The sequence below is a fragment of the Streptomyces sp. NPDC007983 genome (assembly GCF_042958345.1).
In the GTDB taxonomy this organism is placed as follows: domain Bacteria; phylum Actinomycetota; class Actinomycetes; order Streptomycetales; family Streptomycetaceae; genus Streptomyces.
On record NZ_JBIBJI010000035.1, the window covers coordinates 1 to 55,118 of the forward strand.

43 protein-coding genes and 5 pseudogenes are annotated in these 55,118 nt (G+C 69.4%); 19 read left to right on the forward strand and 29 right to left on the reverse strand.

What is annotated here, in order from left to right:
* Nucleotides 1-201: 201 nt before the first annotated feature.
* The 3 genes and pseudogenes from ACFZCY_RS43295 to ACFZCY_RS43305 all read right to left on the reverse strand — a co-directional run bounded on the left by ACFZCY_RS43295 (nucleotide 202) and on the right by ACFZCY_RS43305 (nucleotide 3,107).
* Complete coding sequence (locus ACFZCY_RS43295) at nucleotides 202-846, reverse strand: hypothetical protein (RefSeq protein WP_391186949.1); 645 nt, start codon at nucleotides 844-846, stop codon at nucleotides 202-204.
* Nucleotides 847-1,186: 340 nt separating this feature from the next.
* A pseudogene (locus ACFZCY_RS43300) lies at nucleotides 1,187-1,520 on the reverse strand (ATP-binding protein); the annotation flags it as partial.
* 363 nt (nucleotides 1,521-1,883) lie between these two features.
* Nucleotides 1,884-3,107, reverse strand: a complete 1,224-nt coding sequence (locus tag ACFZCY_RS43305; RefSeq protein ID WP_391186951.1) for a beta-propeller fold lactonase family protein — start codon at nucleotides 3,105-3,107, stop codon at nucleotides 1,884-1,886.
* Between the two features lie 476 nt (nucleotides 3,108-3,583).
* Here ACFZCY_RS43305 and ACFZCY_RS43310 point away from each other — a divergent pair, with 476 nt between their 5' ends.
* The 3 genes from ACFZCY_RS43310 (at nucleotide 3,584) to ACFZCY_RS43320 (ending at nucleotide 6,845) form a co-directional block, all read left to right on the forward strand.
* On the forward strand, nucleotides 3,584-4,345 hold the full coding sequence (locus tag ACFZCY_RS43310; RefSeq protein WP_391186953.1) for a methyltransferase domain-containing protein: 762 nt from the start codon (nucleotides 3,584-3,586) through the stop codon (nucleotides 4,343-4,345).
* A 129-nt stretch (nucleotides 4,346-4,474) separates the two neighbouring features.
* Complete coding sequence (locus tag ACFZCY_RS43315; protein WP_391186955.1) at nucleotides 4,475-4,924, forward strand: MarR family transcriptional regulator; 450 nt, start codon at nucleotides 4,475-4,477, stop codon at nucleotides 4,922-4,924.
* A 208-nt stretch (nucleotides 4,925-5,132) separates the two neighbouring features.
* A complete protein-coding gene (locus tag ACFZCY_RS43320) occupies nucleotides 5,133-6,845 on the forward strand; it encodes a chloride channel protein (RefSeq protein WP_391187031.1) in 1,713 nt (570 codons plus the stop codon).
* 33 nt (nucleotides 6,846-6,878) lie between these two features.
* Here ACFZCY_RS43320 and ACFZCY_RS43325 read toward each other — a convergent pair whose 3' ends face one another.
* On the reverse strand, nucleotides 6,879-7,379 hold the full coding sequence (locus ACFZCY_RS43325) for a nitroreductase family deazaflavin-dependent oxidoreductase (protein WP_391186957.1): 501 nt from the start codon (nucleotides 7,377-7,379) through the stop codon (nucleotides 6,879-6,881).
* A 220-nt stretch (nucleotides 7,380-7,599) separates the two neighbouring features.
* On the opposite strand from ACFZCY_RS43325, the gene ACFZCY_RS43330 reads away from it, so the two are divergent.
* Complete coding sequence (locus ACFZCY_RS43330) at nucleotides 7,600-8,265, forward strand: DUF4142 domain-containing protein (RefSeq protein ID WP_391186959.1); 666 nt, start codon at nucleotides 7,600-7,602, stop codon at nucleotides 8,263-8,265.
* 92 nt (nucleotides 8,266-8,357) lie between these two features.
* On the opposite strand, the pseudogene ACFZCY_RS43335 reads toward ACFZCY_RS43330, so the two are convergent.
* From ACFZCY_RS43335 to ACFZCY_RS43385, 11 genes and pseudogenes are all read right to left on the reverse strand, one after another.
* Nucleotides 8,358-9,419: pseudogene (locus ACFZCY_RS43335) on the reverse strand (PP2C family protein-serine/threonine phosphatase).
* A 90-nt stretch (nucleotides 9,420-9,509) separates the two neighbouring features.
* Nucleotides 9,510-14,477 (reverse strand): DNA repair ATPase, encoded by a 4,968-nt coding sequence (locus ACFZCY_RS43340; RefSeq protein WP_391186961.1) that lies wholly within the window; start codon nucleotides 14,475-14,477, stop codon nucleotides 9,510-9,512.
* Nucleotides 14,478-14,515: 38 nt separating this feature from the next.
* Nucleotides 14,516-16,546, reverse strand: coding sequence for an SPFH domain-containing protein (locus ACFZCY_RS43345; protein WP_391186963.1), 2,031 nt, complete (start codon nucleotides 16,544-16,546; stop codon nucleotides 14,516-14,518).
* Nucleotides 16,547-16,596: 50 nt separating this feature from the next.
* On the reverse strand, nucleotides 16,597-17,181 hold the full coding sequence (locus tag ACFZCY_RS43350; protein ID WP_391186965.1) for a hypothetical protein: 585 nt from the start codon (nucleotides 17,179-17,181) through the stop codon (nucleotides 16,597-16,599).
* Between the two features lie 139 nt (nucleotides 17,182-17,320).
* Nucleotides 17,321-18,379, reverse strand: a complete 1,059-nt coding sequence (locus tag ACFZCY_RS43355) for a helix-turn-helix domain-containing protein (RefSeq protein WP_391187033.1) — start codon at nucleotides 18,377-18,379, stop codon at nucleotides 17,321-17,323.
* Between the two features lie 123 nt (nucleotides 18,380-18,502).
* Entirely contained in the window at nucleotides 18,503-20,434 is a 1,932-nt protein-coding gene (locus ACFZCY_RS43360) for an NAD-binding protein (protein WP_391186967.1), read from the reverse strand.
* Nucleotides 20,435-20,519: 85 nt separating this feature from the next.
* Nucleotides 20,520-21,818, reverse strand: a complete 1,299-nt coding sequence (locus ACFZCY_RS43365) for an SLC13 family permease (RefSeq protein WP_391186969.1) — start codon at nucleotides 21,816-21,818, stop codon at nucleotides 20,520-20,522.
* The gene (locus tag ACFZCY_RS43370) at nucleotides 21,815-22,285 is read right to left on the reverse strand and encodes a CBS domain-containing protein (RefSeq protein WP_391186971.1); all 471 of its coding nucleotides are present in this window, start codon (nucleotides 22,283-22,285) and stop codon (nucleotides 21,815-21,817) included. Before ACFZCY_RS43370 ends, ACFZCY_RS43365 begins: the two co-directional genes overlap by 4 nt.
* A complete protein-coding gene (locus tag ACFZCY_RS43375) occupies nucleotides 22,272-23,549 on the reverse strand; it encodes a cation:proton antiporter (RefSeq protein ID WP_391186973.1) in 1,278 nt (425 codons plus the stop codon). Before ACFZCY_RS43375 ends, ACFZCY_RS43370 begins: the two co-directional genes overlap by 14 nt.
* A 258-nt stretch (nucleotides 23,550-23,807) precedes the next feature.
* On the reverse strand, nucleotides 23,808-24,578 hold the full coding sequence (locus tag ACFZCY_RS43380; protein ID WP_391186976.1) for an ABC transporter permease subunit: 771 nt from the start codon (nucleotides 24,576-24,578) through the stop codon (nucleotides 23,808-23,810).
* A 71-nt stretch (nucleotides 24,579-24,649) separates the two neighbouring features.
* Complete coding sequence (locus ACFZCY_RS43385; protein ID WP_391186978.1) at nucleotides 24,650-25,576, reverse strand: ATP-binding cassette domain-containing protein; 927 nt, start codon at nucleotides 25,574-25,576, stop codon at nucleotides 24,650-24,652.
* An 82-nt stretch (nucleotides 25,577-25,658) separates the two neighbouring features.
* Between ACFZCY_RS43385 and ACFZCY_RS43390 the strand changes: the two genes are divergently transcribed.
* Nucleotides 25,659-26,132 (forward strand): MarR family transcriptional regulator, encoded by a 474-nt coding sequence (locus ACFZCY_RS43390; protein WP_391186980.1) that lies wholly within the window; start codon nucleotides 25,659-25,661, stop codon nucleotides 26,130-26,132.
* A 602-nt stretch (nucleotides 26,133-26,734) separates the two neighbouring features.
* On the opposite strand, the pseudogene nhaA reads toward ACFZCY_RS43390, so the two are convergent.
* A pseudogene (gene nhaA / locus ACFZCY_RS43395) lies at nucleotides 26,735-28,011 on the reverse strand (Na+/H+ antiporter NhaA).
* Nucleotides 28,012-28,030: 19 nt separating this feature from the next.
* Nucleotides 28,031-28,417: a hypothetical protein gene (locus ACFZCY_RS43400; protein WP_391186982.1), complete on the reverse strand. Its 387-nt coding sequence runs from the start codon at nucleotides 28,415-28,417 to the stop codon at nucleotides 28,031-28,033.
* Nucleotides 28,418-29,054: 637 nt separating this feature from the next.
* Here ACFZCY_RS43400 and ACFZCY_RS43405 point away from each other — a divergent pair.
* Nucleotides 29,055-30,425 carry a potassium transporter TrkG gene (locus tag ACFZCY_RS43405; protein ID WP_391186984.1) on the forward strand — a complete coding sequence of 457 codons (1,371 nt, stop codon included), beginning with the start codon at nucleotides 29,055-29,057 and terminating at the stop codon, nucleotides 30,423-30,425.
* Entirely contained in the window at nucleotides 30,418-31,140 is a 723-nt protein-coding gene (locus ACFZCY_RS43410; protein WP_391186986.1) for an NAD-binding protein, read from the forward strand. The genes ACFZCY_RS43405 and ACFZCY_RS43410 overlap by 8 nt, the downstream gene beginning before the upstream one ends.
* A 22-nt stretch (nucleotides 31,141-31,162) precedes the next feature.
* Here ACFZCY_RS43410 and ACFZCY_RS43415 read toward each other — a convergent pair whose 3' ends face one another.
* The gene (locus ACFZCY_RS43415) at nucleotides 31,163-31,927 is read right to left on the reverse strand and encodes an ion channel (RefSeq protein ID WP_391186988.1); all 765 of its coding nucleotides are present in this window, start codon (nucleotides 31,925-31,927) and stop codon (nucleotides 31,163-31,165) included.
* Nucleotides 31,928-32,244: 317 nt separating this feature from the next.
* Between ACFZCY_RS43415 and ACFZCY_RS43420 the strand changes: the two genes are divergently transcribed.
* Nucleotides 32,245-33,201, forward strand: coding sequence for an alpha/beta fold hydrolase (locus ACFZCY_RS43420; protein ID WP_391186990.1), 957 nt, complete (start codon nucleotides 32,245-32,247; stop codon nucleotides 33,199-33,201).
* Nucleotides 33,202-33,720: 519 nt separating this feature from the next.
* Here ACFZCY_RS43420 and ACFZCY_RS43425 read toward each other — a convergent pair.
* The 3 genes and pseudogenes from ACFZCY_RS43425 to ACFZCY_RS43435 form a co-directional block, all read right to left on the reverse strand.
* Nucleotides 33,721-34,014, reverse strand: a pseudogene (locus ACFZCY_RS43425) (glycosyl hydrolase); the annotation flags it as partial.
* A 148-nt stretch (nucleotides 34,015-34,162) separates the two neighbouring features.
* The gene (locus ACFZCY_RS43430) at nucleotides 34,163-35,446 is read right to left on the reverse strand and encodes an MFS transporter (RefSeq protein WP_391186992.1); all 1,284 of its coding nucleotides are present in this window, start codon (nucleotides 35,444-35,446) and stop codon (nucleotides 34,163-34,165) included.
* Nucleotides 35,447-35,531: 85 nt separating this feature from the next.
* Nucleotides 35,532-37,091, reverse strand: coding sequence for a sulfatase-like hydrolase/transferase (locus tag ACFZCY_RS43435; protein WP_391186994.1), 1,560 nt, complete (start codon nucleotides 37,089-37,091; stop codon nucleotides 35,532-35,534).
* Nucleotides 37,092-37,440: 349 nt separating this feature from the next.
* On the opposite strand from ACFZCY_RS43435, the gene ACFZCY_RS43440 reads away from it, so the two are divergent.
* Nucleotides 37,441-38,406 (forward strand): SUMF1/EgtB/PvdO family nonheme iron enzyme, encoded by a 966-nt coding sequence (locus ACFZCY_RS43440; RefSeq protein ID WP_391186996.1) that lies wholly within the window; start codon nucleotides 37,441-37,443, stop codon nucleotides 38,404-38,406.
* Between the two features lie 139 nt (nucleotides 38,407-38,545).
* Here the strand turns inward: ACFZCY_RS43440 and ACFZCY_RS43445 are convergent, their stop codons facing one another.
* Nucleotides 38,546-39,115 carry a helix-turn-helix transcriptional regulator gene (locus ACFZCY_RS43445; RefSeq protein ID WP_391186998.1) on the reverse strand — a complete coding sequence of 190 codons (570 nt, stop codon included), beginning with the start codon at nucleotides 39,113-39,115 and terminating at the stop codon, nucleotides 38,546-38,548.
* 356 nt (nucleotides 39,116-39,471) lie between these two features.
* A complete protein-coding gene (locus ACFZCY_RS43450; protein WP_391187000.1) occupies nucleotides 39,472-39,645 on the reverse strand; it encodes a hypothetical protein in 174 nt (57 codons plus the stop codon).
* Nucleotides 39,646-39,732: 87 nt separating this feature from the next.
* Between ACFZCY_RS43450 and ACFZCY_RS43455 the strand changes: the two are divergent.
* The 5 genes and pseudogenes from ACFZCY_RS43455 to ACFZCY_RS43475 all read left to right on the forward strand — a co-directional run bounded on the left by ACFZCY_RS43455 (nucleotide 39,733) and on the right by ACFZCY_RS43475 (nucleotide 42,276).
* Nucleotides 39,733-40,511 (forward strand): annotated as a pseudogene (locus ACFZCY_RS43455) (integrase core domain-containing protein).
* A 343-nt stretch (nucleotides 40,512-40,854) separates the two neighbouring features.
* Nucleotides 40,855-41,037, forward strand: a complete 183-nt coding sequence (locus ACFZCY_RS43460; RefSeq protein ID WP_391187002.1) for a hypothetical protein — start codon at nucleotides 40,855-40,857, stop codon at nucleotides 41,035-41,037.
* A 14-nt stretch (nucleotides 41,038-41,051) separates the two neighbouring features.
* Nucleotides 41,052-41,204, forward strand: a complete 153-nt coding sequence (locus ACFZCY_RS43465) for a hypothetical protein (protein ID WP_391187004.1) — start codon at nucleotides 41,052-41,054, stop codon at nucleotides 41,202-41,204.
* Entirely contained in the window at nucleotides 41,201-41,422 is a 222-nt protein-coding gene (locus ACFZCY_RS43470; protein ID WP_391187006.1) for a hypothetical protein, read from the forward strand. The genes ACFZCY_RS43465 and ACFZCY_RS43470 overlap by 4 nt, the downstream gene beginning before the upstream one ends.
* A gap of 95 nt (nucleotides 41,423-41,517) precedes the next feature.
* Nucleotides 41,518-42,276, forward strand: a complete 759-nt coding sequence (locus ACFZCY_RS43475) for an FCD domain-containing protein (protein WP_391187007.1) — start codon at nucleotides 41,518-41,520, stop codon at nucleotides 42,274-42,276.
* Here ACFZCY_RS43475 and ACFZCY_RS43480 read toward each other — a convergent pair.
* Genes ACFZCY_RS43480 through ACFZCY_RS43500 form a run of 5 tightly spaced genes read right to left on the reverse strand, consistent with a single transcriptional unit; the run spans nucleotide 42,259 to nucleotide 48,722 of the window.
* Nucleotides 42,259-43,131, reverse strand: a complete 873-nt coding sequence (locus ACFZCY_RS43480; RefSeq protein ID WP_391187009.1) for an SMP-30/gluconolactonase/LRE family protein — start codon at nucleotides 43,129-43,131, stop codon at nucleotides 42,259-42,261. The two genes, ACFZCY_RS43475 and ACFZCY_RS43480, sit on opposite strands and share 18 nt — an antisense overlap.
* Complete coding sequence (locus tag ACFZCY_RS43485; protein ID WP_391187011.1) at nucleotides 43,131-43,781, reverse strand: bifunctional 4-hydroxy-2-oxoglutarate aldolase/2-dehydro-3-deoxy-phosphogluconate aldolase; 651 nt, start codon at nucleotides 43,779-43,781, stop codon at nucleotides 43,131-43,133. The genes ACFZCY_RS43480 and ACFZCY_RS43485 overlap by 1 nt, the downstream gene beginning before the upstream one ends.
* The gene (locus ACFZCY_RS43490) at nucleotides 43,778-44,602 is read right to left on the reverse strand and encodes an SDR family oxidoreductase (protein ID WP_391187013.1); all 825 of its coding nucleotides are present in this window, start codon (nucleotides 44,600-44,602) and stop codon (nucleotides 43,778-43,780) included. Before ACFZCY_RS43490 ends, ACFZCY_RS43485 begins: the two co-directional genes overlap by 4 nt.
* A 20-nt stretch (nucleotides 44,603-44,622) precedes the next feature.
* The gene (locus ACFZCY_RS43495) at nucleotides 44,623-46,389 is read right to left on the reverse strand and encodes a dihydroxy-acid dehydratase (RefSeq protein WP_391187015.1); all 1,767 of its coding nucleotides are present in this window, start codon (nucleotides 46,387-46,389) and stop codon (nucleotides 44,623-44,625) included.
* Nucleotides 46,386-48,722 (reverse strand): TIM-barrel domain-containing protein, encoded by a 2,337-nt coding sequence (locus tag ACFZCY_RS43500; RefSeq protein WP_391187017.1) that lies wholly within the window; start codon nucleotides 48,720-48,722, stop codon nucleotides 46,386-46,388. The genes ACFZCY_RS43495 and ACFZCY_RS43500 overlap by 4 nt, the downstream gene beginning before the upstream one ends.
* A 105-nt stretch (nucleotides 48,723-48,827) precedes the next feature.
* Here ACFZCY_RS43500 and ACFZCY_RS43505 point away from each other — a divergent pair, with 105 nt between their 5' ends.
* The 4 genes from ACFZCY_RS43505 (at nucleotide 48,828) to ACFZCY_RS43520 (ending at nucleotide 53,431) form a co-directional block, all read left to right on the forward strand.
* A complete protein-coding gene (locus ACFZCY_RS43505; RefSeq protein ID WP_391187019.1) occupies nucleotides 48,828-50,318 on the forward strand; it encodes an MFS transporter in 1,491 nt (496 codons plus the stop codon).
* A 59-nt stretch (nucleotides 50,319-50,377) separates the two neighbouring features.
* On the forward strand, nucleotides 50,378-51,817 hold the full coding sequence (locus ACFZCY_RS43510) for an aldehyde dehydrogenase family protein (protein WP_391187021.1): 1,440 nt from the start codon (nucleotides 50,378-50,380) through the stop codon (nucleotides 51,815-51,817).
* Nucleotides 51,814-52,542 (forward strand): TSUP family transporter, encoded by a 729-nt coding sequence (locus ACFZCY_RS43515; RefSeq protein ID WP_391187023.1) that lies wholly within the window; start codon nucleotides 51,814-51,816, stop codon nucleotides 52,540-52,542. The genes ACFZCY_RS43510 and ACFZCY_RS43515 overlap by 4 nt, the downstream gene beginning before the upstream one ends.
* 214 nt (nucleotides 52,543-52,756) lie before the next feature.
* Complete coding sequence (locus tag ACFZCY_RS43520) at nucleotides 52,757-53,431, forward strand: hypothetical protein (RefSeq protein ID WP_391187025.1); 675 nt, start codon at nucleotides 52,757-52,759, stop codon at nucleotides 53,429-53,431.
* Between the two features lie 150 nt (nucleotides 53,432-53,581).
* On the opposite strand, the gene ACFZCY_RS43525 is transcribed toward ACFZCY_RS43520, so the two are convergent.
* Nucleotides 53,582-54,649, reverse strand: a complete 1,068-nt coding sequence (locus ACFZCY_RS43525) for an integrase core domain-containing protein (RefSeq protein ID WP_391187027.1) — start codon at nucleotides 54,647-54,649, stop codon at nucleotides 53,582-53,584.
* A gap of 251 nt (nucleotides 54,650-54,900) precedes the next feature.
* Between ACFZCY_RS43525 and ACFZCY_RS43530 the strand changes: the two genes are divergently transcribed.
* Nucleotides 54,901-55,118: NAD(P)-binding domain-containing protein (locus ACFZCY_RS43530; RefSeq protein WP_391187029.1), on the forward strand; the 218-nt coding region annotated here is incomplete at its 3' end.

The window sequence follows — 55,118 nt, forward strand, 5'->3', positions numbered from 1 at the left end:
GAGTTGCCTACGTGTCACACCCAGCGTCCTACCAGGTCCTGCCCCCGCAAGGGACCAAAACCCGAGATTGATCACGACCTCACACAGGCCCTAGTCGAGGTTCGTGCGGAACGGGAACGCGTGCACGCAGGACGGTATACCGTGACGCGGGCGCAGCCAGCTCTCCCTCCCGCCCGACAAGTCCATTTCAGTCGCGTGCTGTCACGAGTGGCGAGACCAGCCTGGTCGCGTTCCTCGCCTAAGTCCTCTACGAGGAAGTCCGGGACAGATCGTCTTCGATCCGGCTGTGGACACGGTCTTTCCGCTCCAGGGCGCAGCCAGCGTCAGCAGGACAAAGCCCACGGCGAAGCCGAGCATGGTGAACACCCCCCTGGGCCAGAAGATGTGACTGTCCACGAACGACCAGCAGGCGGCCAGCAGGACCGCGGTGCCCGGCAGCACCCGTGCCCCATGCCGGCGCCAGAGCGCCGCGCACGTGGCGGCAGCAGCCACGGCCAACGCGTGCACGCCCACCCGGCCCAACTCGTCCCCAGTCCGGAACAGCCCCCCGGCCGCCCCGTGGACACCATGGTCCACCACCGTCCCTGCGGAGATCCCCGCCACCGCGTCGAGCCCGGAGTAGTACGTGGCGTAACAGAGACATCCTGCCCAGGCGAGCACCGTCAGAGCCCCTTCCCCGTTCCTGTGCGGACGCCCCCACAGTGGGACCAACAAGCCCACCGCCAGGAAGGGGAAGACGGGCAGCAGGGCGATGTGCAGTCCGGCCCAGTGGCCTGCTGTCGCCGCTGTCAGATGCCGGGGATGCACCAGACCGGCGGTGGCGAGCATCAGCGGAGCGGCCGTCACCGGCGCGATCGTACGAAGGGCACGGAAGGATCTCATCCGGTCACCGTAGGAGGCCGCCGGGCGGCCCGCGGCCCCGCCGGGAACGCGTAAGACACCCGTAAGGGGACGCCCGGAACGGGCCACGCTCCTCACGACGGTGGCCGCCATCTGCGGGCGATCCCCCGCACGCCGCCCACAACACCATCACCGCGACCACGGCCACCAGCGCGAAGAGTCAGTGTCCAGCGCGTCGAATTGCTCCAGCTCTCCACGCAGGTGATCGGCAGCTCCACCTCGTCCTGGGGCAGAGCGCGCAGTTCGTCCAGCCTCAGGGCGTACGGCCGTGGCCCGGCCACCACCAGGCCGCGCAAAGCCGTGGATCGGCGAAGGTCCTGCTCCAGCCCGTGAAAGCCTCGTTGGAGGCGATCGCGATGCTGCTCTTCTCCTCACGCTCAGTGAGACCTGGAAGAGCATTTCCGTGCCACGGTGGCCAGTTCGAGATAGCCCAGCTCGTCGATTTCGAGAACGTCGACGCCTCCGTAGCGGGCGATGGTCTTGCCGAGCTGCTTGTCGTCTGCCGCTTCCACCAGCTCGTTCACCAAGGATGCGGCGGTGGTGTAGCGGACTCGTTGGCCGGCCATGGTGGCTGCGGTGCCCAGCCCGACCAACAGTGACTTGCCGGTGCCCGATTCCCCGCAAGCGACCTGGTCGACCTCGTACGGTGCACTCTCTACGGATTCTGGTGCTGCGTCTGGCGAGGGAGAATCCACACCGGGGCTACAGGCCTCTGCACGGCGAGCTGCTCGTGCTGGGTGGGAGGCGGCCACGTCGCCGTCTGGAAGATCTTGAAGGATGCCGGTGTCGTGGGTGGCGCAAGCGGCGACGAAACGAATCTGGGCATGGACCTCGAGGACATCGGATGCCGGGCACGATTCATCATTGACCTGCGCGGATGAGGTATTCGGCAGGAGCACAGCTCAGCCGCGCCCGGACGTCGATCGCCGGACCGCAGGTCCTGCACGCCCGGGCGACGAACGCTCAGCGCCTCCACGTGCTGGTCACGCGGCGACGATGCCCTCCATGCCACCCTTCTCCGCGGAGAACTTCGGCAGGCCTTCAGTGGCCCTGGTGACCAGGGTCAGCTTGCCGTTGGCCGCGACCCGGAATCCGTCGATGTTGCCGGTCGTGCCGTTCTGTACGTAGAGGAACGCCCCATCGGCGGAGGCGGCCATGTCGATCGCGCCACGCGAGTCGGCCGACAGCGGCACCGCTTGCTTGGCCACCACGCTGACCTTCCCTGCCGAGTCCACGGAGTACGCGGTCACCGCTGAATTGCCGGTGCTGGCACCGTAGAAGAAGCCGCCCGCTGCCTGGATCCAGCACAGCGTGTTCTGCCCGTTCGGCACCGCGGCCGTCACAGTGGTCAGCTTTCCGTCGGTGCCGACCTTGTACGTGCTGACGGTCGACTTCTCGGCCTCGGTGACGATCATCCGACCGCCCTGGTCGAAGGTGAAGCCGAAGGGGACGTTTCCGGCCGACTTGTTGGAGACGGCCTTCTTGGCGAGGGACCCGTCGGCCGCCACGGGGAACATCTCGATGGTGTTGGTCGACTTGAGGGTCACGGCCAGGTTCTCGCCGTCGGGCGTGAACGAGACCTGGGCGGGGTTGTCGGTGAAGACCGGAACGGCGGGGCCCCTGACGCCCAGGAGACGCTTCGAGTCGGGTATGGCCTTCAGACCCTGCGCGGTGATGGTGAAGCCCTGCACCGACGCCTCACCGCCGCCGTTCAGTACGTACGCGGTGTCGCCGTACACCGCGACCGACAGCGGGAAGTCACCTCCCGATGAGACCGACTGGCGGTTGGAGAGCTTCTGTCCGGACACGCTGAAGGAGGTGACCGACCCGCTGCCCGCGTTCACACCGATCAGCAGGTGATGGCGCGGGTCGTACACCAGGGAACCCTGCGAAGCGAGCGCGTCGGTGGGCGCGCCGGTGGCAACCGCGCCCTTTCCGCCGGTCCGGTAGCTGCCGGCGGCGGTCAGCTCCCCGGTGTCGGAACGCTTGAACGCACGGATGGTGTTGCCGGACACCTCGTTGCCCTGGACGAACACCGCGTGGTCCGCGCCGGTGGCCGCGGCCTTCGCACGGGACGCGGCGGCAGGGGCCTGCTCCTCACTGGCGTTGGCCAGGCTGAACGTCGTCACGGCTGCCGCCACCGTGGTCACGGCGGCCGAGAGGCCGATCACGCGGTTCTTCGTCTTGGACCTGCCGCGCCTGCTCATTACTCGGATGCCTCCTGTGTGGACGGTGTACCTGGGAACATCCTGGGGAGCCGGGCGGGAAGGCGACGGTGGTTCGGTGAGCGCGTCATGACTTCGTAAGACCCAAGGGAGGCTTTGTAGGTCCATGTAGGGCTGCGCTTACCGGAAATCTCATCCGCCCTGGTGGGGGCCGGTGGTTTCCCGAAAGCTGGCCGCGGTCGCTCGAGTCGGCGCTCTCGCACGGCTGCCGTCAGCGCCTCATGATGATCGATCGTGCTGCTGCGACTGGCCCGGGGTGACGGTCACGTCATGCCCCTTTGTCGAGAAGCGCGGCTCTCGGTGGGGCGGCACATGACGCGGCACGGAGCACCCATCCGAGAGCGCTGCCGACCGTCGCGGTCGGCGATGACCAACAAGGGCTCGCCATCGGCCACCACCTGCGCCGCTGCTCGTCATGGACGGACCCACCACGTAGTCGCGGAGGCGAGGATGGGGGGATGACCGCCAGATCACGTGCCCAGTCGTTCGATGTGGCCGCTGCCCAGTACGCGGCGAGTCGCCCCTCTTATCCACCCGCGCTCTTCGACTGCATCGAGGAGTTCACGGGCTGTCGCCTGGCCGGTGTCCGGGTCGCTGATGTCGGAGCGGGCACCGGAATCGCCACCGCGCTCTTCGGGGAGCGGGGCGCCGATGTGATCGCTGTCGAGCCCGGCGAGGCCATGGCCGCCGCGTTCCGCCAGGCTCATCCGGACGTGCCGATCGTGAGAGGGGACGCCAACGCTCTACCGCTGGCCGAGGCTTCCCGCGACCTCATCGCCTACGCCCAGTCCTGGCAGTGGACCGATACCACCCGCTCCGTCCCGGAAGCATTGCGGGTCCTGCGTCCGGGCGGCGCGCTCGCGATCTGGTGGAACACCACGGCTTTCGACGTTCCGTGGATCCGTGAGCAGCACGAGCGCATCGCCCACCACTGCGGGGTGAAGCCGAGATCCGCGGTGCGTCCGAGCGACAGCGACGCCATTCGGCTGGCGGGCCTGACGGGGCTGCGGGTCGCGCGCCGCCAAGTCCGCTGGAGCCGCACGGTCTCCCTGGACACGCATCTCGCCAACATCGGCAGCCGTTCGGCGTTCCTCGTCCTTGATCGGGCCGATCGTGGTGCCTTTTTCGCCGATGAGCGCGAGCGGCTGAGCCGGGCATTCCCCGGCGAGGCGGTGGAAGAGACCTACGTGGTTGATCTCCTGGTGGCGGCCCGCCCCTGAACCTTGCATGGCGGGACGGGACGGCATGAAGGGCGCCCGATGAGCGGCGGGCACGCGGCGTCGGGACCGGGACGATAGAAAGGGCGTATGTCCCACCCTTCTCCAGCCTCCGAGTCCGATGCCGAGGCGATGGTCACCGCCCTGCTGACCGCGTCCCGGCTGCTTGTCGCCGTCTCCGCCCGGTCATTGGCCGCGGTGGAGGATTCCCTGACGCTGCCGCAGTTCCGGATGCTGGTCGTCCTCGATGGCCGGGGGCCGTTGAGCCTGTCCGGCCTGGCGGGGGAGATGGGGGTGCAGCCGTCGACGGCAATGCGGATGATCGACCGGCTGGCGGCTGCGGGAATGGTCGCGCGCGGCGTGTCCGCCGAGGACCGGCGCACCAGTGTGATTTCCCTCACCAAGGAGGGGCGACGGATCGTGAACGAAGCCACGGGCCGACGGCGGCGGGAGATCGCACGCATCGTCGATGAGATGCCGCCGGGCAAGCGGCGCCATCTCATCGAAGCGCTGCGGGCGTTCACGGAAGCGGGCGGCGAGCCCTCGGTGGAGGGCGGCCCGCAGGCGCACGCGAGCTGGTGATCCCCCGGGCGGCTCCAGCGCGCGTACGGCACGCTTCGCAGCCGCCCTTCGCTCCTGACCCGGCCGGTGCCGCCTGTGCGCTGCACTCATTCTTTTGCATAATGCAAAGATGGGTAGTGCAACGATCGGTCTCCGGCGAACTCCGTCCCCTCCCGCGCGAGCGGGTGCCCGGCTGCTGAGCAGCACGGGCCAGAGACAGGGAGGGGTGATCGCGCTCGCGCTGGTAGTGGGGTGCGGCGCCGGGCTGGGAGCGATCGCCTTCCGGTGGCTGATCCAGACCTTCACCCGGCTGCTGTCGGGCCACGCCGACTACTCCGCCGCAGGTCATGCCGCCCATCCGGGTCTGCCGTGGCTCGGCCCGTGGTTCGTGGTGCTGGCGCCGGTGGTCGGCGGGCTGCTGTACGGGCCGCTGGTGCAGCGCTTCGCCAAGGAGGCGCGCGGGCACGGTGTCCCGGAGGTGATGTACGCCGTCGCCCATCGCGGTGGCCGGATCGCCCCGCAGGTCGCGGTGGTCAAGGCGCTGGCGTCGGCGCTGTGCATGGGGTCGGGCGGCTCGGTGGGCCGGGAGGGGCCGATCGTGCAGATCGGTTCGGCGCTGGGATCGACCGTCGGGGGCCTGCTGCGGATGCCGGAGGACCGTCGGCGGCTGCTGGTCGCCTGCGGTGCGGCGGGCGGGATCGCCGCCACCTTCAACGCCCCGCTGGCCGGGGTGTTCTTCGCCATGGAGTTGATCCTGCGGGACTTCGCCGTGGAGTCCTTCGGCGCCGTGGTCCTCTCCAGCGTCACCGCGAGCGTCATCGGCCGGGCGGTGCTGGGGGACGAGGCGTTCCTGACGCTGCCCGCCTTCCACGTCGCCCACCCCGCGCAATACCTGCTGTTCGCCCTGCTCGGGGTGGTCGCGGGCGCGGTCGGTGTGGTGTTCACCCGGGTGCTGTACGTGATCGAGGACGCCTGCGACTGGGCCTGGCGCGGCCCGGAGTGGCTACGGCCTGCGGTCGGCGGAGTGCTGCTGGGCGGGCTACTGCTGGTGCTGCCCCAGATGTACGGGGTCGGTTACCCCGTGCTGGAGAACGCCATCGAGGGCAGGTACGCCGTCGGGCTGCTGCTCCTCCTGCTGGTCGGCAAGGTTGTCGCGACCAGTCTGACCATCGGCATCGGCGGCTCGGGCGGGGTGTTCGCGCCGAGCCTCTTCCTCGGCGCGATGGCCGGGACCGCGTTCGGTGCCACGGCCCACCAGCTGCTGCCCGGCTCCGCGGGCGCGGTGGGCGCCTACGGGCTGGTCGGCATGGGCGCGGCCTTCGCGGGCTCGGCCCGCGCCCCGATCACCGCGGTGATCGTGCTGTTCGAGCTGACCGGCGAGTACTCCATCATCCTGCCGATGATGCTCGCCATCGTCCTGGCCACGCTCACCAGCCGACTGCTGTCACGCGACACCATCTACACCCTCAAGCTGCGCCGCCGCGGCATCGACCTGGACAGCGCGCGGCTGGGATCCTCACTGGCCGGTGCGAGCGTCCGCGACGTGATGGAGGAACTTCCCACCGCGTTGTCCGGCGACCTGCCTCTGGAGGACGCCACCGACGTGATCGCCCGCTCCGGGCACGGGATCCTGCCCGTCACCGGCTGGAACGGGCGGTACGCGGGTGTGGTCACCGCACGCGCCGTCGCCGAAGCACTCACCGAGCCCGACCCCGCCCTCGACCCGCACGCCACCCCCCGCGTCGTCGCCGACCTCGCCGAACGGCCCCCGGAGGTGACCGCCGGCATGCCGCTGAGCGAGGCGTTGCACACCCTGGTCACTGCCGACGGGGCCGGACTGCCCGTCCTGGACGGGGACACCGGCGAACCGGTCGGCTGGCTCACCCACCAGACCGTACTGAGCGCCCTCCACGCACCCGCGCACCCCGCCGGGAAGCCCTGACCGCACATCAGCGGCCTTCCCGAACCGGCGTACTCACCGTCGCGGGGTTCGTTCGTCGGGGAGGACGCGGACGAAGGGGATGTGGGTGCGCCCGATGCGGTCGTAGTCCTCCGCGCTGCCGTCGGTCTCCAGGCCGCACATCCGCATCAGCCCACGGGCCAGGCGCGGATGCCGCAGGGCGTAAGCGGCCATCAGACGCCCCGACTCCTCCGGGCCCAGCGGCTCGGCGACCGCGGACATCCGCCGCCTTCCGACCTGGATCGTGACGTACGGCGTGCGCTGGATGTTGCGGTACCACTGCGCGCCCGGGCCGAAGCCGGACGCGAGGTGGTACGCCCCGGTTTCCGGATCGCGGCCGGTCACCTCCAGGACGACCTGCCGCGGCAGGCCACTCGTGCGTCCCGTGTGGGTGAGCAGCAGCATCCGGCCGCCCAGCAGCCACCCCAGGTGCCAGCGGTAGAGCAGGACCGGCGCCCGGAACACCACCCTGCGCAGCCCTGAGGGCGGGGGCACCCGCGTGCGTCGGATCGCCATCGATCGCTCTCCTCCCGTGCGCGGCCGGGCCTACGCCCGCCCCGCCCCGCGCCGCCGCCAGGGAAGCGGGGAGCGTAGTGGATCGGAGAGGCCCAGGCCATCGGTTTCGCGCACCTTGGCAAAGTGCAATTTTTGCACTGTCTAAAGACTAGCGTTCTGCGTGCCCACAACGCATGTGTTCGCCTCCCTCAGGCGGACGCGCTCCGATCCAGGAGGCACCATGACCGCTCATGCCCGGTCGACACACGGCCGCTCACGCAACCTCACCCTCGCGGGCGTCCTGCTCGTCGCCCTGGCCGTCGTGGCCGGAGCGATCGTGTGGGGCACCCGAAGCGAAGCGAACGCCACCGAGAACGCCTCGGCGAACTTCCCCAGCGCCCAGCCGGCAGCCCCCGGTGACGTGGTCACCACGGCCGGCCCCGTGAGCAAGCTGGACATGGAGTTCCTGATGAAGGTGCGGCAGGCCAACCTGTGGGAGGCCCCGGCCGGACGGCTCGCCCAGACCCACGCCACCAGCGAGGCCGTCAAACGGGCCGGCCTGCACGTCATGGACGGACACTCCAAGCTGGACGAGTTCGTCCGCAACACCGCCGAGGCACTGAACGTGTCCCTGCCGGACGAGGCCAGCCAAGAGCAGCAGGGCTTCGTCCGAACGCTGGAGAACGCCCAGGGCGCGGACTTCGACAAGAAGTTCGCCAACATCCTCCGCGGCACCCACGGCAAGATCTTCGTCACCATCGGCCAGGTCCGCGCCAGCACCAAGAACTCCCTGATGCGCCGCTTCGCTTCCGAGGTCAACCTCACCGTTCTGGACCACCAGAACGTCCTCGACGACTCCGGTCTGATCGACGACGCGACGTACGACGACATCGCCTCCAGCTTCTGACGCCTGAGCAGACCACCCGGCGGCTGACCGCGGACGCGCGCCGGGCGGGCGGAGGGAGGGGTCCCCTCCGCCCGCCCCGCCCACGTCCGCGGTCAGCCGTCGCGGTAACGAAGCAGCAGCATCGCGGCGTCGTCCTGCAACGGCCCCTCCACGTGCTCCATCAGGTCCTGCCGCACGGCGGCCAGCGCCGACTCCGGGTCGCGGTCCCGTAGCCGGTCGGCCCGTTCGCCCAATGGGTAGAAGCCCCCCGAGGGGTCACGCGCCTCGGTGACCCCATCGGTGTAGAAGAGCACCTGATCTCCCGGCGCGAAGGGCACCTCGTACGGTTTGGGCCCCGGTGTTCCGTGTATGCCCAGTCCGAGCGGCAGAGCCCGCCCCGGGGGTTCCAGGTACCGGACCTCCCCACCGGCCCGCACCAACAGCGGCGCGGGATGGCCGAAATTGAGCAATGTGGTGCCGCCGCCCTCCCCTACCTGAGCCAGCACGGCGGTGACGAACTTCTCCTGGGGCAGATGCCGCTCAAGAGCCCGTTCCAGACGTTCACCGACAGCCGTGAGGTCCGGCTCGTCATACGCCGCCTCCCGGAAGGCACCGACGACCACCGCCGCCGTCTCCACCGCCTCCAGGCCCTTGCCCTGCACATCTCCCACGAGCACCCGCACACCCTGCGGCGAGGTCACCACCTCGTACAGGTCCCCGCCGATGCGGGCCTCGGCCACGGCCGAGGTGTAGGACACCGTCACCCGCAGCCGTCCCGCGCCACGCGGCACCGGTCACAGGAGCACCCGCTGCGCCACTTCCGCGATCGAGCGGACGCTTGCCAACTCCGCCTCCCGCCGCTGTCGCATGACGGCCGCCGCCAGACCAGCGCCCGTGACGCCGGTCACCGAGAGCAGGACGGTGTAGCCACGGCGCGTGTCGAACAGGCCGTCGTACATGCCCAGTCCGAAGCAGAGGAGAAGAGCGACCGCCCCGATGACCGCCGTCCGGCGCCACCCGCCGGTCAGCCCCGCGAAAGCGGGCCCCAGCGACACCAGCGGCAGGAAACCCACCCCTGGGCCCGCAGTGAGGTCCACCGCGGCCACGACCCCCATCACGCCGAACGGCAGGGCGGACAGCAGCAGGGAGTCTCCTCGGTCGTTCTCCTGAGCCATAGGCAACTCCAGGTGCGTTTGCGGGACACGTACGAGGCTTCGCGACGCTGCACAGACAGACGGCCTCTATGACCCTATGCAAAATCCGCACTATGAGCTGTCAGATGCCTCTGACAACATCATCGGGTTCGTGTCCGCGGTCGTGGCCACCGTGCGCCGCCCCAGGTACCCCTGCTTGACCTCGTTCCAGCGCGCCGCCTGCCCGGCGGTGAGCCTGCCGCGCAGCTGGGCCAGTTTGAGGAGGTTGGCCTCGGCATCTCCGGTGAGGGTCTGGGCCTCGGCCCGGTAGTGGTCGTCGATGAGCGCTTCCAGTTCGGCGTCGTTCATGGCCGGGACGATGCGCGCGGCGAGCTTGTTGGTATCGCGGTAGGAGCCTTGCAGACGGAACGGGGGCTCGGTGCGGGAGGCGTCGGCTTGAGCGGCGGATGCGATGTAGGCACGGTTGACCGCGAGCACCGTCTTCTGGATGTGCAGCAGCTTGCGCAGGACGGACAGGATCTCGTCCAGCTCGGCCGGGGTGCACGGGCGGGTGAGGCGGTCCGGCCGTGCCCCTTCGTCACCGTCGTCCGCCCGCGCGAGGCGGACCAGCAGGTCGATGTCCCCACGGTCCCAAGAAGCGAGGGGGGCCAGCACGGGGTGTGAGGTGAGAGCGTTCTCGATGTGGCTGACCGCGAAGAGCTCCTCCTTGCCGCTCAGGACATCGCCGAGGTTCCATATGTCGGCCCGGTTGGCGAGCATGTCGGGGACGCGGAAGCGCTGCCCGGACTCGGTGTAGGGGTTGCCGGCCATGCACACCGCGAAGCGCTTGCCGCGCAGGTCGTACGTGCGCGCTTGGCCCTCCCGCACTCCCTCCACGCGGCGCTGGGCGTCGCCGAGGGGGATGAACTTCTGGAGCAGCTCGGGAGAGGTGTGCTGGATGTCGTCGAGGTGGAGGAGGACGTTGTTGCCCATCTCCAGCGCGAAGTTGATCTTTTCGACCTCGCGGCGGGCGGCGGCGTCGGGCGCCGCGGCCGGGTCGAGGGAGTCGGTGCGGCGGCCGAGCGCGGGGCCGTCGACCTTGACAAAGAGGAGACCGAGGCGCGAGGCGACGTACTCCACGAGGGTCGTCTTGCCGTAGCCGGGTGGGGACAGCAGCAGGAGCAGCCCCTGGCTGTCGGTGCGGCGGCCGTCTCCGTCGGCGCCGATTTGCCGGGCGAGATTGTCCCCGGCGAGAGGCAGATAGACCTCGTCGACCAGCCGGTTGCGGACGAAGGACGACAGCACCTTGGGCTGGTAGGCATCCAGGCGCAGCCGCTCGCGCTCGGCGGCGAGCAGTTCCGTGCGCTTGCGGGTGTACGAGCGGTACGCGGGCACGCGGATGCGCCGGAACTCCGTGGTACGCGTGAGGAATTCATCGAGCCTGAGGGGCATGGTGCCGCCTGCGACGCGCGAGTGCGTACCGAGCAGACCGTCGACGGACGCGGCCAGTGGTGCGGCGATGTCGCGGCGCTCGATCGCGGTACCGCAGACCTCGATGGCGGCCGCCTCCGCCAGATCACGGCGTTCGAGTCCGCTTGCTTCGGCATGGCCGCCGAGCCAGGACGCCGCCAGTTGGTAGCGGGCGGCCAAGTCGCCGGAGAGCGCGCGGAGGTCTTCGGTGAACTCCTTGGCTCCGGGTGAGCCGTCGCCGCCGAGAGCCGTGCGGAAGGTGGCGATCAGGGTGCGGGCTTCAGCGCTCGTCGCGAAACGCGGCGGCCCGTCGGCCAGCTCCTCGACGAGGTACGCGCCGATGGCCTCGTGCTCCCGGGACGCCGCCGCGAGACCGGGTATCGCCTGAGGCAGGAAGCCGGCCGCGGCCGCGCCCAGTTCGGTACGGAGGTCCGCCGCTCCCGGCGCGTGTCCGAAGACGCCGCGGGCCCGCGCGAAGGACTGGGCGCGGGTGGCCCACAGGGCGCGTGCGCGCTCCTCCGTCCCGTACGCCCAGAAGAGCTGGGCCGCCGCCCGCACCTCCGGAGCGAAGCGCAGCGGCCCGGCCTCGGCCCGCAGCCGGAGCAGGACGGTGAGGATGCGGGCGGCGTCGTGGTCGTGGACTCCTCGGTCGTAGCCCTCGTCGTAGCGGGACGCGGCGGCGCGGCCGACCTCGGCGAGGAGTGTGGCCTCATCCGCGCGGGACAGCGCTTCCCATGCCCCGGTGCCTCCCTCCTCGGCCGCCTCCAGCAGGGCGGCCGCCAGGTGTTCGGAGCGGTAGACCTCGGGGGACTCGGAGATCAGCGGCTGGTCCCAGAACTCCTGGTGCCCGGTCAGGGCCGGGTCATTGACGGCCGCGAGGTAGTCGGTGCCGGTGATGGCGAAGGCGAGGGCGCCGTCGTGCGGGACGAGGGTGAGGTCGGTCCGCTGGTTCGGAGGCGGGACGGTGAAGCGGTGGCGGCCGAGCCGGATGGTGCCGGTGCCGTCATACAGGTCCGCCCGGTTGCGCAGAGCGCGGGCCGCCTCCTGGCGTGCGGAGATGAGCCCGCCGTCGAGCTCCCCGGCACGTGCCGGATCTCCGGTGGCCCGCAGCTGGTCCGCCGTTGCCCGGACCTTGGAGACGAGCGGGTCGGACGCGAAGAACGTGGCCACCTCGTCGGCATTGCCCAGCGACCGGGCCCGGCGGGTCAGGGTGGTGATCAGACGCCGGGCCGAGTCGGCCAGCCGCCGCGCACGGCGCGCGCGCTCGTCGAGCTGTGTCTGCCGACGGGCCGAGAACGCCTCGTGGATCTCCTCCCGCTGGGTGGCGATCCGCTCTTCGTGGGCGTCGACGTCACCGAAGCGGGCTTCGAGGTCCTCGATGCGGGACAGCAGTCGGCCCAGCTGTTCGTCGCACTCCTCGGGTGTCGTGGCCGCGGCCAGCGCGCCCGCCACGGCCTGGCCGAGCAGCGCGAGCTCCGCCGCGAACTCGGCGCGACCCTCGGTTCCTCGGAGTTCGCGGCGCCGGGCGTCGAGGGTGGCGCGGGCCTGGTTGACCGCGCCGAGGACTTCCCCGGCGCGGGACAGGACGGAGGTGCGTACCGTGGCGTCGGCGAGGTCCAGTGTGGCGATGACGTCGGTGACCACGCGCAGTCCGTCCGCGTGCTCGTCGATACGCTCGGCGACGGGCGTGGCGTCCGCGACGGTGGCGACGGCCGCGGCTTCGCCGGTGAGCGCGGCGACCGCCTGGTGCGTGGCCGCGAAGGCGTCTTCGCCGCTGAGGAACGTGGCGGCGCGCCGCCCGGCGGCGGCGAGGTCGTCGTTCAGCCCCGCCGCGAGCGCGTCCAACTGGTCGAGGTCGAGGTACCGGGTGTCGCGCAGGGTCTCCAGGCGGCCCTGCTCCTGCCGCAGTTCCGTGAGCGCCCGCACCCAGCCGTCGGCGGTACCGGGCTGTTCGCCGCGTACGCGCCGTACCAGCGTCCTGATGCGTGCGGTGGCTTCGCCGAGTGTTTCGGCGGCCTTGTGCCTCAGCTCCGCGATCCGCCGGAATTCCTCGGTGACCCGGGCGGCGGTGGCCCGGATCGATTCCACCGGTTCGCCGAGTGCGCCGAGCTCGGGGTCGGCGAGCCAGTGGCAGGAGTCGGCGACTCGTTTCGCGGTGGCCCCGATCGCCTCGAACACGGCCTGGCCGGGCGCCATGTCATGCGCCATCCGCGCCAGTGACAGACAGCCGGAGATGCCGCGCACCAGCTCGGGATTGCCGATGCGGGCGAGCGGGCCGGTGCTCGGGGGCCGTTGCGCGGCGTACGTCTCGGAGAGATACGGCGTGGTCCACAGCTGGACCTGATGCGCTCGGGCCGGTTCACCGGGGGCGGTCGTAAGGGTGGCGAGTGCGCCGTCGTCGAAGAGCGCCCAGCCATGCGCCACGATCGGCGCGGCGGCCTCCTGCCGGATGACGTTGTAGGGCAGCAGCAGGACCCGGCCGTCCGCTTCGGCGTGGAACACGAAGAGCGTGTCCTCGCCGCCCGGAGACCGGACGGCCCGCTCGTAGCCGAGTCCGGTGGTGTCGCTCTCGAAGGTCCTGACGGCACCGGTGGCGAGGTAGTAGCCGCCGGGGAAGACGATGCCCTGGCCGTCGGGGAGGAGGCGGCACGCCTGTCCGATGCCGTCGAGGCGCAGTACCTCCCGCGTGCGGGTGTTGAAGACGAGATGGCGCCACGCGGGCTCGTTGTACGGGCGGATACGCAGCAGCAGAAGGGGGCCGGCGCGGGCGTACTCGACCTCGGCGTCGGCGAGGGACTGCAACGGTTCCTCGACGGGCTCGGCGTAGACGCCCTCCCCCGTCTCGGTGTCGTCCTCGGTCTTGACGGTCAGGGTGCCGCCAACTGTGGCGACGTACAGGCCGTCCGCGACGCGGATGTGGGGGTGGCGGCCGAGGACGTGGTCGTTTCGGGTCGTGGCGGTCCAGGTGACGTCGTGGGGCGGCGGGAGGACGTGGTCGCGCTCGCCCTTGGCGTCGAGGTAGGCGGGCGTGCCGTCGGCCGCGATCCGCCAGCGCAGCACCCGGATGTCGGTGGGCCGCTCGCCGGTCCGGAAGACGGCCAGCAGGTACGGGCCGGTGCGGCGCAGCCGCAACAGCCAGGTGGAACGGTAGTAGCGGTACAGCTCGGCGAAGTCCCGCTGGAAACCGTCGTCGTCGAGCAGGCCCGCGAGGGCGTCGGGAGCGGCCGGCCGGAAGCCGTCGTCCGCGCGGTGGAAGAGCGTGAAGACGTTCCCGACTTCGGCGACCTCCGTCGACGGCGTGTTGTGGCCGCACAGCAGCAGCCCGCCGACCTGTACCAGATCGCAGACGACAGTCGGCTGGGCGGTGCGCAGAACCCCGGTGCCGGTGAGGTCGAGCGCGCCGTCGCCGAACATCTCCACCCGGCGCTCGTCGAGTGCCCGTGCCCGGCTGCCCAGTTCGCGGGCCGCGCCCAGCAGCCGGTCCCGCAGCACCTCGTACGTCCCGTCCTGAAGCCCGGCCCCGGGGCCGCCCGCCGGAGAGGCCGCGTCCTGGCTCGTACGCCCTGGCGCTCGCGGCGCGGCCGTCGCCCGCCCATCGGTGTTCACGTCGTTCCCTCTCCTCACTGGCATCGGCACCCGGCCATGCGGCACAGCCCCGAACCCGGTGGCTACCGGGCTGTCCCGTTGGCCTGAGCGGGCGCGGCGAGTTCGAGCAGCTTCGTGTCGCCGAGGCCGCTCGCCCGGACGGACTCCAGCAGGCCCTCCAACGCGCCTGCCTTCGGACCGGCGTCGGTGATCAGCCGGGTGAGCGCACCGGCCAGGGTCAGGTCGCGGAGGCCGCCGCTGCCCAGGCCCGTGAGCATCGCGCCGATGTCCTCGGTGAAGGTCGAGGCGTCCTTGTCGAGCCACGGGGCCGCCATGGCCTGGACGGACTCCGAGCGGTCGACGAAGGCGTCCACGCCCTTGCCGAGAGAGATCGCGTTCACCAGCCGGTCGAAGAAGACGCTCTCCCCGCCGACGATGTCGATCTTCGCGTTCTCCAGGCCGGTGGCCAGCACGGTGGCCTGGGCCTCGGCGACCTGCCGGTGTACGTCGAGCCCGGCGAGCCGTACGTCCTTCTCCGCCTCCAGCCGGAGGCGGAACTCCTCGTGGCCGCGGCCGGCCGCGTCCAGCGCCGCCATCGCCGCCGCTTTCTCCGTAAGACCCTCGGCCTCCGCCTTCAGCTTCTCCCGCAGCCCCTCGGCCCCCGCAAGGGCCTTCTCCCTGGCGACGTCGGCCTCCGCGTGTCCGACCTTGGCGATGGCCTCCGCCGTGCGCTCCTGGACTTCGGCCTGGGCGAGTCCGGCGGCCGCCGCGTCCGCGCGCTTGCCCTCGGCGAGCCGGATCGCGGACTGCGCGTCCAGATCGGCGGCCTTGCGCCGTGCCTCGGCCATCGTCAGTTCCTCGGCGGCCCGGTGCTCCGCCGCCTGCTCGGCGGCCTCGGCCGCCTTGATGTCCTTGACCAGGCGCTCCTGGGCCTCCGCCTCGGCGTGGATGATCAGTGCCTGGCGCTCGCGCTCGGCCTCCTCCACCGTACGGAGCTTCTTGATCTCCTCTTCCTGCGCCGCGACGGTCTTCTCCACCGCGATCCGCTCCCGCACCACGTCGGCGATCTCCCGCTTCTCCGCCTCGACCTCCTTGTCGGCGGCGATGCGCCTCAGCTGGGTCTCCCGCTCCCGCGCGATGACCTCCAGGAGCCGGTCCTTCTCGATGCGCTCGCTCTCGATGGCGATGACGCGCTCGCGGTTCTTGACCGCGACGGCGATCTCCCGTTCGCGGTTCTCGTTCTGGATGCCGAGCGCCTCTTCGGTCTTCAGGTGCGCGCTGTGCGACCGCAGCCGCTCCTCGGCCTGCACCCGCGCCGTCTCCGCCTCCTCCCTGGCCCGTACGGTCTCGATCTCGCGCGTCTGCTTGATCTCGGCGTCGGCCTGCCGCCGCTCCAGCTCCAGGACCGCCTCGCGGGCCTCGACGTTCTGCCGGGTGATCTCCTTCTCCTCCGTGCGCTGGTACTCATTGGTGCGCACATGCTCGATGGCGGTCAGCTCGGTGATCTTGCGGATGCCCTGGGCGTCCAGGATGTTGGCGGCGTCCAGCTGGCCCATCGGCGTCTGTTCGAGATAGTCGATGGCCGCGTCCTCCAGGCTGTAGCCGTTGAGGTCGGTGCCGATGACCGCGATGATCCGGTCCCGGAACTCGTCGCGCTTGGTGTAGAGGTCGGCGAAGTCCAACTGCTTGCCGACCGTCTTGAGCGCCTCGGAGAACTTCGCGTTGAACAGTTCCTGCAAGGTGCGCGGGTCACTGGCGCGCGCCGTGCCGATCGCCTGGGCGACCTTCACCACGTCCTCCCTCGTCTTGTTGACCCGCACGAAGAAGGCGATGCGGATGTCGGCGCGGATGTTGTCCTGGCAGATCAGACCCTCACGGCCGGTGCGGCCGATCTCGATGGTCTTCACCGAGATGTCCATCACCTCCGCCTTGTGCAGCACGGGCAGCACCACGGCACCCGTGAAGGTCACATCGACCTTGCGGTACTTGGAGACGATCAGCGCCTGCCCTTGCGGCACCTTGCGGTACAGCCGCGTGACGGCCAGGAACACGACGAGTACGACGAGCAGGACGACGGCGATGACCACGCCCAGCCCTACAGTGATGGCATCCATCGATGAGATCCCTTGGTTGTCCGGGATGTGGGAAGAGAGATGTGGGGTGTTCAGACGGCCGGACGGTGGGGGTCGAGCGCGCTGTCGAAGGGCGCGACCCGGAAGAACTCGCCGTCGGCGTCGTAGTCGAAGATGAGCGCGTGGGAGCCCGAGACCAGTCCGGCCTCGTGGGTACGGACCTGGACGGTCGCGGTCGATCCGTCGTCGGACGTCACCTCGGCCTGGCCGAAGTCGGCGCTCACGCGGGAGGTGCGGATCACGCAGACGCGGCCCACGAAATGCTCGCGCGACGGCACCCGTTCAGGAGGCAGGAAGCGGTGGGCCAGGCGCCGCTGCACCCTGATGCCGACCCAGGCCGCCCCCAGCGCGGCGGGCAGCACGGCGACGCGCAGCCAGCGGTGGACGATCAGCGCGTCACCGGCCAGTGCCACGAACCAGGCAATGAGGATTCCGGTCGAGACCATGGCGGTGACCGGTATTCCGGCGGTGCCGGCGTGGACGCCGTCTCCCCCGTCGAAGGCGTCCACGCCGATCCCTCCCAGCAGCACCACAAGCCAGTACCCGGCCACGACGAGGAGCGCGAAGCTGAAGAGGACCGTGGGAAACCCCAGCGCGGCCCGCAGGAACCCAGCCACAGCACCACCCCCGTCCCTCGTCTCGGTGCCACGGCATCGTGACACCGGGAGGTACGGCCGCACATTGCCGGATCCCGGCAATCTTTACGCGCTCCTGACGTCCTGTTAACGCGGGAACCGACCGGGCTCCGGGAAGCGTCTACAGCGGCTCCTGCGGCCACCCCAGAAGCCGCGCCCCCATCGCCGCCGTCTCCAGCGTGAAGCGCTGCAGCGCGTCCCCGGGGTCGTAGCCGGTCAGGGTCTTGATCCGCTCCAACCGGTAGGAGAGGGTGCGCACGCTGATCTTCAGGCGCCGCGCCGCCTCGGCGTTGACATAACCGGCCGCCGCACAAGCGGTGAGCGTCTCCAGCAGTGGCCCGGCCCCGCCACGCGACGTCGTGAGCGGGCCGAGCACTGTCCGCACCAGGTCAAGCATGGCCGCCCGGTCACGCAACAGCACCGGGAAGACCAGCAGGTCGCCGGCATGCAGAACGGGCCCCGGCAGCTCCAGCCGCTCGGCGAGCTCCAGGGCGCCGAGCGCCTCCTCGTAGCTGAGCACCACACCGCCCGCTCCTGGGTGCTCACGGCCGATGGTCACCCAGCGCGCCCCCGGGTGGCCGGTGCCGGGCCATTCCGCGTGCTTCGCGAAGGCGTCCAGGATCACTCGCTCACTGCTCGCGGCGACGCACACCAGCCGCCCGTCCTTGGTGGTCAGAAGTACGTCGTGCTCACCGAACCGGGCGATCAGTTCCCGCTCGACGCGGCGCACCACCGGATGGACATCGTCGTACGGTTCATTCCCCTCGGCGACGGCGACCGCGTGGGAGCCCGCCAGCCGCAGCCCGAACCGCTCGGCGCGCTCGGCCAGCCGCCCCAGGTCACTACGCCCGTACAGCAGATCGTCGATGAACTCGCGCCGGGCCGCCTCCTCCTGGCGTACCGCCAGGTGCTGCGCCCGCTCGTGCCCTTCCCCCAGCGCGCTGATCGCCGCCTCCACGGCGCCGAGCAGCGCGTCGTCGGTACGGGCCACCGCTGCCGCACTCGGCGCCCGTGCGACGCCGGGCAGCGAACCCCAGAGTCTGCGGGTCTCGCCCAGATACAGTCCGATCAGCTCCCGCAGCCCGTACCCCGCCTCCGCCGCCCGCTCCCCCAGCTCGCGCAGCGCGTCCAGCTCGGGCCGTCGCAACAGCCGGCCGGTCCCGGAGACATCGGCGAGCATGTCCGCGTAGTCCCCGAGGAAATGCCCGGGTATGCCGCCTCGTTTCACCTGTCTGCTCCTTCTGGTCCTTCTGCGCCGGGACCGGCATCCGCCGCGTGGTCCACGTGGCTGCTCCCGCGTCGGTCATCCGCTCTCGGGGATCCCTCGCGCCGCGGGGTTTCCGCCGAGGAGTTCGCCCAGGCCCTGGCGGGTCGTGGCCAGCACCACGCGGTCGTGCGGCTTCAGTACATAGCCGGGGTGCAGGTCCCACACCAGACCGGGCTCCCGGTCGGCGCCGTCGTACGGGAGCGCCGCGGCGAGGTCGCGCTGCCGGTCCGCCGGTTCTGCCGCGTCGAGCGCGATCACTCGCCAGGCGCCCGGCTTGAACGCTTCGGCGACCGTGCGGTCCTCCAGCTGCGGGTGGCCCGCGACGTGCAGTGCGGCGAAGAGCAGCACTTTGCGTTCGACCGGTATGGCGCCCAGGACCTGGCGGCCCATCATGGCTCCGGCGAAGGCCGGTGCCGCGAGTGTCGAGACACTGCGGCTGCGGGTCAGGGCCTGGGGGTGGGCGGCGCGCAGGGTGCGGTAGACGGCGGTGGCGAAGTGGTCGTCGTACAGGCGCAGTGCCACCCGCAGGCCGGGTTTGACCGAGCGGGCGTACAGCGTCGCCTCCAGATTGGTGATGTCGGAGCTGGTCAGCGCGAGCAGCGCGTGCGCCCGCCGGATCTTGGCGGCCTCCAGTACACCTTCCTGGGTGACGTCACCAACGACGGTCGGCACCCCCAGCCGCCGGGCGAGCGGGAGGCCGCGCGCTTCCGGGTCCTCCTCCACGCACACCACGGGGATGTCCAGCTCATGCAGTCTCGCCAGCACACGGGTGCCCACCTTGCCGAGGCCGAGCAGGACCACATGCCCGGAGAGGCCGCGCGGCGGGCGGCGCAGCGCGGACGCGGTCCGGAAGGTGCCCAGCGCTTCGAGGGCGGCCGCCACCAATACGGGCAGCAGGAGCAAGCCGGTCAGCCCGGAGAGGAGCTGGAGCACTTTGCGCCCGGTCGGCTCGTCGAGCGCCGGGTCGTCGATGGCCAGCACGTCCAGCACCGTGAGATAGGCCGCGTGCAGGGGGTCCGCTCCGGTGAACAGCCACGAGGCGAGGGCGAGCGCGAGCACGGCGGTCACCATCCCGGCGACGGACCAGCGCAGTCTGCGGGAGAACAGCGAGGCGAGCGGCACCCTGCGGCTGCCGAGCCGCCGCGGTGGAAGGGGCGGGCCGGTGGCGGAGACGGCTTCCAGCACCACCGTGCCGCGCCCGGTGGCGGCGGCGACCTCCGCGTCGCCGGGCAGCAGGCGCGGGCCTTCGTCTCCGCTGCTGTCGGAGCCCTCGCTGCCGCCGGGGTCGCTGGTGGTGGACGAGAGCAGTGCGAGGGTGCACAGCCCGGGGTCGGCCACCTCGTCGCGGCCGGGCGGGGTGCGCTCGGTGGCGTGCAGCAGCAGCCCGTCGGCCTGCACCACTTTCCGGGTGCCCGCGACGGCGGTGGCCGCGAGCGCGGGGGCCACCGTGTCGGCGTCGGACAGCACGGTCGTGGCGGCGTCCAGCTCCGCCGGGTCCATGCCGGGGTCGGCGACCACCGCGGCCTGGTCGAGCAGGTCTTCCAGGTGCTGGCCCAGTTTGCGGTTGTAGAGCCGGATCACCAGCCTCAGCCGGGGGTTGAGGCGGCGGGCACGTAGTGCCGCGTGGATGTTGGTCTCGTCGTCGTCATGGACCAGAGCCAGTGCCGTGGCCCGTTCCGCCCCCGCCTCGGTCAGCACGTCATCGGCGAGGTCCGGCGCCTCCATGACCCGAACTTCAGTATCCGGGGCCCCGTCAGGCGCACCCTGGCGGGAGAGCGGCGCCCGTCCGACCGCCGCTGCCACCCGGCCGAGGAGTGCGGACGCGCGAGCGGGTCCTGTGGTTCGCATCCGCGTGGTCTCCCGTACCGGGGCCGCGACCGGAACGACGACCGTCACCCGCGCGCGGTAGACCTCGTGCAGTTCGGCCGCCAGGCGGTGGGCCAGCGCGTCATCGCCGCAGACGATCATGTGTGGGACGCCGGGATCGCCGGGCGTCCCTTGTGGTGAGGAAGACATGATGGTGAGGGCCCCCGTCGGTCGTTGATGTCAGCCGTCATCCAAGGGCGAAGTACCGCAGCCACAGGTATCCCGCGGCGATGGTGACCGTGACCGCGGTGACGACCAGGCCGTACTTGGTGAACTGCCAGAAGGAGATGGGCTGCTGGTTGCGTTCGGCGATGCCCAGCACGACGACGTTGGCGGACGCGCCGATGGCGGTGGCGTTGCCGCCGAGGTCGGCGCCCAGAGCCAGGGCCCACCACAGCACGTGGACGCCGTCGCCGCCGAATCCGTGTGCCAGGTCGGCGGTGATGGGGGCCATGGTGGCGACGTACGGAATGTTGTCGACGACCCCGGACAGCACGGCGGAGCCGAACACCAGCAGCATCGTCGCGCCCAGTTCGCTGCCACCGGTGGCATCGGCCAGGGCGCGGGAGACCTCCCCGATGACGCCGGTCTCGATGAGCGCTCCGACCATGATGAACAGCCCGGCGAAGAACGCGAGGGTCGGCCACTCGACCTCCTTCAGCGCCTCACCGGTCTCCACCTTCGAAATGGCGATGAGCAGCCCGGCACCGAGCAGGGCCACCACGCTCGGCGCGTAGTGCAGCACCGGATGGGCCACGAACCCGACGACGACGAGGGCGAGGACGCCCAGGCCCTGGTACAGCAGCCGGTGGTCGCGGATGGCTTCGTGTTCTTCCAGCGCCATCACGTCGGCGGCGCGGTCCTGGTCGTACACCAGCACCTTGCGGAACATCACCCGGCACAGCACCACCAGCACGGCGGTGAGAACCGCGGCGATGGGTGCCAGGTGGACCAGGAAGTCGTTGAAGGTCAGCCCGCCCCGGCTGGCGATGATGATGTTCGGCGGGTCGCCTACGAGCGTCGCGGTGCCGCCGATGTTGGACGCCATCACCTCGGCGATCAGGAACGGCGCCGCGGGCAGCGCGAGGCGTTCACACACCAGCAGGGTGACGGGCGCGACCAGGAGCACGGTGGTGACGTTGTCCAGCAGTGCGGACGCGGAGGCGGTGATGACTATCAGCATGGTCATCACGCGGAAGGGCTTGCCGCGGGCGCGTTTGACCGCCCAGATCGCCAGATACTCGAACACGCCCGTCTGCCGCAGCACCCCGACGATCGCCATCATCCCGAGCAGCAGGAAGACGACGTTCCAGTCGATCCCGGAGTGCTCGTCGAAGAAGGCCGCCTTGTCGTCCGTGGCACTGATCGCGAGCATGGCCGCCGCCCCGGCCAGGGCCGCGGCCGTACGGTGGACGCGTTCGCTGATGATCGCCACGTACGCGAGCACGAAGACCGCGATCGCCGCCCAGCTGTGCCAGTCGCTCATGTCACCCCAAGAAGACGTTCCAGCAGATGCGCGGCGGTGATCACACCAAGCAGCCGGGAGCCGCCGCGCTCCCCTCGCGCACCCCGTACCACCACCGCGATCAGCGGGCTGCGTTCGCGCGCCATGAGCGCCGCGACCTCCAGCGCGGTGTCATCCGGGTCCGCGACCGGCGGCTTGTGGCGTTCCCTGGGCAGGCAGTCGGCCACCCGCCGTCCCGCCAGCGCCTGGCACAGCCGGTCCGCGTGCGGCTCGTCGACCACCGCCGCGAGCGTGGGGTCTTCGATCACGTAGCCGGGCACGAGCAGCTTGACCAGGGCGGACGCGGGCAGCAGGGCGTGCGGCTCACCGCCGTCGTCCATCACCAGCACCCCGGGCAGCCGTTGCTCGGCCAGCAGCCGGGCCGCGTCCAGCGCATCGCTGTCCAGATGCACCGACGGATATTCAACCGCCAGATCACGTGCGCGCATCGCCGTCCTCCTCCATCCGGGCCGCGGGCTCCACGGCCACGGCAGTCCGCTTCCCCTTGTGCTCATCGTCGTCATCGTCATCCGGTATGCCGACGAGGTCCTCGACATCGAAGACACGGGCAACGGGCACATCCGTACTGCTGTGGGCGACGATGGAGAACGCGATGCACACCGCGATCAGGGTGTATGCCTCCCGGCCCTGTGGGATGCCCGACTGGAGCACCAGCAGCCCGTAGACGACGGAGGCGAAGCCCTTCGGCCCGAACCAGGCCGCCGCCAGCTTCTCCCGCCGGTCGAAACGCGTGCCGATCAGCGAGATCAGCAGCGACGCGGGCCGGATCAGAACGATCGCCAGAACCACCGCGACATATCCGCCGACCGGCAGGTCGCCGAACAGCCGCGGCGTCAGCAGCGCCCCGAACACCAGCAACGCCGCGAACTTGCTCAGCTCTGCCAGCGCCTCGCCCAGCGGCTCGAACGCACGGCAGGAGTCCGGCGAGACGGAGGCGAGCACCGCACCCGCGGAGAAGGCCGCCAGGTAGGGGTTGGCGTGGGTGAGATGGCACGTCGCGTAAAGGATCACCCCGGCCGCCAGCGGCAGCAGCGGCTGGAGCTTCGGCTCGGCACCGAGCACCGGGAGCCGCACCAGACCGTTCACGAGCAGCGGCAGCGCGACGCCCAGCGCCAGACCGCCGACCAGCTCCAGAGCGATCTTAGACAGGGACGCCTCCGCCGCATCCGAGGTCGGACCGGCCGTCGCGATCAGCACCAGCACGACCGGCAGCGCCAGCCCGTCGTTGATCCCGCTCTCCACGTTCAGCAGCTGCCGCAATCGCGCCGGGACCTCTTTGCGGCCCACGATCGCCGACGCGAACACCGGGTCGGTCGGCGCCAGCACCGCACCGACCAGGAACGACGTCGTCCAGTCCAGCCCCACCAGGAAGTGCGTGATCAGCGCCATCCCCACGAACGCCAGCGGCATGCCAAAACCCAGCGCACGAGCGGGGTTCCGCCAGGCACCGCGCAGAGCGGGGAACGAGACGTGCATGCCGTCGGTGAACAGCACCGCGAACAGCGCCAGATCGGCCGTGATCGCGACGATCGGGCTGTCCGCCGTGATGTGGATGAGGCCAAAGGCCCCGTCGCCGACGAGCGCGCCCGCGACGAGAAAGAGGAGCGAGGTGGAGAGTACGGAGCGGGCCGCCAGGCCCGAGACCAGTACCGCGATGAGGAGTGCGACGCCGAAAACAGCGATGAGCACCATGGGTTGTTCCGCCCCCGATCGGCAAAGAGAGTGATCCCCTGTCCGCCGACCAGACTTCCCGGCACTCCGCCAGGCACCTTACAGGAACCTGACGCGATCCCTACGGGGAATTGACGGTCGTGGCCCGCCCGGCACCCCCCGATCCCCGCGATCCGATTCTCTTCCCTTGCGGGGATCCGTACTCTCCGCCTGCTGGCACTGTGCGGTCACAGCGTTTGGGGCGTCGCCCTGCGACGCCGGCTGACATCGTTCCCGCGGTCAGTTGTTCAGATCGCGACGCCAGAAGAGAACGGCTCCCAGTGTGACGAGGACGGCAGTGACGATGCCGAGCACTGCGGCGTCGAGCCACTGGAAGCCGTGTTTGAGGGGCTCGCCGCCGATGTAGTACTGGAAGGGAGACAGGTAGGCGAGCCAATCGGCGCCGATCTGAGTGGCGAAGGTATAGGCAGCGTACGTGAGGACGCCGATCACCGCGGTCGCGGCGAGGACGACGACGCGTCGGCCGAAGGCGGCCCCGAGGCCGGTGGCGAGAGCACCGAAGACGATCGCGAGCAGGGCCAGGTTCGCGCACTGGGCGAGCAGTTCGACGGGGGTCACGCTGGTGAGCTCGGCGCTGTCGCGGATGGCGAGCAGGGCGAGCCATACGAGTACGGAGATGGTCACAGCCCCGGTGATAAGGGCGCCGAAGCGCTGGAGCACCAGACGGGTGCGGGTGACGGGGTGGGCGAGCAGGAGGTCGAGCTGTCCGGACTCCTCGTCGCCCGCGGTGGCACGGGCCCCGGTGGCAGTGCCGTAGATCATGGCGAGCAGTGGCAGGATCAGACCGAAGACGCTGGCCTGGAGGTAGCCGGCAGCGGTGGCGTCAATGTGCAGGGCATCGCGCATACCCCGAGGAAGGTTTGCGGTGTTGTCCTTCTGCGAGGGGTAGGTGGAGGCGTACATCATTCCGACCGCTGCGGTGCCGAGCGTCCAGCCGATGAGTCCGCGACGGCTGTCGGAAAGGGACATGGTGTAGAGGGCGGCGCTCATGGTGGGGGTCCTTCTCACGGTGGGGGCTGGAGGCTTGACCAAGGCGGGGAGCCGAGCAGGCCGCGTGGATGTCAGCCGAGTCGGGCGGGGGCGCGTGGCTCGGCGTTGGCGCCCTCGTAATAGGTGTGGAAGAGCTCTTCGAGGGCGGGTTCGGTGGCGCGCAGTCCGGTGACGGTGTGCCGGGCGAGTGCCTTGATGAGTGCGTCGGGGCTTCCCATGACCTGGCCGGTGAGGGTGGTGCCGGCCACATCGAGGTGCAGTTGTCCGCCGCCGTCGACTGCCGCGAAGGCGGCGGCCTCCACTGGCCGGGCGAAGGTGACCTCGATGTCGCGGACAGTACCGGCGCGCAGATTGGTGACGGTGTCCACAGCGGCCAGGCGCCCGCCGCGGATGATGCCGACCCTGTCGGCGACCGCTTCGACCTCGCTCATGATGTGGCTCGACATGAAGACGGTTTGACCGTTTGCGGCGGCCTCGGCGACCAGCTCGAGGAAGGTCTGCTGGACCAGTGGGTCGAGCCCTGAGGTGGGCTCATCGAGGATCAGCAGCTCCGGGGTGTGCATGAATGCCTGCACGATCCCGACCTTCTGCCGGTTGCCCTTGGACAGCTTCTTGATCTTCGCACTCTGGTCGAGTCCCAGCCGGTCGGCCAGATCGTCGATCCTCCCTTGCGGTACGCCGCCGCGCAGGGCGGCGAGGAAGCGCAGGTAGGCGCGAACGTTCTGCCGTCCGTCGCAGACGAATTCACCAGCCAGGTAGCCGACCCGTGCGCGCAGTCGGACTCCGTCGGCACGCGGGTCGAGACCGAGAACGGTGGCGGTACCGCCAGTAGGGCGGATGAGGTCGAGCAGCAGGCGGATGGTCGTGGACTTTCCGGCGCCGTTGGGCCCGAGGAAACCGAAGACCTCTCCTGCCCGGACGTCCAGGGACAGGCCGGTCAGGCCGCGGCGGGATCCATACGTCTTGGTGAGCTCCCGGAGCTCGATGGCATGTTTCATGCGCAGAAGCTAGCGAACTTTCAGAGATCTGTAAACGTGCGGAGATATCTGAACGATAAGAGAGCTCGGTATGCTGAGAGGCATGGACGACGGCACGGACACCCGGCTGCGCGAGACCGCGGAGAGGCTGGCGCTCACCCTGGCGCAGGGCGGCATGCAGAAGACCACCGCGCGCGTGATGACCGCCCTGCTTTTCAGCCAGCAGGAGACGATGACGGCCACCGACCTCTGCGAGGAGCTACAGATCAGCTCCGGCGCCGTCTCCGGCGCGGTCAAGCAACTCATTCCCACCGGCATGATCGAGCGCGTCCCGGCCCCAGGCAGCCGCCGCGATCACTACCGCTTCCGCGAGCACGCCTGGGCCACCTTGATGAGCAGCCAGAACGCAATGCTCGCGGTGATGGGCGACGCCGCCGCCGAGGGCCTCAAGGGCACCGGCGCGGACAGCGTCGCCGGGCGCCGTCTCCACGAGATGCAGGACTTCTACGCGTTCATGCAACGCGAGATGGCAGCACTGATCGACAATTGGCGCGAACAGTACGATGCCGGTCGCTGACAGCGACCCCGGAATCGTCTCCGGCGGGCTTGCTCGGCACGCGGATGCGGGACCGTGACGACCTGGCGACGATGTTCTGCAAGCGGGGCGCCGCGACGATCAAGAAGGCCAAGGCGGAGCTGGAGGCGGCCTTCATGCTGCCACCTCGATGAAGTGCTGCATGAGACGGGTGGCGGTGACCGTGCCGAGCAGCGTCACGTCTCCTTGATCGCGCTCAATGATGGCAATCACGGGGCCGTGAGTGCGGGCCATCAGGCCGCAACCTCCATGGGGCGTGGGTCGGGTCCGGCGACGGGCGGCGGGTACAGGCGGCGCGGCGCCCACTCGGCCACCGTGAGCCCCGCGAGCCGTTCGGCGAGTTCGCCATCGTGCTGCTCTCCGACGACCCCGGCGAGCGCCGGGTCTTCGGCGATGTGAGCGGGATGAGCTGCCCGATGAGCTGGGAGCCGGGCGCGATGGCGTGCGGCTGGCCGTCGGTGTCGAGGACCAGCAGGGCCGGCAGCGACTGCTCGGCCAGCATCCGGGCCCCGTTGATCGCATCGTCGTCCGTGGTCACGAAGGGAAAGGGCTCGGCAAGCTCCCGTGCGCGCATAACGTTCTCCTCAGCTATCGCCCGTGGCGCTGCCGCCGTTGGTCTGCTGGTAGATGTCGGGAGAATGCCATCGGCGTCCTCGTCCCGCGTTTCGGCCTCCCACAGGCGGCGGTAGATCCCGTTGCGGCGCTTGACCAGCAGGGCGGCCACAGCCGCGGCGATCAGCGAGCCGAGCAGGACGGCGGCCTTGATGTACTCGGCATCGGCCGGGTCGGGAAAGGCGAGCTCGCCGATCAGCAGGGCGACCGTGAAGCCGATCCCGGCCAGTACCGCCAAGGCGAACACGTCCGCCCAGGCCAGGTCCGGGTTGAGGCGGGCCCCGGTGAACCTCGCCGCCACGTAGGTGCCGACGAAGATCCCCACCGACTTGCCGACGACCAGACCGAGCACCACCCCCAGAGGCTCCGGACGGGTGAACACCTCGCCCAGCGCCGCGCCCGAAATGCTCACCCCAGCGGCGAACAGGGCGAACAGGGGAACGGCCACACCGGCCGAGACCGGACTCAGCAGATGCTCGGTCCGTTCCCCGGGCGACGCCTTCTCGCCCTCGTCGCGGGTGGTACGCAGGATCAGGCCCATCGCCACGCCGGCCACCGTGGCGTGAACGCCGCCGTTGTACGTCAGCGCCCAGATGGCCACACCCAGCGGCACGTACCACCACCAGCCGCGCACCCGGTAGCGCTGGAGCAGGTAGAAGACGACGAGCCCGGCCACTGCCCCGGCGAGCGCGGCCGGATTGAGGTCGGCGGTGAAGAAGACGGCGATGACCAGGATCGCGCCGAGGTCGTCGACGACGGCCAGGGTCAGCAGGAAGGCCCTCAGGGCTGAGGGCAGGTGCGTGGAGAGCACAGCAAGGACGGCGAGCGCGAAGGCGATGTCGGTGGCCATGGGCACCGACCAGCCCTGCGCGCTTCCCCCGCCGAGCCCAGTGGTGGCCAGGTACACGACGGCGGGGACGACCATGCCACAGACGGCAGCGACCACCGGCAGGGCCGCGGTAGCAGGAGTGCGTAGCTCGCCGACCACCAGCTCGCGTTTCAACTCGATCCCGGCAACCAGGAAGAAAACTGTCAGCAGCCCGTCCGCGGTCCAGTGCTCCACCGACAGGTCCAGGCCCAGTGCGGGGATACCGAAGTGGAAGTCACGAATCTGCTCGTACGCTCCGCTCCACGGGGTGTTCGCCCACACCAGCGCCACCACGGCCGCCACCAGCAACACCAGCCCCCCGACCGTCTCGGTCCGCAGGGCCCGGGCCACCCGAACGCGCTCCGGCCAGGCCCCGCGTATCCGGACAGGCGCCTGACCGCTACGACAAGATGATGCCCAGGAAGGTCACAATGAGGGCGGAGGAAATCGCGAAAATTTGATAGCGCGCGGGGATCTCGTACTTCTCTCGCTTGACTCCTTCGTTGACCTCAGTGGCGTACTTGTGTATGAGTTTCCTGGATGGGAAGAGGCCGATCGTGAGTCCGGTCCATCCGAAGGAGTACAGAACCAGCATCTGCTGCGCCGACCAGCGCTGGTATTGGTGTCGACCGACCAGGATCATGCCGAAGCAGCATGCTATGGATATGAGAGGCCATGCCACTTTGCTCTGTCGTCCCGGATTCCATTTGATCATAGCGAAGGAGAAGAGGGACGTCGCCGCGGCGGCCATGAGTAACAGGTACACAAGGGGGAGCGAAGTGAGCATGAGGCACTCCTGTCGGCATGCACAAGGGCTGGCGTTCACATTGTGCCGCCAGCCCTTGAGGTGAATCAAAGCGGGGTTGCACTTAGCTGAGTAATCCAATGATCGGTGACATGAGGTCGTGACCGAACTGTGTGATCTTCGTTGCGACCTTACCGCCACCCAAGGCACCGATCCACTTGGATTACCCAAAGGCGATCAAGCCCAAGCCCAGGCTGGCGCTCCCCACGGATTTCCAGAAGTCCTGGCTCGTGAATCCATGATCGATTCCTGTGAACACCGCACTGATTCCTCCCACCGCTACGGAGGCGATGGCGAATCCGCCGGCGAAAAATATTCGAGAGCGGGTGTGGCCGGGGAAGGGATCAGGTCCGCTACGCCCAAGATGGCGGAGAGGAACCCGCTGCACCGCGAGGTGGAGCGCCTTCACGCGGCCTTGCGATGGGCGCCCTCAAAACCTGGCGGCTCCTCGGTGCCGTCCCGCCCATGAGGCGACGATGCATACCGGCTGGGTCGCGCGGCAGGTCGACCACCGACGGGTATCGGCGAGCGGGTACAGGCGCCGACGCCCGGGCCTCATCCCCCGGGCGACGTGGGTCGCGTACGCTTTCCGCGGTCTGCAGAGAGGGAGGGGCCGCAGGTGAATCGACATCTGACGCCGGTGCGTCGCGCCCTTTTCGGCCATCCGGCACGGAGCGTGGTCTTCGCCTTCGCCCTGGTGATCCTGGGCGGTACGGCGCTGTTGTCGCTGCCGGCAGCCACCGAGGGGCGAAGCTCGGCCGGCTCGGTCACCTCGCTATTCACCTCGACGTCCGCGGTCTGTGTGACGGGCCTGGCGGTGGTGGACACCGGCACGTACTGGAGCGGCTTCGGCGAAGGAGTCATCCTGGGCCTGATCCAGGTGGGCGGCTTCGGCATCATGACGATGGCCTCGCTGCTGGCCCTTCTGGTGTCAGGCAAGCTGAGGCTGCGCATGCAGCTCACCGCTCAGGCGGAGACCAAGAGCATGGGCATCGGGGATGTGCGCCGGGTCCTGCTCGGTGTGGCCGGAACCACGTTGATCGTCGAACTGTCGGTCGGCGCGCTCCTCGCCCTGCGCTTCCGCTTCGGCTACGGCATGTCCCATGGGGACGCCGCCTACATGGGCCTCTTCCACGCCGTCTCCGCCTTCAACAACGCCGGTTTCGGGCTGCACGCCGACAGCCTGACGCGCTACGCCCAGGACCCGTGGGTGACTCTGCCCATAGCGACTGCCGTCATCCTGGGCGGGCTCGGCTTTCCCGTACTGCTGGAAGTGCTGCGCCACCGCAGACGGCAGCGGCTCACGGGACGGCGCGTATGGTCACTGCACACGAAGCTGACGCTCGGCACCACTGCGATCCTGCTGGTCATCGGCACTGTGCTCATCTGCCTGTTCGAATGGGAGAACCAGGGGACACTGGGGGCATTCAGCACCCCACGCAAGGTGCTGAACGGGTTCTTCACCTCCACCATGACCCGGACCGCGGGATTCAACAGCATCGACACCGGTGCCCTGCACCCGTCGACACTGCTCCTGGTGTGCATGCTGATGTTCATCGGCGGCGGCAGCGCGGGGACGGCGGGCGGCATCAAGGTCACCACGTTCGCCGTACTGGGCGCCGCGATCCTGGCAGAGGTACGGGGCGAGCCCACGTCGGCTGTCATGGGGCGCAGGCTCGCGCCGCAGGTGCTGCGCCAGGCGCTGACCGTCGTGCTGCTGGGCATCGGCCTGGTGATGGCCGCTACGCTCGCCCTGCTGACCGTGACGAAAGCGGACTTCGAGGCGATCCTCTTCGAGGTCGTCTCGGCGTTCGGCACCGTGGGCCTGTCCACCGGAATCACCGCGGATCTGCCCGCCTCAGGCCAACTGGTACTGACCCTGCTGATGTTCATCGGGCGACTCGGCCCGGTCACCCTGGTCTCGGCGCTGGCCCTGCGCGAGCGGACCCGCCGCTACCAGCTACCCGAGGAGCGACCTGTCATTGGCTGACTTCCTGAACTCCCTGCGCAACCTGCGCCGCCGCAAGCGGGCGGCAGAACAGCCCACACCGCGCGGCGATCAGCGCGTGGCGGTCATCGGGCTCGGCCGGTTCGGCAACTCCCTCGCCACCGAGCTGATGCGGCGCGGCTGGGACGTCCTGGGCATCGACGAGAACGCTCGGCTCGTTCAGAAGTACAGCGACACGCTCACCCACGCCGTGGTAGCGGACTGCACCGACCCGGAGGCACTCGCCCAGCTCGGCGTCGACGAGTTCGGCAGCGCTGTCGTCGCCATCGGGACGGATGTCGAAGCGAGCATCCTCGTCACCTCCAACCTGCTGGAGGCCGGCGTGCCCAACATCTGGGCGAAGGCCATCAGCCGCCAGCACGGCCGGATTCTGGAACGGCTCGGCGCACACCACGTCGTGCTGCCGGAGCACGAGATGGGTGAGCGCGTCGCACACCTGGTGACCGGACGGATGCTGGACTTCATCGAGTTCGACGACGACTACGCCCTGGTGAAGACGATCGCCCCGAGTGTCGTACGGGGCCTGCCGCTCGGTGAGAGCAGACTACGCAGCACCTACGGCGTGACGGTCGTGGGCATCAAGCCCATGGGAGAGGACTTCACCTACGCGACAGCCGACACGGTCGTCGAGAAGGGCGACGTCATCATCGTCACCGGAAAGACCGCCGCTGTGGAAGCGTTCGCCGAACTGAGCTGAGAGACAAGCCGCCGGGCGGGAATCATGCCGGGCCAGGGCTGTTGTGGTCTCTGGCGTAGGCTCGAAGGATCTCATGCATGCTGCCGCCCGTGTGCAGGAAGCGCTGGTCGAGGACGGCGGCCAGATCTTCGAGTGCGACGGTCAGGACGGCTGCGGAGGGCTGGACGTCGGCGTGCCCGGTGGCACGGATGGACTGGCCCAATTCTGCGGCGTAGCCGATGGTGTGGGCCAGGGAGGTGTTGCCGAGCCCGTCGTGGAAGTAGTACGACTCGGCGTACTGGAGGAAGTCCACGTGCACGCGTGCGATGTCGGCGGCCGGCCCGTCGATGAGGGCGACAGCCAAGGCGGTGCCCGGAGGTTCCTCGGTGAGGCGGGCGCGGCGCAGATGTGACAGGCGCAGCGCGAGGGCTCGCCGACGTGTGAGTGCCGGGTAGATGCCGAGGATCCAGGAGACGGTGGCGGTCAGCAGAGCGAAGCCGACGAGGGCTTCCAGCGGAGCGGCGATGCGCAGCCATCCGACGGTCGGGGCGATGTCGCCAAGGCCGAGAGTGGCCAAGGTGACCAGTGAGATGTACAGAGCGTCCACCGGTGTCGAGTGTTCCATCGGATCCAGGCCAGTGGCGAAGGAGAAGCCGTACGGCATGTGCGGCCAGTAGACCAGCGCCCATCCCACAGCCACTCCGCAGGCCCACATGGCCACCACCGCCACCATGCCCAGCGGCCCCGCCAGACCCGCGGCCCGCCGACGGGGGCCCAGCCGCGATGAGAGCCGCCACAGACCGGTCATGACCATCCTGCTCAGCCCTCCGTGCCGAGTGGGGTGCCACAAGGTATGGAACACATCGCGGAGGATGAACATCACGGTTGCCGCACCGACCATGGTGATGATCCACTTCATACGATCTCCGAACGCCGCCGTACCTCCTCAGCATGCAGCCCCACCTGCCGTCACTGGATGAGGACAAGCCGCCCCACCATCATTTGGAGGGGAGCAGAAGACCGGTCGGACGCCTCCGCGCTCTTCGACGACCGAGATCAGCTACCGCCGAGGAGTTCGCCCAGGCCAGGGAAGCCGACTCCGGCGCCGACAACCGGTGGACAGCCTTGCCCGAACTCGATCTTCAGCATCATCATGCCGCCGCGATGGTCAAGTTCGTCTGCGACAGTGCTGGGATGACCGCCATCTATAAGAGTGCCGCTGCTCACCGCGATGTCGAGAGGTGGTGCACCGAGCGCCTCGCACGGTGGCCGGTGGCCCACCGGACCATGGCACTGGCCACATGCATCGGTCGAACTCATATCGTCGCTGCGGGAGAGGGCGGCGGCCCACAGCAGGCCACACCCTGTGTGGTCGTGGTGCCCGGCACCAACTTCAACGCTGCCACGAGCATTCCGCTGGCCACCGCGCTGGCGGCACACTGGCCCACCTACGTCGTGGATGTACCCGGCCAGCCGGGACTCAGCGCCGGCGACCGTCCCGGGCAGCATCGTCTGACCCAGTATGGGCGCTGGCTTCAGGAAGTATTGGACGAGGTCAGCCCGGGGCCGACCCTCCTGGTGGGTCATTCGCTTGGCGGTGCCATTGCGCTGGCCTGCGATGTACCGCAATTGATCGGGCGGGTACTCGTCTCCCCCGCGGGGCTGACCCGGGTCAAGGTCACCGGCCGGGTCCTGGCGGCCACCCTGCCATGGCTCGCCCGCCCCACCGAAGCCCGCAGCGCGGCGCTGTTGCGGCAGATGCACGGGCCTGGCCGACGACCGTCGTACGAACTCGTCAGCTGGATGACCCTCCTAGCCCGGTCATGCCGCTCCAGCCTGGCGCCCGCGCCCCTCCCCGAAGAGACACTCACCCGGTCACGGCGGGTGGCCAACGTGATGGTCACCGGCGAGGACGATGTCTTCCTGCCGTTGTCCCTGCTAGCTTCGCCCGCTGCCCGACACCTTGGAGCCACGGTGAAGACCGTGTCCGGTGCGGGGCACCTCGTGGTTGAAGAAGCCCCAGAGACGATCGCCACGCTGGCGGCAGCCTTGATGAGCGGGAACACGACCACCGAGCTGTGAGTACGTTCCTCGGCACGAGGACTGTGCGATCGTGCGGCACCACCGGGTGTCATCTGCCTTGAGTGAGTGGGTGGGTGCCGCAGCCATCCGCGAGCGAAGCGAAGGAGACAGCCGCCACCGCCCGTTCAGCCGCGCGGTCAGCGAGCTTCTCCGCCAACCGCACCCTGAACGCTGCGAACCGAGCCGTGGCCTCCGCCAACAGCGCGCAAGCCTCTGCCACCCACGCCCGCGCCTCCGCCGTCCAGGCGGGCCAGGACGCCAAGACGCGGCGAAGGCGGCGAGTCAGGCTCACGAGACCGCTGTGGCGAAACGGAAAGCCGAACGCGCGGCAGCGGCCAAGAAGGCGGCTGAGGAGGCACGGGCCGCCAGGGAAAGCGGCAACAACCCGGTCGGCTTGCGGCCCCAGAGGGGGTGGTGAAGTTGTACGTGTTCCGGGACAGGAAGCAGGTCGGCGTTGGCGTAGCAGCCGCTGGGGCAGCCGCGCCGACAGAAAGGTCGATGCGGCCATCCGGGCGGGTGGTGCACGCCCTTGCGGCGGGCCTCCTGGGCCAGCAGGCGTCCGGCTCGGCGGGCCAGCTCCGGGTCCCAGGTCGCGGCCAGCGCCGTCGGGCTCGGCAGGGCGATCGAAGGGTCGTCGGCGGTCCAGCGCACACCGCGCACACCGATCGGACCGTCGGACATCACCAGCGACCGCAGGCCGATCTCGGGGAGCGCCGGGAGCGTCCACATGTCCTGTCCGGACAGAAGCCGGGCCTTCGTGTCGAGGTCCAGCTTGCCGAGCGCGTCCTCAACAGCCGCGTCATAGGTGTTCATGTGTTCCTTCCGGGTTGCGCGGAATGCGGGAGATGGGGTGCGGCGGTGAAGAGACGGCCCGCTGTCGGCTGTGCGCATGGTGGATGCCGGTCGAGTCCGGTGAAAGGCGTCGGTCTCCGCTCATCCCGGCGTGGCGTTCCGCGCGGCGTCAGTTCACTTCCTTGACGCGGAGGATGGCGATCGCGCCCACCAGGGTGAACACCGTCGCGGCGACGAACAACGCGGTGTAGTTGCTCGGTGTGTTGCTGCCGATAACCAGGATGGGTGGGGCGATCACCGTGATCAACGAGTGCGGGAGGGTATTGGCGATGTTCAGTACGCCCATGTCGCGGGCCGCGGTCTTCGGGGAACGCAGTACTCCGACCGCGATCGCCGTGTCCACCGAGGAGTACACGCCGATGCCCAGCGAGGCCAGGCCGACACCGACCAGGAAGGTGGGATAGTCGGCGGCGAAGATGACGACGACCATGCTCACCGCGAACAGCGCCGCGCCGAGGAACACGAAGGGCTTACGACGGCCTACCCGGTCGGAGACCCAGCCGAAGAGAGTGGCGGAGACCATGACGCAGATCGCCTGGACCACGGTGGATCCCAGCACGAAGGTGCTCAGCCTCGCGGGCGGCATGTGCAGGTGGTCGGTGAGATAGAAGGCCTGGTAGGTGCTGAGGCAGAAGAAGCCGAGGAAGCAGAGGAATCGGCTCAGCCAGGCCCAGCTGTAGTCCGGGGCCGTGCGGGGGTTGACGTAGAAGGACGACAGGAATTCCCGTACCGACAGCGGTGGGCGGTCCGCCTTGGCGAGCCGGGTGTCGTTCAGGCGCAGGCCGAACCATCCCATGGCGACCAGTCCGACGATGCCGGGGATGACGAACATCCACGTCGGTCGCTGCCCGATGACGGAGGCCAGGCCGACGCCGATCATCATCGCGCCGTACATGGCGAAGGAGTGGAGGCCCGAGACCCTGCCCTGCTGTTCGCGAGGGATCCGCTCGGGCAGCAGGGCCGACAGCGCGGCGAGCGTGGCGTTCAGCGCGGCCTGCGCGGCCCACCAGGCCCCTGCCAGCACCGGCACACTGTCGGTGGTTCCCATGACCAGCATGCACAGCAGCCCCACCGCCGCGCCCCCGATCAGCCACGGGCGTCTCCTGCCGAGGCGGCTGGTGGTGCGGTCGGACAGCCGCCCGAAGAGGGGGTTGGCGAGCATCGCGACGAACGCTCCGACGCCCATGACCCAGGACAGGTTCTCCGTCTTGTGCACCGGGTCGATCTGCTGGAGACGCACCGCGATGGTGGCCATTCCGGGAGTCAGCAGCACCACGTACAGACCCACTTGGGCGGCGATGTAGCTCGCGATGAAGCCGGTGGAGGCTCTGGGCGGGGCGTCCGAGGGACCTGGGCTGGTCTCCGAGGACGGATGGTCGGTGGATACGGACATGGATACCTCCGTGCGGCGGGGCCCGCGGGTGGTGGGGACGGCAGGGCGGAGGGAGCGGGGAGGCGGGCGGGGGACCCATCGAGACTCAGAGGTGGGTCGGCTCCCGCTCCTTGAGGAAGGTCTTGAACAGTTCCGCGGTACGCGGGACGTCGGGTGCGTGCCAGGACACCGGAATGCCGCCGGTGGTGAACCTCAGGCGCTGCTCGAGGTCTTTGGCGAGGTGTTCGCGGCCGCTGTCGCGAAGGTGCTGGGCGTAGCGCTCTGGGTCGTTGTAGTAGGTGGGTCCGGTCTGCAGGGTGGTCTGCATCGGGTCGGGCAGGGCGCCCGGGACCCCGGCGTAGGTGTTCCACCACTCGGCCAGGTGGCTGCGCATCCTCGCGGCCAGCACCGGCTCGTCCGCCAGCAGGTCATGGGTGAGGTGGGGGTCGTCGGCGACGTTGAACAGCTGCTCCCATTCGGCGCGGAAGCTGCCGGGGTGGTAGGTGCGCATGTACAGGTGGTCCCGTGTGCGCACGGCGCGCTGGTAGGTGTGCGCGCCGTGGCCGAAGACCAGGTACTCGCGGGAGTCGATGGTCTCGCCGCGCAGCACGGGGGCGAAGGATGTGCCCTGCCAGCCGGAGGGGATCGGCAGATTGAGCATTTCGCAGAGGGTCGGTGCGTAGTCGATGTTGTAGAGCAGTGCGTCGTTGTGGCGCCTGTCGTCGGGCAGGTCGTCGGTCACACCGGGCCAGTGGATGATCATCGGCAGCCGGTGGGTGGGCTCGTTCGCCAGGCCGTGCTCGGCGTACGAGCCGTTTTCACCGAAGGACTCGCCGTGGTCGGCGCTGACAATGACGGCGGTGTCGTCGGCGATGCCGAGCTCCTCCAGCGTGCGCAGCAGCTCCCCGAAGTGGTGGTCCCAGTACATGACCCCGCCGTCGAAGCCGTTGATGAGGTGTTCGAAGTCGGCGCGGCTGCGGATGGCGTCGGGCATGTTCTCGGGTACGGGAGATGTCCGCGGTACGAAGGCGTAGTGCAGGTCGAGGGCGCTGCGCGGGCCGTAGACCTCGGCGTGCGCGGCGATGGTCTCCTCGTCGGGCCATTGAGGGGCCGGCCCGGAGGCGGCGGCGCGCTCGGTCCATTCATGCGGCTGGGTGTAGTTGGTGTGCGGGTCCCAGTAGGTGAGGTGGAGGTACCAGTTGTCCTCGTCGGCATGCCGGCGGATCCAGTCCAGGCCGACCCGGTTGATGGCATCGGCGGGCTCGTCGCTGAGGGTGGGGGTGGCCCGGACGCTTTCCCGGAAGTTGGCCAGGAACCAGTAGGCGCGGTGCCGCTCGGCGAACATCGAGACGGCGGCGGTGTAGTAGCCGTGCTCTTGCAGGCGCTGGCCGAGCATGGGCCGGGTGGGCTCATTGCCGTGTCCGGCCTCCAGGCGCATCCGGGCGGCCTCGCCGAAGTGGCCGATCACGCCGTTGGTGATGCCGAACTGGCCGCTGGTCAGAGCCGTCCGCGAGGGCAGGCACGGTGAGTCCGAGCAGTAGTAGCGATCCAGGACAACGCTCTTCTCCGCGAACCCGGCGAGGTGGGGTGTGATCTCACGGGAGTAGCCGTAGGGCTGGGTGTGATCGGCACGCAAGGTGTCGACATCGACGTAAATGATCCGCATGCCGGATCGAGCCTCCTGTCGAGGATTGGCTGGGTAGGGGTGGCGGGCAGCACGCGGAGTCCGGTGTGCGGGCGTGAGCCTGATCCGGCCGGGACCGGTGCGGGTCGCGCCATGCCCCGGGGTGAGGGACAGCCGTCCTTGTGCGCCGGACTCCAGTGGTGCGGAGCAACGGGGTGGAGGTGGCCTGTTTCCCGTCGACCTCGGGCAGCTATGTTCTTAGTTATCTACTCGGCCTAGACGCATGTCAAGGTTTCCGCCAGACTTCCGTCAGGTTTCACCTGGCGCGTCATCGCCGTAAAGACAGCACAGCCCCCTCTTCTACCTGCGATTTCATAAACAAGGAGCCCCCATGAGCCCCTGCTGCGGTCCCGCGCGCGACGAGCGCTCACCCACACCTGGACCACTTCTTGAAAGGGGCGCCTATGGACGCAGCACCTATCCCGAGGCCCTCTTGCCGCTGCCCGGAGGAATGTTCGAGATGGGCGACGCCTTCGGCGAAGGCTACGAGGCCGATGGCGAGAGCCCGGTGCACGAGGTGGAGCTGTCACCGTTCGCGGTGGCCGCGACGCCGGTGACCAACGCAATGTTCGCGGCATTCGTGCAAGCGACCGGTTACCGCACGGGCGCGGAGCGCTACGGTTCCTCGGCGGTCTTCCACCTCGCGGTACGCGGCCGCCCCGAAGATATCCTGGGGACGGTACCGGGCGCCGGCTGGTGGCTGGTGGTCAGAGGCGCCGACTGGGCGCACCCGGACGGACCGGGCTCGTCGTGGCGTGAGCGGCATGACCACCCGGTGGTCCACGTGTCCTGGCACGACGCGCAGGCGTATTGCGCATGGGCGGGTGTGCGGCTGCCGACCGAGGCGGAGTGGGAGTACGCGGCACGCGGCGGACTCGCCGGGAAGCGTTTTCCCTGGGGGGACGAACTGGAACCCGAGGCAGTGCCGCGCTGCAATATCTTCCGGGGGGGCTTCCCGGTTCGCAGCTCGTTGCGGGACGGTTATCTCACCACGGCTCCGGTACGTTCCTTCCCGCCCAACGACTACGGGCTGTATCAGACCTCGGGCAATGTATGGGAGTGGTGCGGGGACTGGTACTCCCCCGAGACGTACCGGAAGCGCCCGCGGCGTGACCCCCGCGGTCCGTCGCTGGGCAGGGACCGCGTCACCCGTGGCGGCTCCTACCTGTGCCACCACTCGTACTGCAACCGCTACCGGGTGGCGGCCCGCACGGGGAACACACCGGGGTCCGCCACCGCCAACTGCGGCTTCAGGGTGGCCGCAGATCTCGCAGCGACGCCGGGCGGCCAAAGATGACAGGCGGCAACGCGCGCGAGGCGCGAGCCGTCCGCCCCGCGGCGGGTGCGCGGGACCGACACCACTGCCACGGCGTACGTCCCGCCCCGCGAGGACGGACACGCGCCCAGCACACCCGAACGGGTCCGCCCGGAGCGACTCAGGGCAGGGTGCGGCCTGCTTCCAGACGGCTCAGCGTCAGTTGGAGCCACGCGATGTACGAGGACGTGGTGGCGAAGCCGAGTTCGCGGACCATGGTGTGAAGGCCCAGCGCCCAGTCCAGGTCCAGCTCAGGCATCTCCGGCGCGTACTGGTCGGCGCGGGGCTGCTCCGGCGTTGCGGCGTCGTGCTTGAGGCGGTATTCGAGTTCGGTGCGGACCACCGAGATCGCGATCTCACGGTCGAGTTGTCCCCCGAAAACGAAGCGCAGCCTGAAATCGGGGTCCATCGGACGCGAGGACGGCTCGTAGGGCGACCGGGCCCATTCCAGCAGGGCCTCACGCCCCGACTCGGTCAGCCGGTACACCTTGGCGTCCGGAGCTCTCTCACGCGGGTCGACGTCGAAGGCCACCCAGCCACGCTCCACCAGCTTCACGAGCCGACGGTAGATCTGCGGCAACTTGACCCCATAGCCGATGTACCGGCCCGGCCCCTCCATCCACTTGCGCAGGTCGTATCCGGACAGGCGGCGAAGCGTGAGCATTCCGAGAATGACGTAGTCGAGCAGCACTGCACCGCCTATATTCCTCTGTACATAGACCAGTGAGCTTTGCACGCAAGCACGAGGGTGTCAAGGTCTGGCCGATGAGGCCGGCGGGCCCCGTGTACAGAGGCGCCAGACACTGAATCTCAGATCAGCACCGCTCGACGTTGAAGCCGCTGTCATGTAAGGCAGCAGTCCACCGGTCCCGATCAAACCACGTGACGTGGATCAGGGGACGCCCTGCACGTCACCCAAGTGGATTCACCGTCTGCGTCGGTGGCGGGCTCTCCACGCGAAGGCCAGGCCGTCCAGCAGGATGTCCTCCAATTTCCCGCCCCACACCCCTTGCAGCAGGAGCGGGGTGCTCTCCAGCCGTTCGCAGATCACCAGGCTTTCGGGCTGGCCGACCAGCGCGTACCGGCCGTGTTCGGCGGGGCCGCTCCCTGGCCCGTATGCGCGCAGATCTTCTTCAGGCGCTCGTGATGCCGGTCGGCGAACGCCTCCAGGCGCTGCGCGTAGTCGGCCCGTTCCCCGTCGCGTACGGAGCTGAGGGCCACGGCCAGGAGCTTGTGCCGTTCGGAGACTCATCGTTACTGGTCGGGGGTTGCCAGGCGACTCGCAAGCTGCTCGCGGCACCAGCGGTGCTGCTGCGCCGGGACACGGCCAATGACGCGGACCTGCTGGTGCTGCGGCAAGAGAACGTGGTGCTGCGAAGGCAGCTCACGAGGCCGGTGCGCTACGAGCATGCGGATCGGCTGTGGTTCGCAGCGCCGTCCTCGCTGGTCCCCCGGCGCGGGTGGGCGCAGGTGTTCCCGGTGACGCCCGCGACGCTGCTGGCGTGGCACCGCAGGCTGATCGTCTGAAAGTGGGACTACAGCAAGCGGCGGCACAGGCCCGGGAGGCCTTCGACGGCGGGTGCGGTGAAGGCTCTGGTGCCCGCGAGCACGGTACACGTCGGCTGCACATCGCGGGAGTGACCGCCCATCCCACCGGGCCCTGGACGGTGCAGCAGGCGAGAAACCTCACCGTCGAGTTGGGTGTTCGGGTGGAATCGCTGCGCTTCCTGCTTCGCAACCGGGACGCGAAGTACACCGAGTCCTTCGACGCGGTCTTCAAAGCCGACGACATCCAGGTCATGAGGACCGCGCCGCGGGCCCCACGGATGAACGCGCACTGCGAACGTGTCATCGGCACCCTGCGCCGCGAGGCCCTCGGCCACCTCTTGATCTGGAACGAAGCTCACGCTCGGCTCCTCGATACCTACGCCCAGCATGACAACGGTCATCGCCCCCATCAGGCTTGCGGGCAGCTCCCACCCCTCGCCCAGGAGCACCCGACGCCCATAGTCGGCCCGTCCGCTCACCGGGCTCTGCGCACCCGAATACTCGGCGGCGTGCTCAACGAGTACAGATACGCCACCTGACCAGGAACGACGAGTTCCCGAACGGCACGTGCGATCCCCATGCTGCACGAGCGGGTCGTCCATGGGGACGCGGCCGACGTCGTGGGCTCCGCCAAGGACCCGCGCGAGCGTGCGCTGGTCACCGTCGATACGTACGTCAATCATGTCCCTCCGAGGGGCGGCCCCAACACGGTTCGTCGTGGGGAAGCTGGAGCACCTTCGACCGGGCACCGCCCGTGGGTGATGCGGCCACATCCCGACGACGCCTCCTCAGCACGGTGGTACTGGGCAAGGGCCCCAGCCCGGAAGGTACGGCCTGCGTTTGCGCGAGGGACACTCATCAGGCTCAGCACGCACCGAGCCCATGCTGGCGGCCCTGGAGCACGTGTCGCACGGTACGGGCGCCGACAGCGTCGAGCACCGGGGCCACCGTCTCCCGTCCGCCCACCGCCCCCGCGGCGTACCCGTGATGCGCCTTGCTGGGCGCGGGCGGCTGTCGGAGCTGATCGGCGAGACCGTACGCATCGACGGGGCGGACGGTCGCTGATCACGGCGATGTGCATGGGGGCGGACAGCATCGAAAAGGCCGACTGGCTGCGGCACACGGCCCCGCAACTGCATGCCGTGCACCGCAGGTTCGGGGCGCGTACCCAGTTGCTGCCCGAGGCCGGGCAGGTCGCCTCCATCGATGCCGACTCCACCCACAGGCGGTGATAGGCCCCGCCAAGCAGGGCACCCAGGTCGACCGGTTCAAGGGCACCCGCACCCTGTACCTGCTGCTGGCCAAGATCTGCACCCCGACCGCCCGGCCGGTGATCGCCGCCGTCAGATTACGACAGGGCAAGGCGGCCGACTCCCGCGGGGCCGAACGGTTCGCGCCCGAGACCCTGGCCGGCCGCCGAAGCCGAAGCCGAAGAACACCGTGCTGGTGATCGTCGGTGTGGTCTCGGCAGCGGTGTTCCGGTCACGCCCGCAGAGGACCAGTGGTAAAGTGGTCAAACCATAAGTGATTGATCGAGGAGCTGACATGAGTGTCACGGACGACCCCTGGGTGCCACTGCGGCAGGGGTCGATCGCAGACCTGATTGCCGAACGGATTCTGGCGGCGATCAAGTCCGAGAAGCTCCGGCCCGGAGATCGACTGCCTCCCGAGCGTGAGCTGGCAGCGCGACTTGGGACGAGTCGTCCCTCCTTGCGTGAGGCACTGCGGTCGTTGCGGGCGAGCGGGCATGTCGACATCCGGCACGGCAGTGGTGTGTACGTCACGGTTCCGCCTGAGCACCACGCCCTGCGGGATGCGATCGCATCAGAGGAACTCACTCTCATCGAGCTGTTCGACATGCGCGAGCTGCTTGAGGTCCCGGCCACCGGCTGGGCGGCACGCAACCAAGATCGCGAGCGGGTGGCCAAGGTCACGGAGGCGTTCCACGCTCTCGATCGCTGCTCGCGGGCCGCGGAGGTGGACTGGGAGGAGCTGCGCCAGCTGGACTCGGCCTTTCACCTGCGCATCACCGAGGCGGCCGGGAACCGCTTTCTGACCCAGACCGCGAGTCTGCTGCAGGATCTTCTGGCCCGCGGCATGCAGACGACCCTCCGGCTGCCGGGGCGGCTGGAACGCTCGCGCCGGGACCACGAGCGTATCCACGACGCGATACTCGCCGCGGACCCCGTCGCGGCCCGGAAAGCGGCGAAGGCGCACATCCGAGGCGCGCGGCGGGCCGCTCTCCGGCACCTCCACGACGGACAGGCCTCGGAGGGCCCCGACTCGTCAGGGGATGACCGCTAGCGACGTGGGCAGACCACTGGTCCCCGGGTCCAACCGCAGCAACCGTCCGGCCAGGGGCTGGTCTCGTCGTTCTTCCACCGACAGCGGGTCAACGGCACTCGTGATGAACAGCTCGGCCAGCCCCTGCGCGCCGAAGGCCACACTCGTCGGGTGCGAGACCGGAAGCGGTACGACACGGTCCAGCCGCCCATTCGGCGTGAAACGACGCAACTCACCGCCCCCGATCATTGCCACCCACACGCATCCCTCGGCATCGACGGTCAGCCCGTCCGGCCTGCCGGGCAAGCCGGACACGTCAGCCAGGGTTCGTCGGTTGTGCGGGACGCCGTCGTCGAGGTCGTAGTCGAAGCGGTCGATGCGAAGCCTCGGGGTGTCCACGTAGTACAGAGCCCGGCCGTCCGGGCTCCAGCCCAGTCCGTTGGACACCGTCACCCCGGTCACCACGGGCCGCAGCACGCCGTCGCCGTCGAGGCGGTACAGCGCCGCGGTACCCGGCGTCTTGTCGGCGTGCAGGGTGCCGATCAGCAGTCGCCCCCGCGGGTCGGCCATCCCGTCGTTGAATCGCATCCGCGGCCGCGACGGCACGCCGGCGACCTCCCGGACGACTGCTGCGCCGGAGACCTCGACCAGTGTGCTGTCCCGGGCGACGAGCATCGTCCCGGTCGGTGTCGGGAACACCGCGGCGACCTCCCCACCCAACTCGATCCGGCGGGTGGAGGTGTCCGCGGGTGTCGTGCGCAGGACGGCGCCGCCGGTGATGTCCACCCAGAGCACCGCGTTTGCGGTCGGATCCCACACCGGGCCTTCGCCGAAGCGCGCGCATGTGTCTCCGACGGGTTCGATGGCGGGGCTCATCAGGAGGCCCCTACGGCGCGAAGAAACTCCCCGGTCCGGTCGCGCAGCTCGCCCGGGTCGTGGCTTCCGTCGACGGCGGCGCCGAGCAGGTGTGACCCGACGGCGATGCATGCCGCTCCTGTCGCGACCACTTCGGCGGCCAGCGCGGGCGTCACCCCACCGCTCGCCATCACTGTGAGGTCCGGCATCGGTCCGCGCAGCTGGTGGATGTAGTCGGCGCCGACCGCGTTGATGGGAAAGACCTTCACGACGTCCGCGCCCGCGCTCCGGGCCGCCATGATTTCGGTGGGAGTGAGTGCCCCGGGGACGGAAAGCAGGCCCTCAGCCCGCGTGCGGGCGACGACCTGCGGATCGAAGTGCGGCGACACGATGAAACCCGCCCCGGCTGCCGCCGCGGCGGCGGCCTCGTCCGCTGTGGTGACCGTGCCGGCGCCCACGACGGCATCATCGCTGAGCTCGCGGGAGAGCCGCTCGATGGCTTCCATCGGCCGGTCCCCGGTCATGGTGACTTCGAACGAGCGCACGCCGGCCGTGTACAAGGCGGCGCTGAGCCGGCACGCCTGAACCGGGCCGAGCCCACGGTAGACAACGGTCAGGGGTGGAAGAGTCTCGGGCACATCGGCGACGGCCGAGTTCTGGTTCTCGCTCACAGGAGGCTCCCGGTGGTCACGTCGCGATCGCCGAGGGGGTCGTGGCGCCGGCTCAGCCGACGGCCGCCCTCGACGGGAATGACGGTGCCGGTGATGAACGACGCCGCGTCCGATGCCAGGAAGGCGACAGCTTCCGCTACCTCGGCCGGCGTCCCGGGCCGTCCGAGGAGCGTCGGCGGCGCACCGTCCTCACCCCATGTGCATCCGTCCAGGGTGTCCAGGGTGGAATGTGTGTTGACGACTCCCGGCGCGACCGCGTTGACCCGCACCCCCCATGGAGCGAGTTCCACGGCGAGGGCACGTGTGGCCGCCCGTACAGCGCCCTTGCTGGCGACATACGGGCCGTAACCCGGCACCGGCAAGTGCTCCTGCAGACTGCAGAAGTTCACGATCGCGCCACTGGTCCGGTTCGCGGTGTGCAGGCCGCGGGCCATCGCCGCGCTGAGGACTCCGGCGGCTACGACGTTGACCTGCATCACCCGCGCCCAGTCGGCCACCGAGGCGTTGAGGAAGCCGCCCCTCGGCGGGTAGGCGGCAGCACAGTTGACCAGTACGTCGGTCCCCGGCGCGGCGCCCGCACGAGCGGCGAGCGCCCCGAGCTGGGCCTCGTCCGCGAGATCGACGACCATCCCATCGAGCCGCGCCGCGACGGTCTCCTCGCAGCCCTCGCCGAGCCGCTCGACGGCGTCGTCACGGTCGACCCCGAACACGGTCGCGCCGCGGCGGGCCAGATCCTGTGCCACCACTCGGCCGATACCGGCGGCGGCGCCGGTCACCAGCGCCCGTCGCCCGATGAACTCTTCCAAAATGTCCTCCGTCATGAGGTCCGGTTCCGATGTCGTCACAGGTGCCGCCGGGGGATCGCATGGCCCCGCCTGCCGCGCAGAAAGTCGAAGTCCGCACCGGTGTCGGCCTGTCCGACGTGTCGGCGGTAGAGCCATGTCCAGCCAGCGCCCGCCGCGTCCTCGTTCCGGTGCAGCTCGCCGGACGGCGAGGTCTGCTCTGTGGCGCGCCTGTGCAGTTCTTCCTCGTCGACGAGCATGTCGAGTTTTCGGCGCGGCACGTCGAGGTGCACGCGGTCGCCGGTTCGCAGGAGGGCCAAGGGGCCGCCTGCGGCGGACTCGGGCGCCACGTGCAGCACGATGGTTCCGTAGGACGTGCCGCTCATCCGGCCGTCGGTGATCCGGACCATGTCCCGAACCCCGATATCGAGCAGCTTCTTGGGGATCGGCAGGTTGCCGATCTCCGGCATGCCCGGGTATCCGCGCGGTCCGGCGCCGCGCACGACGAGGATGGTGCCGGCGTCGACGTGCAGGTCAGGGTCGTCGCAGCAAGCGTAGTACTCCTCGACGGTGTCGAACACGAGCGCGGTCCCGGTGTGGTCGAGCAGGTCGGGCGAGGCTGCTGACAGCTTGATCACCGCGCCGTCGGGGGCGAGGTTGCCGCGCAGCACGGCTGTGGCGTGCCCCGGTGGCTGAACCGGGTCCGCACAGTCGGCGATCACATCGCGGTTCCAGTTCTGTGCGTCCTTGCAGTTCTCCGCCAGGGTGCGACCTGTGATGGTGGGGACCTCGCCATGCAGCCGGTCGCCCAGTTCCGCGACCACGGCCGGTACTCCCCCGGCGTAGCAGAACTCCTCCATCAGGAACGTGCCCGAGGGCAGCAGGTTGACCAGCAGCGGGATGTTCCGCGCTTGCCTGTCGAACTCCTCGAGCGGGAAGTCGACCTCCGCCCGACCGGCAAGAGCGCTCAGATGCACCACGGCGTTGGTCGACCCGCCGATCGCGGCGTTCAGCCGAGCCGCGTTCTCGAAGGACCGGCGATCGAGAACCGCCGAGGGCCGCAGCTCCTCCTCCACCATGGACACGATCCGGTTTCCGGACCGCTCGGCGAGGGCATACCGGTCGGCGTCGACCGCCGGTACGGCGGCACTGCCGGGCAGCGACAGCCCCATCACCTCCACCAGGCAGGCCATGGTCGAGGCCGTCCCCATCGTCGTGCAGTGCCCGCTGCTGCGGGAGAGGCAGGCTTCGGCACGGCTGAACTCCTCCTTGCTCATCCGGCCCGCCCGCACTTCCTCGCTGAAGCGCCAGACGTGTGTGCCCGATCCCGCGTCGCAGCCACGGAACTTGCCGTTGAGCATCGGGCCGCCGGTCAGCATGATCGTCGGGAGGTCGACGCTGAGGGCGCCCATCAGCTGGGCCGGGACGGTCTTGTCGCACCCGGCCAGCAGGACAACACCGTCGAGCGGGTGGGCGCGGAGGCTCTCCTCGACGTCCATGGCCATCAGGTTGCGGTAGAGCATCGCGGAGGGGCGCATCAGCGTCTCGCCGAGCGAGATCGTGGGGAACTCCAGCGGGAACCCGCCGGCGAGCAGCACCCCCCGCTTGACGGCCTCTGCCAGATCGCGAAGGTGACCGTTGCACGGGGTGAGCTCGGACCAGCTGTTGCAGATGCCGATCACCGGGCGCCCGTCGAACATGGCCGGCGACCGGCCGGAGTTGAAGAGCTTGGACCGATGAACGAAGCCCATCTTGCCCTCGGCGCCGAACCAGGACGCGCTGCGCCGTGCGGGCAGTGCCTCGCCGCTGGCGTTCTGAGATGTCATCGCCTGTCCTCCTTACGGGGGGCGTGCCGGACGAGGCCGATCTTCGCGGCGGGGTTGTCGGTGCTGGCCTCGTCGCCGTCCACGGTCACCGAGAAGGGATGCGACCGAAAGTCGAGGAGTGTCGCCGAGTGCGGGGTATCGCCGTAGGCGTGCAGCATCCACGGGCTGTCGAGGAGCTCGTCGGTGTGGCGCAGGTGCTCGCTCAGCTCCAACCGTGGCAGCAACGCGCCGTCGCGGACGAGTACCGGGATGCGATCGAGCGGAACGGTCTCCTCCTGCATCCCTGGTCCTTGGTACCGGGCGTTGCTGAGCAGGTCGGTCCAGCCGCCCTCGGGCACGTAGAACCGACGCCGCACCGGCTCGCCGGTGTCGTTGAAAACCGGCATGACGAGCAGGTCGGACCCGAGCAGAAAGGCGTCGTCACGAGCGGCGGCGAGCTCGTCGTCCGGGAATTCCATGGCGAGCGGACGCATCATCGGCCACCCCTGGCGGGCCGAGGCGTGTGCGGTCTGCCACAGGTAGGGCAGAAGCGAGTAGCGCAGCCGGATCCAGTCCCGGGCGATCTCGAGGGTGCGTTCGCCGAACGCCCACGGCTCGCGCGGGCGCAGCCCGTGCGCCCGCATCAGCGGGGACAGCGCGCCGAACTGGGTCCAGCGCACGTACAGCTCCGGCGTCAATTCGGGGCCGAAGAAGCCACCGATGTCGTGGCCCCACAGCCCCGGCATGCTCATCGCGTGGGACAGGCCGCCGCGCAAGGTCGCGCGCATCCCGGACACTGTGGACTCGGCGTCGCCGCCCCATTGGGCGGGATAGCGGTGGGATCCCGCCCAGCCGGAGCGGCCCCACACCAGCGGCGCCCGGCCGGTGTGCTCGGCGACGGCGTCGCTCACGGTGCCGTTGTAGCGCAGTGGGTACAGGTTGTGAGCGTGCTCGGGCGGGGTGCCGTCGGTGAGCCGCGCGTCGTCCGGCATGCCCTCCCCGAAGTCGGTCTTGAATACCGCGACCCCGTCGTCGAGGAAGGGGCCGTGCATGTCCTGCCACCACTGCCGGGCCTCGGGTGAGGTGAAGTCCACCAGTGCCCGCGGGCGCCCGTCGGGGACCGGTGTGCCGGTGAGCGTGGCGATGTCGCCCGCAGCGTTGGTGACGAGGTACCCGCGCTCGGCCGCCTCGGCGTAGCGGGGCGAGGCCGGGTCGAGATAGGGCAGTTCCCACACCGACAGCCGGATGCCCAGCCGTTCCAGTGCGGCGACGAACTCCTTGCGATCGCCGAAGCGGTCGGTGTTCCAGATGAAGTCGCAGTTGAGCCGGTCCACGATGAGCCAGTCGGGGTCCAGGTGAAGGACGTCGCAGGGCACGTCGTGCCGGCGCAGGGTGCGGCCGACCTCCTCCATCTCGGCCGCGGAGTGGTAACGGCAGCGCCCGAGCCAGTACCCGAAGGCCCACACCGGCGGGATGGGACCGCGTCCGGTCAGCAGGGTGTAGGTGCTGAGCGCCGTCTTGGGCTCGGGGCCGGCGACGAGGTAGAGGTCGAGCTCGCCGCACTCCGCCTCGATGCCGAGCACGCCGTTGCGGGAGTGCCCCACATCGGCGGTCACCGTGGCACCGGTGTTGACCAGGGCGAGGTATCCGGCCGTGGAGTACCAGACCGGTGCGGGTTTGTAGGCCAGGCCGGTTCCCGTGCCGAGGGCGTCCTCCACGCGCAGGCGCAGCCGCTGCCCGTTCTTCACCAGTCGGCCGAATTGTTCGCCGAATCCGAGGATGTCCTCGTCGGGTCCGAGTTCCAGGTTGAGCGCGGCCGTCTCCCCCACGGTGACGGCCGGGGCGATGGGCAGCCCGGCCACTTGGCGTAGTCGGCCCGCTGTGGTCAGCAAGGTGGCGTCGGTTGCCGTGTCCTCGACCGTCAAGGAGAACGGGCGCCTGCCCAGCGTGACGCGCAGCCGGCCGCCGGTTGCGACGATCTGGTGTTCGTTCTGCTCCACGGTCGTGCTGACCTCGGCGTAGCGCGGCGTGACCAGGATGCCGTGTTCGGTCCCCTCGGGGGCGGATCGCCGGGCGTTCGCCGGTGTGATCGACACGCGGACCGCCTCCGGTCCGGCCCATCGCACCTCGACCGTGACATCGGCCGTCCGCAGCGGAGGCATCGGGAGATCGGGGAGGTTCGGCATGGTCGTCTCGATGCCCTGCTCCTGCAGCGACTCACCGGTGAGGTAGCCGAACCCGGTGTCGCCGAGGCGGCACAGCACCGCCCGCACCCGCGCGGTCAGACCGCCGCCGTCGGACTCGCGGTGTGCCGCCACCTCCTCGATCTCACGGAGCATGTACTGCTCTGTCAACGCTGACACCTCTTCCTCTCGCACGACCCGAACCCTTGACGGGCTCTCCGGCGTCACCTTAACTTCCGGCAAGAGGTCTTACCAATAGTGGGAAGGAAGAAAGTCATGACAGGCAGCGCCGCCGTCGTGCTACGGAAGCCGGACGATGTGCTCCACCTGATCGACTCCGGGCAGATCCGGCCACGGCATCCCGCCCTGGTCAAGATCGTCGCTCTCGGCAGCATCTTCGTCGACGGGTGGGACCTGAGCAGCTTCGGTCTCGGGACCGTGCAGATCACCTCGGAGTTTCAGCTCACGAACTCCGGGGTGCACCTTCACTCACTGCCCTTCATCGCCACCGCCATCCTGTTCGGCGCCATGGTCGGTGGCCTGCTCGGCGGCTATCTCACCGACCGGATCGGCCGCACGAAGATGCTGCTGATCACGTTGTTCCTGCTGGTCGGCGCCACGGTCCTCTGCGCGACGGCGCCGAACCCGGAGCTGTTTTTCCTGTGGCGGTTCCTGATGGGCGTCGGGGTCGGTCTCGACGTCCCGGTAGCGCTCGCCTTTGTCGCCGAGTACAGCGCCATCTCCAACAAGGGCCGCAACGTCACGATGGCCCAGGTGATGTCCACCGGCGCGGCGGCGGTGGCCTTTTTCGCGATCATCCCATTCCACTTCATGGGCATCGGTGACCACCTGTGGCGGTGGGCCATCGGCCTCGGCGCCATCCCCGCGCTGATCGTGCTGATCCTGCGGTTCATCTACAGCGGTGAAAGTCCGATGTGGGCGGCGAAGTACGAAGGACTCGACTCGGCCGCCGCCATCCTCCGGAAAAACTACGGCCTCAATGTCACCGTCAAGGCGGTCGGCGGCCCTGGACGACCGGCTCAGCGGCCATCGCGCGCGGGAAGCCTGCTCGCCCTGTTCCGGGCGCCATACACGGCACGCACCCTGTTGGTCAGCATTCTCGTCGTCTGCCAGGCCACTCAGTACTACGCGATCTCGCTGTACACCCCAAAGATTCTCAACGAACTGTTCCCGGACAACATCGTGCTGGTACTGGTGGTGTCCGGGGTGGTCAATCTGGTGGGCGCCATCGGTGCGCTCGGCTGTGTCGCCGCCACCCAACGCCTCGGCCTGCGCCGCCTGGGCCTCATCGGCTTCTCTACCACCGCAGCCTGTCTGATGATCATCAGCGGCGCGTTCACTCTCCTCGCCGCGCCCGCTGCTGCGATCCTCATCGCGGCCTTCGCTGCGGCGCACAACTTCGGCGCAGGCTATGTCGGGACCGCGATGGGGACACTGTCCTACCCGACCGCCATCCGGGGCATCGGTGGCGGCTACACCCAGGCAATCACCCGGGTCGGCGGCATCATCGGCGCCTTCGCGTTCCCCGTGCTCCTTGCCGCACAAGGCATGCGGTTCACGATCGGGGCCATCGTGCTCGCGCCACTGGTGGCGATCATGGCCCTGTTCGCCATCCGCTGGGACCCGGTCGGCAAGGATGTCGAGGAGCATGCCGAAGCGGCCCCAGCGACCGACGGCTACACCGCACCCTCCCACCGCCCGGCGGACGGAGAACGCGTGCCCGAGTCCTCACCGGACGCGGTGTGAACCGTTACCCACCCCGCTGGACGACAGACAGTTTCTACCCGACACCAGGAGACAACACCATGCCGACACAGCCCACCGTCCTGATCAACGGCCGATGGGAATCCCGCGATCTCGAGCTCGACATCCACAACCCGGCCGACGGCAGCGTCGTCGGCCGCATCGACTGGACCAGCCCGCAGGGCGCCGCCGCCGATGCCGTTCGGGCGGCCGACGCGGCCGCGGCCGCCTTCCCCGGCTGGGCCACCACCGGTGTCCGGAGCCGAGCACATCTCCTCACCACAGCCGCCGATCTCATGGAGGAGCGCGCCGAGGCCATCGCGGTGCTCCTCGCCCAGGAGGCCGGCAAACGATTTCCAGAGGCTCGTGCGGAGATCGCGGCCTCAGTTGAGTACTTCCGGTGGTTCGCCGAACAGGCCCGGCGGCCTCAGGGACCGGTCCTGCAGGAGGAGGCCGCGATCCGGCGCCACCTCGTGCGGCGCAAGCCGGCCGGAGTCGTCGCGAGCCTCACACCGTGGAACTTCCCCTGCTCGATCCAGGCCCGCAAGCTCGCCCCGGCGCTCGCCGCGGGGTGCACGGTCGTCGCCCGCGTGTCGGAAAAGGCACCCCTCGCGGCCACCGAGATGATCCGCTGCCTGACGGACGCCGGACTTCCCGCCGGCGTCGTCAACCTGGTGCACGGTCCAGCGGCGGAAGCCACCGAGGCGCTGCTCGCCCACCCGGCGGTCCGGATCGTCTCCTTCACCGGCTCCACGCAGGTGGGGCGCACGGTCATGGGCCTGGCAGCGCGCCGGATCGTGCGGCCACTGCTGGAGCTCGGTGGCAACGCCCCCTACCTCGTCCTCGACGACGCCGATGTCGACGCCGCCGTCGACGGAGCGATGCTGGCCCGATTCCGCAACACAGGCCAGTCCTGCATCGCCGCGAACCGGCTCCTGGTCCATACGGCGGTCCATGACGAGTTCGTCGAGAAGCTCGCCGCGAAAATAGCGACCATGACCGTGGGCGACGGGCTCGCCGACCCGTGCCCCGACCTGGGGCCGGTCATCGACGACCACCGGGTCAAAGCCGTCCGCGACCTGATCGAGGACGCCGTAGCGGCCGGCGCGCAACTGCACGGCAACACCAAGTCTCTACCGGAGACTGGCAGCTACCTCGCACCCTGTGTGCTCACCGACGTGCCACCGAGCTGTGCTCTGGCTACCGAGGAGGTGTTCGGACCCGCCGCTGGCATCTTCCGGTTCGAGACGACCGACGAGGCGGTCGACCTCGCCAACGCGACCGAGATGGGGCTCGCGGGCTACGTCTGGTCCGGCGATCTCGGCCGGGCCTGGCGCACCGGCGAACGGCTGAGCGTCGGCATCCTGGGAGTCAACGAGGCGCTGCCCAGTGTCGCCTTCGCCCCCATGGGCGGGACGAAGCAATCCGGGCTCGGCCGGGAAGGCGCAGCCATTGGGCTCGAGGAATTCACGGACGTCCAGTACGCAGCGCTGAGCCTGTGAGCATCACGACATCGTTCCTGCTCGCCGTACCCGTACTGGTCGGCGCCCTCACCCAGAGGGCTACGGGTCTCGGATTCGGCCTGGTCGGCGGCCCGCTCCTGGTCGCCGCCGCAGGTCCGGTGGTCGGGGTGAGCATGGCCAACGCGCTATCGCTGCTGCTGTGCTCGGTCGTCCTGGCCCGGACATGGCGCGACACCGACTGGCGCGCTGTGTCAGCCCTCGCGCTACCGGCATTGGCGGTCATTCCCGTCGGTGCCTTCATCGTGCGGGTGGCGCCGACCGGGCCGCTGCTCATCCTGGTCGGATCGATGGCGATCGTCGCGGTCGGCCTGGTTGCCCTCATCGGCGAGCGCCGACTGCTGCGGGGCATCCCGGGCGCGCTCGTGGCCGGCGCCTTGTCGGGATTCATGAACGTCACCGCCGGGGTCGGCGGCCCGATGGTCTCGGCCTACGCGTTGTCCGAGCGGTGGAGCCGACGGGTGCTGATTCCCAGCGCCCAGGCCTACCTGCTCCTGGTCAACATCGTCTCGCTGGCCTCGAAAGGCATCCCACCCATCTCATGGCTCGGCTGGACATGCAGCCTCAGCGCACTCGTGGCAGGCGCAACCGCAGGCGAGTGGCTTGACAGCCGGATCCCCCCCGCAACCGGACGACGACTGATCATCATCGTGGCGCTCGTCGGCGGGACCGCCGCCGTGGTCCGCGGCGCACTGACGACCGCGTGACAGATATGCCCTGTAACAGCCGTTTGCAAGGTCAAAAGAGCGTACGTCCAACAGTCCGGACGTCATCGAAGCTCAGAAGGGATGTGAATGATGTCATCGGACAGCAAGCTCAGCTTGGCTCTGTCGGGGATCTCGGAGTTTCCCGGTGCGTCAGCGTGGTCAACGGGCATGCTCGGGGCTGTTCCGCAGGCCAATGCAGTTGTTGGGGTGTCCGTTGTCCCTCCGTTCCCGTTCGGGTGAGCAAGTCCCGTCTCTGACCGCGCAGATCGCGCGGGCGAGCAAGCGCACCGACTCCACCCACGTCCTGGCCGCGGTACGCGACCTGCCCGGCTCGCAGGCGGAGGCCCTGCGGCAGATCGTCGTGCAGAACTACTACCGCGACGCTACGGGCCGCCTGCGCTGGCGCACCACCGACGACGGCGGCCTGCCACCCTCCTCCTCGGCGATCGTCTCCCCCTACGACACCACAGCGCGCTACGTCCGCCATGGGCACATCATCTGCTGGAAGGGATTCGCCGCGCATATTACCGAGACGTGCGCCTCCGGCGGCGTCGACGTGATTACGGATGTTGCCACCACCTCGGCCGCCACCAACGACCCTCAAACCTTGCCCGGCATCCACACCCGCCTGGCGCGTCGCGGGCTGCGGCCCGCCGAGCACCCGGTCGACGGCGGCTACACCTCCCTGGTGCACCTGGAACGAGCCGAGCGCGAACACCAGGTGCCGCTGCCGGGCAACCACACCCGCCATCACCGCAGGAACGAAGGCTTCGACCGGGACGACTTCCACATCGACTTCGACCGCCGACAGGTCACCTGCCCCCGGGCCAGGTCAGCAAGGGCTGGCACGGCCCCTACCCGACTTCCCCCTCTACCACCGCCCCGCTGATCGTGGCACGGTTCACCAAGCCTCAGTGGCCTGCCGCCGACTGAGGAAAGGCCCATACCACGACCACCGACTGCCTTCCGGACCTTCCTGGACCAGCAAGGGATCCCCTGCGGGGTTCCACAACACGGCCACCTGTGATGACCTGCGTTTCTACGCCGCTCGCCCGTATTCGTTGATGAGGCCGCCGAGACGCTGTCGGCGCTTGATCCGCTCGTGAGAAGGATCGGCGACGGGGTGGTCGGGCCGTGGCGCGTGGAGTTGTTGTCCGCGGTGGGGTCGTCGTCCGTTGTAGTGCTGGATGTACTCGTTCAGCACGGTGCGTAGGTGGCGTCGGCCGAAGATGAGGATCCGGTCGGTGACCTCTGAACGGACGGTGCGTACGAATCTCTCCGCGTACGCATTCGCTTGGGGGCACCGCGGAGGGATCTTTACGACTTTGATGCCCTCGCTGGCGAGGACCATGTCGAACGACCTGCTGAACTGGCTGGCCCGGTCGCGTATGAGGAAGTCGAACTCGGATGCGCGGTGGCCAAGGTCCATCAGGAGACCGCGGGCCTGTTGCGTGGTCCAGGGGCCGTCCGGATGGCCGGTCACTCCGAGGACGTGCACGTACCGGGTGCCGACTTCCATCGCAAAGAGCACATACAGCCGCCGCAGGGTGACGGCGCAGTCCACGTGGAAGAAGTCGACGGCGAGTGTGGCCTGGGCCTGGGTGCGGAGGAAGTGCCGCCACGTTGTGTCGGACTGCCGTTCAGGTGCCGGGGGTATCTTCCGGCGTTTGAGGACTCTGCGGATGGTGGAGGCGCCCACGCGGTGGCCGAGCTTGAGCAGCTCGCCCTGGATGCGCTGGTATCCCCACGAGGTGTTCTCCCGGGCGAGTTGTTCGATGAGCCTGGCGATCGCCTGGTCGATCGGCGGGCGGCCGGTTCGGTTCGGGTACGTCCACTTCTTCGTCACCAGTCGGCGGTGCCACCGCATAATCGTGTCGGGTGTGACCAGACGGTGCCGTCGCAGTCGCCGCGGCAGCTGTCGGATCAGCGCGGCGAGGTACGCGCGGTCGGCCCAGGTAAAGCGCGGCTTGGGGTTCGTGCGGCGCAGCACCACTACCTCGTGCCGCAGAACGAGCAGCTCGATGTCCTTGGATGTGGAGGAACGGCAGAGGAGCACGCACCAGCCGAGCAGCCGGGTGAAGATCAAATAGAGCAGACGAAGCGGCACAATCCGAGTCCTTCCCAGCGAGTGCTACTCCACTCATTACCGCTGGTCATCGCGCCGGGCCGAGTTCTGGAACCCCGCACGCGAACACACACGACGAACACGAAGAACGGCGCTCACTTCGGCAAGGCCGCCATTACTCACCCGCACCACCGCGTCCGCGGTCGGCCGCAGTCCCGGTCGCGCCGCAGGTACCAAGCCCCGGAACCTCGGTCACCGAAACTGGGGTTCCGTTCCGGACAAGGAGTTTCACCATGAAGATCGGCATTCTCGGCACCGGGAACATCGGCAAGACGTTGACCAGGCGGTTGAGCGCGGCCGGGCACGAGGTGAAGGCGGCCAATTCGCGCGGCCCGGAGACGATCGAGGCGGACGTGCTGGCCTCGGGCGGACGCGCGGTGACCGCGGCGGAAGCCGTAGTGGACGTCGACGCCGTGATCCTCTCCATCCCCTTCGACCGCATTCCGCAGGT

Coding starts and splice junctions, on each gene's coding strand:
- ACFZCY_RS43305 (WP_391186951.1), bottom strand. CDS start 3,107: ATGAGCAGGCGCGGCAGGTCCAAGACGAAGAACCGCGTGATCGGCCTC.
- ACFZCY_RS43310 (WP_391186953.1), top strand. CDS start 3,584: ATGACCGCCAGATCACGTGCCCAGTCGTTCGATGTGGCCGCTGCCCAG.
- ACFZCY_RS43315 (WP_391186955.1), top strand. CDS start 4,475: ATGGTCACCGCCCTGCTGACCGCGTCCCGGCTGCTTGTCGCCGTCTCC.
- ACFZCY_RS43325 (WP_391186957.1), bottom strand. CDS start 7,379: ATGGCGATCCGACGCACGCGGGTGCCCCCGCCCTCAGGGCTGCGCAGG.
- ACFZCY_RS43330 (WP_391186959.1), top strand. CDS start 7,600: ATGACCGCTCATGCCCGGTCGACACACGGCCGCTCACGCAACCTCACC.
- ACFZCY_RS43340 (WP_391186961.1), bottom strand. CDS start 14,477: ATGCCAGTGAGGAGAGGGAACGACGTGAACACCGATGGGCGGGCGACG.
- ACFZCY_RS43345 (WP_391186963.1), bottom strand. CDS start 16,546: ATGGATGCCATCACTGTAGGGCTGGGCGTGGTCATCGCCGTCGTCCTG.
- ACFZCY_RS43355 (WP_391187033.1), bottom strand. CDS start 18,379: ATGCTCGCCGATGTCTCCGGGACCGGCCGGCTGTTGCGACGGCCCGAG.
- ACFZCY_RS43360 (WP_391186967.1), bottom strand. CDS start 20,434: ATGATCGTCTGCGGCGATGACGCGCTGGCCCACCGCCTGGCGGCCGAA.
- ACFZCY_RS43365 (WP_391186969.1), bottom strand. CDS start 21,818: ATGAGCGACTGGCACAGCTGGGCGGCGATCGCGGTCTTCGTGCTCGCG.
- ACFZCY_RS43370 (WP_391186971.1), bottom strand. CDS start 22,285: ATGCGCGCACGTGATCTGGCGGTTGAATATCCGTCGGTGCATCTGGAC.
- ACFZCY_RS43375 (WP_391186973.1), bottom strand. CDS start 23,549: ATGGTGCTCATCGCTGTTTTCGGCGTCGCACTCCTCATCGCGGTACTG.
- ACFZCY_RS43380 (WP_391186976.1), bottom strand. CDS start 24,578: ATGAGCGCCGCCCTCTACACCATGTCCCTTTCCGACAGCCGTCGCGGA.
- ACFZCY_RS43385 (WP_391186978.1), bottom strand. CDS start 25,576: ATGAAACATGCCATCGAGCTCCGGGAGCTCACCAAGACGTATGGATCC.
- ACFZCY_RS43390 (WP_391186980.1), top strand. CDS start 25,659: ATGGACGACGGCACGGACACCCGGCTGCGCGAGACCGCGGAGAGGCTG.
- ACFZCY_RS43400 (WP_391186982.1), bottom strand. CDS start 28,417: ATGCTCACTTCGCTCCCCCTTGTGTACCTGTTACTCATGGCCGCCGCG.
- ACFZCY_RS43415 (WP_391186988.1), bottom strand. CDS start 31,927: ATGACCGGTCTGTGGCGGCTCTCATCGCGGCTGGGCCCCCGTCGGCGG.
- ACFZCY_RS43430 (WP_391186992.1), bottom strand. CDS start 35,446: ATGTCCGTATCCACCGACCATCCGTCCTCGGAGACCAGCCCAGGTCCC.
- ACFZCY_RS43435 (WP_391186994.1), bottom strand. CDS start 37,091: ATGCGGATCATTTACGTCGATGTCGACACCTTGCGTGCCGATCACACC.
- ACFZCY_RS43440 (WP_391186996.1), top strand. CDS start 37,441: ATGAGCCCCTGCTGCGGTCCCGCGCGCGACGAGCGCTCACCCACACCT.
- ACFZCY_RS43460 (WP_391187002.1), top strand. CDS start 40,855: ATGCTGGCGGCCCTGGAGCACGTGTCGCACGGTACGGGCGCCGACAGC.
- ACFZCY_RS43465 (WP_391187004.1), top strand. CDS start 41,052: ATGGGGGCGGACAGCATCGAAAAGGCCGACTGGCTGCGGCACACGGCC.
- ACFZCY_RS43475 (WP_391187007.1), top strand. CDS start 41,518: ATGAGTGTCACGGACGACCCCTGGGTGCCACTGCGGCAGGGGTCGATC.
- ACFZCY_RS43480 (WP_391187009.1), bottom strand. CDS start 43,131: ATGAGCCCCGCCATCGAACCCGTCGGAGACACATGCGCGCGCTTCGGC.
- ACFZCY_RS43490 (WP_391187013.1), bottom strand. CDS start 44,602: ATGACGGAGGACATTTTGGAAGAGTTCATCGGGCGACGGGCGCTGGTG.
- ACFZCY_RS43495 (WP_391187015.1), bottom strand. CDS start 46,389: ATGACATCTCAGAACGCCAGCGGCGAGGCACTGCCCGCACGGCGCAGC.
- ACFZCY_RS43505 (WP_391187019.1), top strand. CDS start 48,828: ATGACAGGCAGCGCCGCCGTCGTGCTACGGAAGCCGGACGATGTGCTC.
- ACFZCY_RS43510 (WP_391187021.1), top strand. CDS start 50,378: ATGCCGACACAGCCCACCGTCCTGATCAACGGCCGATGGGAATCCCGC.